Consider the following 41,605-nt stretch of genomic DNA (forward strand, 5'->3'; position numbering starts at 1 on the left):
CGACAACAACCGTGCGGAACGCGCCATCAAATCGTTGGTCATTGGCAGAAAAAACTGGCTTTTTGCTAATAATGCACATGGTGCCGATGCCAGTGCGCTGCTGTACAGCATCATCGAGACAGCAAAAGCTAACGGGCTAATCCTCTACGATTACCTGGTGAGATGTATGAAAGAGCTGGCAAAGTCAGAGCCAGATATCAACTCACTTCTTCCCTGGAACTTCTTACATTAAAACTAAAGCGCTCCGTGGGATCATGGGGCGCTTACTTTCCACTAACTGGAGGAATACAGATAGACGGTCTAAATGAGTCGCTTACGCTTATCTACAAAAATTAAGAAGACATATTGCCTTCTTAATTTTTTTGGTTTGGACTAAAATAGAGAGTGTTAGTTTAATGTTACAACTAATGTGGAGCTTCCTGTATAACGATCGGGGGCAATCGTTCCTGCTGCAGATAATGTAGAAATAACATCAATATAAGTTAATATATTTTTATCTATTTTTTGACTATTATTACTTCCTGGTGAATCACTGATAGGTATATCCATACCATTTCGTTTTAACGAAAGGGTTGATGATAAGTTTGTCCCCAATTGTAATGTTGTCTCAGTAAAACTGAATGAGACAGATGCATTTTCGGTACATTTAACACCTATCTTCGCTGAGGCTTGATTACCATTCAATCGACCAGTACTGACTATTCCATGGTCAAGATTTACTGTATCACCACCTGTTGGGCCAGTGATCTGACATGACATAGGTATGGGGTCAATTGGAGTGTCTAAACATTCCAGGTTATTAGGCGGGTCGAATAGAGTATTATCTCGCGAATTTAAAAGAGCAAAACAGCCAGCATAACGATAATTATCACCGAGTCTGTTATTATGATTCCTTATCATTGCAGCTGTACCACTCGCACCAAATTTCGCGATAAAAGCCTTATATGCATCTCCCATTGTTTGCCCATCTTTAATATTTATTGTATAGAGTGAATTAATCCCCAATCCATTATACCCGCCTCTAAATCCCCATGTAGCAGTTACTCCTGTTGTGATATTAGTTTGCCTATAAACAAATCCCCATCCGCAAAGAGAACCAATAACTGCTGGACAATAAATTACACGATTCGCATCTTCATCAGAAACACTAAATGAAGACCAAGAAATTGTGTGGATTACCTGATCAGGAGAATGTGGAGCTACTCTTAACACTGAACTTGTCACTACTGGTTTTAAATTTTCAGAGTTTGCATTTGATACAAAAAAAATTAAGCCCACAAAAATCAAAAAATATTTGGCATAGTTAAACATAATAATAACATTCCTTACTTTCACCTGATTTTTCAATAAAATCAGCATATAAATATATCCAAGAAGGATTATGACTGCCTACTGGTGTCCAATATTTTACTATTTTAATTTTATTGAGTTTTTTCACCATATCGTCTTTCCATAAGCAGCTAAATTACTGCGCTGTCATTTATTCATCAATACTAAATCCGCTTCAAACCACTATATAACATATAATGGTAAAACGATATTAATCTCTCCAATCATGAGTAGAATGAAAGGATACGTTACTATATGTCTGAATCCTCCAAAATGAACCAGTTTTGTTGTTATACTTATTAATCATAATTTTTAATATTTGGTATTTATCTGTAACTTAACATAATAGTAAATAAAACATAAAAATTAACATTATAGAAAAGATAATCTCTTTAGTTATTTTTATAAAAAAATACTTTATTCATAATTTAATATCAAGCTAGCAGAAGTACTAGTAAATTCTCCACCATTTAAGTTTGTAGCGTACTCACTTAGCTTAGGTTTAACCGTTATCACTGGGATCGAAGTTAGTGTAAAATTTGGAGATGTACTATTCAATGCCCATTTTTGGTCATTGATATAAAACTCAAAACCTAACGCTGAAATTTCATTAGCTTTTAATAATGTTTTATTAAAATTCGCTGGTGTGCCTGTTAATTGCAAACTTAACGATGGTGTATTATTACTACACGTAATTTTTATTGGAACAGACAATTCATAATCGCCATTATCAATTCCTTTCTTTGTTATAGTTTTAAAGTCAACAGTTATATCATCCTTATTATCTGAACCACTAATATCACAAGTAACGGCTTGCACAGTGACACTAACAGTAAGAGGCAAAGTCCCCCTGCTACCAGGTGAAATCTCTACAGCCTGAGTTGGAGAAACCAAAAAAAATATGCAAATTCCACCGATGAATTGCTTTAATGCTCTCTCCATTTTTACGATACCTTCATATTTATTCATTTATCTACCTATTGTGAATCATATCGCTGGGAATATTTATCTAACACTATATGATTTATTCAAAATTGATAGTGTAAAATAATGTCGCAGTAAATTGACCAAGTGTAATAGAATTATTTTGTATAGCTTCAGGAGTTCCTTGAACGAAAGCATATAAAGGAACACTCATTGTTCCTGATTCTGTTAGTCTAGGTGACAATTCCTTACCAATCTGAACACGAGATAATTTATCATCCGCAATTCCTATCACAGCACCTTTTGCTTCACTACCTGTATCAAATTTTAGGTATCCATCAGGCGTAACATTTCCTGAACTACCATTAAGTGTTATTACTATAGAATTAGCTAACATAGGATCACAATCTTTTAAGATTAAATTAAATTTTTTATTAACTGAGTGACCATGTAAATAGATTTGTTTATCGATTATGGAGCCCATATTAACTTCAATAGGAGTCTCATCATCAATAACGCAAGCCAGATTAACTAGAGTACCATCATAATTAACTGAAGTTGTATTATTACCCCAAGTTAAACTACTCGCTAAAAAACAACAAGCCGCTATTGTAACTAGATTTATTTTTATCATATGCCACCTTACGGGTAATTTAGTTCTAATGTCGCAGATGCTGTAAATTGACCAGCAGATAATACAGATTTACCACCTTTAACAGGAACAGAGTATAAGGGGATATCTAGTTTTCCACCTTTAGACATGACTAAAGTATATGGCTTATTTAACTCAACAACACTACCATTATCAGAACGATATAGCCGTATACCTAATCCAGGTTTATCAGTTACTAGAGCTTGGGTATCAAACCCACTATCTTCTCCATTATATTTCAATTCAATAGGAACATTTGCTCCTAGGGTACCATCACATGATACTTTTAATATCCAGTTTTGTTTAAATCGATTCCCATCAATTCGTTGTATACCTATTTCATTAAAATGAATATGGATTGGCGAGCCAACACCATCACTGCTATATACATCGCATGGTGGAAAATCTAATAAATTACCTGTCATATTAATTTTAACATCATTACTCGCTATTGACGTTCCAACATTAATAAAAAATGCCATTACACTAATTATCACTGCACTAATGAAGGGCATATATTGTTTTTTTATGCATTTTTTCATCCTAGCCACCTCATTTTCAGGCTTTTGATAAAATAACCTTAATCATATAACACTATGAAATAATGATAAAACTTGATTTTTATCATTAATAAGATAACAAGCTGTCATCCTATTTGAATTTTATTTATGTTCACTAGCTATTAACTTCAATTTGTAACTACGATTAGTTACTCATACTCAGCAATTAACGTTGCTGTGGCATTAAATGGTCCCGTTTTTATTACCGAAGCACCCGCATTACGGATCGGTACAACATAAAAAGAAATAGTATCGCCGACTAAAATACGAGCTCGTCGGTTAGTACTATTATTGGGAATAAACGTTCCTCGCCCTAAATTAATAAACTGGATCCCAACATCGTCATTATCGGTGCCTAAAAACTCCGTATTAAAAACTGAAGTGGTGCCCTGTATTCTTACTCTCAGTGCTGTACCATTTGCGGTATCGCCACAGTCTAATTTTAATGGTAAGCGAGTTTGATACATTGCTGTAGTTGCATTTACATTAGCAGCTTTAGTTTCCATTTTGCGAATTAGAATATCTTTAAAGTCAACATTAATAGTGTCAGCTCCTGTTGTAGAGGTAAAATCACAAGGAGGATTAAGAATCAAATTTCCTTTAAAATTAACATTTGCGCCATTATTTGCCATAACTGAAAATGCGATACTAAAGAGAATTCCTCCACAAATACCCTTTTTTTTAAATTTAATGGTTCTCATCATTAACTCACTATTTGGTTAAAATTAGCCAAAGCAGCATAAAGCTTATGGATAACTAGCTTCCAATGTAACAGTGCTTGTAAATCCACCTCCTGCGATACTATTAACCGCAACGCCAGGATTTAATAATGGATAAGCTCTTATCGTTGGACGCTGGCTATTTGTAAATCGAATATCTGTATTCAACGCAAAGAAGGTCGGGCTACTACCTGATACAGTAGCAAATCGTATACCTAAATTATCATTACTTGTCTTAAGCACGTTAGAGTTGAATTTAGCACCGTCCCCCTTAAATCTAAGAGCAACGTTTGTAGCGCCATCAGCATCACACTTTAGCGTATATGGCACAGGCTGTGGAAAATTAGTACCTGTAATCGTTCTAATTACCATATCTTTAAAATCCACCTCAATTGGGCCATTACCGACACCTGAAATCTCACATGGTGGATTTAAAATTAAATTACCTTTAATATTAACTGTAACTGAATCTGCGGCTAATGTAGATGATGTAAATAGGCAACTAACGACAGTAAAAGCAATTTTAAGTAGTCCTCTATGCATCGTATATCCCTTAAGTTGATTCATTCTTTTGGTAAAATAATTAGTCATAACTCAATTGAAACCCCATAACACCATAGAACTCGCCGGGTGAAACCATGTGTTGTAAACGGATCGGAGCAACAGTATAAATCAACTCAGTCTGGCCTACTGGTAATAACTGAGGTGATGTAAAACTACCTAATTTTAATGGGTTACCGTGAATATCTTTTATCACCACACCTAATCCTGTGCCTCCACGTAATTGAAGATATCGGCCACTAGAATCTGTATCCGCTCCTGTAAATCGAATATTAACTCCTGGCTGATTAACACTCCAAGGCAACAATCCTATTTGGCGATCCCATTGGGCATTTTGTACAGCCAAACAATCCGTTAAACCAATACGTAAAGTTGCACCTCGTCCTACTGCCCCAATATTAGGCAAATCACCAAGACCAACAATTCCTAAATTAATCGTCTGATCAGTACTCTCCATCTGTAATCGACAGGGACTATCTGTTAACGCACCTTTCACACGCAAAATTCCGTGTTGCCCATCCACATTATTGTAATCTATAGCTTTAGCCTCAGATCCCAGTAACTTTTGAGCAGCAGTTGCAGGTACACTTAGGCCTATAGTCATACAACTTCCCAGTAGCCATATACATAACATGGTCGTATTCATTGATTTTCCGTTAACCACCGCGTACTCTCCTGTCATCCTACAATTAAGGTTTTGTTTTAGTCACATTACAAACATTAGCCTGACAGTTAAATTCCAATTCAGGGCGGCCACCATAATCATTGATATAAATCAGAGAAGGCTTATCACCTAATTTTGCGCTAGTAATGCCTAAACTAGCTTGCCCAAATGGAGATACCATGACTGGTGAAAAATCATTATTCTTTGTTTGATATGTCACCGAATGAGCATTAATAATTGTCACATAAAATGGTGTAGGATTTTTCACCATAGCCATTTGAGCACTTTTATCAATTGTTATTTTCTCTTGCCATGGAGAACTTTGTTCTTCAGGAATTATCGCTTTAGGGCGATAAAATAGTTTTACTCGTGTTTGTAAAGCCACTTGTAATACATTTGATTTTTCGCTTTTAGGCGGAATTTCTCGTAAATTAAAATAAAATAGAGTTTCCCTATCTTGAGGCAATGTATTAACCGCTGGTAATGCCTCTATTTTTATTTGGCTAGATTTTCCAGCTTCTATACGTTGTACTGGAGGAAGAACAACTAATGGGCTACTAACCTTTTGTCCTTTATCGTTTTCAATCCACCCTTGAGCTAAGTAAGGTAATTCTTTATTATTATTCCCAATATTTAGCGTAATAGATTTTTTATCTCCTTCAAAAATAACTCGGGTACGATCCATCGTGATACCAGCAATAGCCAGATGAGTTATAAAAACGCCAGATATAACTAGTCCTGTCCGCTGTATTGTTGTCAATTTCATCTCAAGTACCTTTTTATTTTCTAATCAGTTAATTATTCAACTCTAAAATATACTATATACCGTGTTGCTACATTTTTTTAGTTGTCTCTGAGGGAATATTTTCACATGGTAATAGTATTGATTGCTCTAAGCTTGGTAATTTCTGAGGGAAAGAAATACTACAAGCTCCTTCCACACCCCACGATACCGTCATTTTGCCCATAGGGACAATACCACTTAAATAGGTATTTCCACTATCAGCAACAATACCGGTGTTCTTACCTTCAGAATTTTTCACCTGTGCACCAAAAGGAGGAAAACTACCATTTTGTAAACGAATCACAACCATAGCTTTCGCACCAGACAATACATTGAATTTACGGTATCCAACTGCCCCTTCAGTTAAAGTTGCTTGAACTACCGACTGCTCCGCATCAACGTTATCTGGTAGATTATTTAAATCTACTTGGGCAATATTACGATAGTAACTGTTCACATTGGTTATTACTGCTTTACCAAAATGGTTTGACTTAACAGGAGCCCCAACACCTAGAATTGGCACATTAGCCGCACCATCAGTATCAACAAGTAATCTCGTACCACCTAATTCTCCCCCACGATGTAAAGCGCCGCCATCAGGAGTTAATGTTACTCCACCATTAGCAGAAAAACCTACAGCTTGATAATCACTAGTTATATAGCTAGCATTACCAGAGAGGAATACATCATCTCCTTGATAAGAAACGAATCCACTGGTTGATGTTCCTCTTCTATTCTCCCCTGCGCTTATTTGGTAGGAAAATCTATCTGTAGGGCTATTATAATAAGACGCCCTATTATTTATACCGCCTTTACGCTTATCTCTGACATCCATGGTGTAACTTATACTACTACGACTACCCCAAGGAATAGATAAAGAAAGATAAGCACTATCATCATTAACTCCCTGATTAACTTGGCGGTTTAAAGATAAAGAAGCGCTTATATTCTTAAAATCACCCAAATCAAAATATTTTGATAACATTAAATTATAATAGTTATTTTCAGGTCTATCCCAATATGTTTGGTGGTTATAACTTAAATATAGAGATAAACCAGCATCTACGAAATTTTTATTAAATGACAGAGTATACAGCTCTTTGCTACCACCAAAATGAATTCCAGATTTTTTAGACTCTAAAAAATCATTCATACTCATGAAATCTTTCTCAGAGAAGCGATATCCTGCAAACGTTACCTGACTGTTATATTCTTCAAAATTTTTCGAATAACTTAATCGATATGAACCACCATTTAAGGTTGGCTGGTCTGGTAGTTTAGATCGAGATTGAGTTATATCAAAAGACAACGCACCTAATGCTAGCAAATCTCTACCTAAGCCAACTGATAAAGCTTGATAACGCTGACTACCTAAAAAACCACCAAATAATGACCATCCATTTGCTACCCCCCATGAAAATTCACCTGAAGCAAAATTTTCACCCTGACTATGGCGTTCATAATCAGTTGGTTGTCCTACCGCAAGTTTATATTGAACTTGCCCTGGGCGAGTTAAGAATGGTAAGTTAGCAGTATCAACATTAAATTCTTGAGTTGTTCCATCTTGCTCTGCGACAGTTACATTTAGAGTCCCACTAAGAGCATCCGAAAGATCTTGAATGCGGAAAGGACCTTGCGGTACTTGTGCTTCATAAATAACACGACCTTGCTGACGAACTGTCACGGTGGCATTTGTTCTTGCCGTACCTGTAATTTCTGGAGCATACCCTCTTAGATTTGGAGGAACCATATTTAAATCAGTACGAATTGCAGCCCCAATAAATCGAAATGAATCAAAAACTCCTGAATCAAAATAATCTTCACCTAACGTTAATTTAGCTTTTAAAGCGGTTAAAGCACGATAGGCATAGAAACGATTCCATGTCATATCGGTATTTGATTGACTATTTTTTCCCGTAATATGGCTAGATTCAGCTTGCCAATCACCACGAAAACGCCAAGCCCCTAAATTAATGCCAGCAACCCCATTTCCGGATAATATATAGGTTTTTTGGTTGACTTTTTTCGTGTCCATTATACTACCATTTAAGTTATAATCGAACAGGAATGCATTAACTCCATTATCCCACCGAGAAGGAGGATCCCAATCTGGAGAACTATATTCTAAATAAGCTTGTGGTATATTAATCAATAAAGATGATGTAGCTAAATCACCAGTAAGTGTAACTCCAGGTAAATTTGAAGGATCCCAACATTTATCTTTATTTTCTAAATTTGACCATTTTAAATCTTTAACAGATGAAGAATTAAAGCCGATTAAATCTACTATATCTGGAGATATACATACACGACTTCCGGTTTCACTTTCTTTATCTTCAATAAATGGAACAGAATATTCACCGATGCTATATTGATTGACTTTAACTTCTAAAGTATAAGTCCCGGGCATAATATGTCCGGCTCGAGAAAATTGTTCTAAATTAATATTTTCTTTGTCTTCAATATCTAATACATCCATATTAAATATAATATCTTTTGCAAATACATGAGGAGTAACACTGCTATAAAATGCAGCAGCTATTAGTATATGCAAAGAACAATAACGCCAACGCGTAATAGAATTAAAAGACATAAAAAATCCTTGTTCAAAACAACTTGCTAAATAGCAATGGTTTTATTTTTATTATCAGTAGTAATCCAATTTAAAGCTGAGAATACTTTGAAAGTTCCCAGGAATAAATGTTGAATGATCACTTATCATACGTAACCCATAATTAAGTAACCTATCTCCTTGAGATATACCTCCAAGGGATATAGGTTGATTGGGTATTACCCATTGCCCTTTTTCATCTTCTAATCTGAGCGCTATACCAGATACATCACCAAAAACTAAGAAATTATTATTTTCTGAAGGACCAGAGAAGGTTATTGAAAATGTATTCCATGGTTCACCTGATAGTGATGATATTCTACAATCTATAACCTTTATGCTAAAAGGATGGCGCGTTCCCTGCCCAAATTGTTTCAAAACACTTATTGGCTCCACGCCTAAATCAATACTTTGATCGATTGATTCCATCGCAATGGCGCAAGGGGTTTCTAAGATACTACCATTCATGGTAAGGATCCCTTTAAGTTCAGCACTTACCGCTGATATTGATATACTTAAATATAACCCCAATATTTGAAACACAAGCTTCATGCCATATTCCTTATACATAACAGGTGGGAGAGAGCTATCTTTCCCCACCTCACAAATAACTTATTAGTTGTATGTTAAAACAAAGTTAGTTGCTGCAGTAAATACGCCTGGAGTTACAGCTGTACCTTTAACACCTTGTAGGCCTGCTTGGAAACTCAATGTATTATTACCAGTAACAAAGTTTTGAGTTGTAGAACTATTAATTTTGATAGTGTCACCTGAATCATTCATCAATTTAACACCCGCGCCAGCGCCGGTACCTGTAATTGAGATTAAACCAGTGTCATTCCACTCAGTTCCATAAAAACTTACATTAACAGTATTGTTATAAGTTTTCTCTATATCATTACCTTGAGCATCTTTTTCTGTATATGTCGCATTTAGGTTACAACCTTCTAATCTAATATTGAAAGGTTGAGCTGAAGACATACCGCCATTTTCAAGAGTTACATTAGATATTTGACCTAATGGTACTTCTTGGCTTTCATCACCAGGTGCAATTGAACATGGAGCTGTTATAATTGAGCCAGTAAATGTAACTTTTCCTTTACCAGCATCTGCAGCAAATACGGATGAACTCATCGCTGCACCACAAATCAGAGTTGCAAGAATTACTTTTTTCATATTATAAACCTTTATATATTTATATAATAATACTCTCGCTCTATAGAGCTGAGATAATTTAAATAAAATAGAGAAGAATTATATATTTTCACCCTAATTTATTTTCCAATTACAGCCAACTACCCTAAAATTAGGATTTCAGTAGTAATTGGAAAAAAAATAAGTTAACAACAAAAAAAATACCACTAATAATTTAAGTAAATGTACTTAAAGTAGAATAAGGTGTTCACCAATTGAATCCTCATTTTTAATAACATCCCATAAAAATTCATCCCAAGTTTTATCTAATATTTTTAAGATCAGGTTTAATCGATTAACATCAATGGATGTAATTCCATTCTCGTACCGAGAAACTTGCTGCTGACTAACATTTAATAACTTACCTAATTGATATCCTGTTAATGATTTATTTACCCTTGCTTTTTTTATAAAAAAGCCAATTTTTTTCTGTATTGAAATCTCATTAATATCACTCATAATAACTCCTAACTTTTACTAGCTCTTGGCTTGAGACTTAAAATAAAACAACTAAATGAAGTGAGAAACTCGTAGAATAAGTAAAAAACACCAATAAAGAGTTAATAATCCGCTTTATGAATAATACATCCTTTTAATGCATACTTTTCTATATTTAAAATTTCATTGCAACGCTGGACAAGAGTAATAATAGATTTAATCACTAATAGTGTAAAATCAAAATGACCTATCGATAGACGAAAAACAATAGATAAAACAAATTAAAAATCAAGAACATTCACTTGTTTATTTTTATTTTCTTTATTTTTCATACATATAACTTTGATTTAAATATTAATATATTTTATGCACTCACAAAACAAGTAGGATTTTAAATATAATTACCCAGTATTTATTTTCATTTCGTTACAAATAATATTATTAGCGAAACAATTAACATGTATTAGCATGGCAATTAGTACTAATAATATTAGTTTATTTCATAAGGAATTAACTTTATAACTGTACTTTCAATATTACCTCTTTCATAATTAATTATTACACACTTTTACTAATTTAATTGAATATTACAAAATATTACTATTTTAACCATATCCCACATATTTTTAACATTATAGTAATAAGCTATTTTTCACCGTAATCATTATGTATGAATATAAATACGCCTTTGGCGTGAGCGTCGCGGCAGAGCCACTCTATTTCTAGGCAGCTCCTTTCTCCTCTTTTATACTTTGCGTTATGTATATTCCCAGACCTGCAAAACTATTATTTAAATATGACGATACATGGAACCGCTTTATCGATAATAACCAACTCTTTCGCAGTACAACACGAGCTATGCTAAAACACGCTCGATGCCTTGGACTCAAGGCCGGTATCTTTTGCGCCCTCCACACCTACGGCCGCCAACTCAATCAACACCCGCACATTCATTTATCAGTCACCCGAAACGATCTCACCAAGTACAGCATTTGGAAGCCGATTTTCTTTAAAAAGAAAGATATCGAAAAGGTCTGGCATAGTGTCGTCATTCGGCTCCTTCGAGACAGCTATTTTCAGTTACAACTCAATAAATTGCCTAGTTTCGGCCATATTCGAAATTACCCAACATGGGAGCGTTACCTTAAACGTCCCCTTATTTCGGCTTCTCAGTTGAAACACTACAGCGGGGGTGCCGTAGTTCATCATTATTACGATCACCACAGCCAACAATACCGACGACAGACTTTAACCCAAGAAGATATGATACGACGTTATGTCAGTCATATCCCAGCGCGACATTTTAAGATGATCCGTTATTACGGTTTTTTAGCTAATTGCAAACGCGGGAGTTTATTACCGAAGGTGTATGATGCATTAGACATGATACATCCTAATGTTCCTGAAAAACCGGGCTTTGCGGCACTGATGAAAGGATTTTTAAACACGGAGCCGTACCAATGTATTTTATGTGGAAACCGACTGCGATTTATGAGTGCAGAAAAAGGCATACACGCGGCCACTTTGCTGTCAGAAAGGCGGGATAAAATGGCTAGAAAACGATGGTTACAAACGGCAGCCTAGGATCAGTGTGCCTAAAATTTCAGTTTTTGGCTAAAAATAGCGCAATTACACATTATCATGGTTAAGTTTAAATACGATATAGAGACCATTTAATAGACTTTGCTACCAAACATAGCCTTATAGGCTCGTTAAATCGCTCATCCAGTTTCCTAACCATGAACTTAATTGGAAATTATGAATTTTATCGAAAGGATAAAATTATTAATATTCATAAAGTTATAGATAAACTTATTGCTAGTTTTGAAATTGATTTTTTGAGTGAATGCCTTGAGTGACAAGGGATTGCAGAGAGGTGTCGGACAAACCGTTCTTTAAGTCAAAAGACCCCGTTATGAAAAATCGCAAAGCATCGCTAAACTCATTGAGTTAGCGACGTTTGCGTTAAGCACAAAAATGACAAAGGAATAGGGTGATACTACTGAAGGGAAATGAGCTCTTCGCGGCTTAAACCGGTACTTTCAATGATAAGATCAAGGCTAACACCGTTCTTGAGCAAGCTACGAGCCATTGTAATTTTAGCCTCTCGCATGCCTTTCTCAATACCTTGCTCAATGCCTTTCTCTAGGCCTTTTTCCCAGCCGATTTTCTCGCCTTTATCTTGTAAGCGTTGTGCAATATTCATAATTGCCTCCTTGTGCCTTTCTGCCTGTTCACTCAATTGCTCGACAATATGTTCAAAGTTGGGTGAGTCCAGTGCAATGAACAGATAATTGAGGATAGTGACGATGTCGTTATCACTATTATAGTGTTGATTGATGGCTTGTGCCAATAGCGGGATAACACGGTCAAATTCATCCCGCAAATATTTGTGCTTCATCGCCAGCTCCATCACGGCCACTTTGCGATGATTGACCAACTCATCATCATCAATCACCGTCACATCAACCAACGGGAACGGCTGGGTATATAACTCATTGGCCATATCCGGTAACGGAAAGCAATCGGTCCACAATTGAGAATAGGGGTAGGGTGAACGACCACCATGATAAAACAGCACCGGCACCACTAACGGTAACGTTTTATGCCCTTGCTGAAGATGTTGGTTCATGGCTAAGAAAGCATAGTGCATGAGTCTCCAGGCCATGAGTTTATCGGGCGTCGACTGGTGCTCGACGAGAAGGTAAATATACCCTTCACCTTCGGTGGTTTGCACCGAATAGAGCACATCGGATAATCGAGATCGCAACTGTTTGTCGATAAACGAGGAATTTGTGAGTGCCAACGTACTGAAATCACACAACGCTTTAATATGCTCAGGTAGATGAATGTCAAAAAAATCTTTTGCGCTGTCAACCTGCGTCATAAACCCTTTAAAAGCCGCATCATGTGCCGTCGGCGTGTGCTTAGGTTTCATTATTCGGTCACTCACTCTTCACTAAAGACTGTGCATCATAACGCAGAATCGATTTTCTGTCCGTTTTTCAAATGTTTTTTATCTTTTCGGGGTTCCACGCCGGAACCGCCGAAATTTACGAAATGCTTAATTTTGGCGGTTAGAGAGTTTTGTACGTAAGACCGAGGTTAACCGGACAGTAAAAAAGTAGCTGTTTCTTGCAAAAAAAATCTGATTACTACGTTTCATATGCTTGGTACGTATTAATTCTCATTGATGGGACCTTAATCGTACATCCTAATAATGATAAATATGTATAAAAAAAATCAAATAAATGGTATCGGAATTTCCGGCGGTTCCGGTGCAGAACCCCAAATAAAACTTTTCAGCTCAACGTAAACGCCCCATGATCCCACAGGGCGTTTTAGGTTCATGGTTAGGAATTTCAAGCGCAATAGCACTTTCAGAAAACCGGTCAACTGAGAGGTTTCTCACCGTCTTGGCAAACAATCAATAACGACCACTAGGGGTGTCATAATCATAGTCGCGGGGTTCATCTTCAAGTCGTTGTCTCTCGGTTATTATGTCATCGACAGCTTTGCTACCCCCTTCTGCAAATGAAAGGGAATCGCTTTCATCGCATTTATCTTTATCTTCTATGTTATTGTCTACTGCATATTCGTAACCAGCAATATGTCCAGAGCAGTCAGAACTACAGCGCATTCCTTTGTAAAACAAGGCACCAGTTTGTGATTTTACTGGGTAATCTTTTAGGACTGAACTCCATTCTGCTTGGGTATCCATCCCCGCTTAGCTTTGTTTCCACAGTTCAGAGCGTACTCTCTGTGTTTTGTACAATAAATTAGGACACTTTTCTGAAGGAGTTTTCGTACTCCACAGGCGATAAATAATTATTTGCCGTGTGTAATCACGTTAAATTGGGGTTCTACGCCGGAACCCCAAAATGATAAACACAATTAACTCCTCTGGCTGATGTATATTATCAGATGATAACATTTGTATCCTACCGTGATTGCAACAACGTATAGTGTGGCAAATTGCCATCGAACTGACCGCAAAGATGGTGTTTGCATGATGACGTCGTTAAATTGTCTTTTATCACCCAACACCCAAAAATCCACCGAGTTAATCTGCTTACCCTCATCACTGAAACCAGTGGTTAAAGCAGAAGCAGTAACATAGAAGGTGGGAATAGTAGTTGGTATTGTTTTTTTCATTATCAATTTTTACCAATGATCTTCACTGAGTACCACACTGTCCCAGCCCAAATCTTTAAGCAGCTCGGTCGCGTAGGTTAAGCGAAACAAATCACTTTGGCTGGCAATATCACAACAACACGAACGCCATAAATACTCCAAGCGGAATTTCAGTTTTGAGGTCATTAGCCGTTGTAGGCCAAGGTGAATGAGCCATTCAAAATCATGAACGACACAGCGGTGAAACCGTTTTTGTTTCAGGGCCGTTTGTAGCCAGCGAAGCAGAAAAAAATTTTCGGACTGGGCGTTTTGGGCGGCTTTTCCATCCTACTGCGCCAGTTTGAGCGCGACTCGCGACTAAAGCGGCAAAGGCTAATTTACCTAACCAATGATTTTTTTCTTCAACTGTAACAGGGGAAGTGATTTTTTTGTCATGCGGGTCGTGATTGTTGTTTAACCAGTTTTTGAATGCGTTTTAACGTATCGGCCACATCCGATTCCGTGACAGCCCCGTTAGGCTGACCATCATTATCATAGCGTACTGCACCAGGCATAATCGTGGTGCGGTATTTGACACTGTGACTAATGGCCGCCAGGCTGCGTTTCAATTTTTTATATGAAATAGGCAGTTCACGGACTTTTTTGTCCGCAAATAAGGCCTCTCGTGTCCCCACTGCCATGGGTCGAAGTTGTCCATCGGGAAAAAGGTGTGGCCAATAGGCTGAAATATTGGCAATCGCCTCCTCTAACGGCAGATGTTGTTTTGGTGGCGTTGGCGGAATGACTTTTTTTTCTAACGGAACGACTACCACTTTCTGTTTTTGCGCAGGCGGAGAGGTCACTTTTTTAAGGGGTTGAGTTGGTGTTGTTTTGACGGTTTTTTTGGCTTTACGCTGTGTATTAACCACCATTTTTTTACGACGAGGCGAAATAACAGGCGTTGTACTTTCTTCAACGTTTTCTGTTGTCGCCCGCTTTAAGGTTAATTTTTTGCGTTCCATACATCCTCACACCGAAATCACGTTTAGCGTCAATACATTAGTGGCAGATTATCACGAAATTTAACCGAAATCACTCGCCCAAAGGGCGGTAGACGGCAAATAAGGGTGACAGAGGGACAATAAAGGTTAGGGCCGTCGAGACCCGCGTGAGCGGTTACGTGCTGTTTAATACCCCAATCTCCCCCCTGCCCTGATTGAGCCGACTGATATTAACACCGTTATTTTGCTTGTTTGACCCTTTGAAAAACGCAGTGAGACGGGCGAGAGGCGACGCCTCGATGAACGGCTGTAGCTGCGCGTTAAGGTGGCCATCGGCCAGCTTTACGGGGGCAATGGCACAATGTTGACACCCTATTCTGAGCGACAGCCATTTATGGCTTGTAAGCGAAGGCTTTATTGGGTCTATCTCTTTAGAGTGTGCGGCTTGAAAAAGCAGAGCCGCAACTCCTTTTATTTAAAAGGACGTTTAGTTCAGAACCTAAAAACGAATTTAACCATAAAATATCAATACTATTCGAAGTTAATTGCAGAGAACAAACGCATTCGAAGTTAGTTGGTTAAATAAAGAGCGAAATTTTTCGCTCTGCCATCATAGATATGAATGGGGAGATTGAGATAACGATTTTTATGTTTAAAAACAGGCTGCCCAGATTTAAAACGAACGAAACCACCGCCAGTCAAGGCGGTAAATTTAACAGGCAAAATTAAGAGTCGGGCAAGTGTGCCAAGTAATGCAGATAGAGCGCTTGTCCTTGAAGGCTCGGGTACAAGGCTTTCATTCTGCGCTCAAAGGCGATGACCTCAGCGATAGGCTGCGTTACCTTCCAGGCTTCAAAACGACGCCATGCGGCATGCTCTGGACTTTCAGGCGCACGCGTACTTTGCGCTAAGGCTTTCTTTTCCTTCAGCGCTTTAGCTAAATGTTTCTTCTCTTGTTTCAGGGCTTCATCTTCCCCAATCACCAACGTTTTAAGTTTATTGAGCAAGTTGCGAAGTTTGTGTTTGTTATCGAGGGAGGCGACATTGGCACGCGCGAGGCGCAATACATGCTGTGCGTACCGCTTTTGATAGCTCTCCTTTAATCCTTGTTTTTCCATCCAACGGCTAAAACGATTTACAATCTCTCTCAGTTCCAGTTTGGAAAAACCTAAACCGTGGAAAAACTCCGGACGTATCCAAATCCGCATCGCTTTGTATTGTTTGGCCTCGATATCAAAATCGCGATCAATGATAATCAGGTTAGCTTGTTCCCAATCGCGCAAAGCATGGAGGATGGGGTCATAACTTTTACGACCACTGTCATAACGGTACAACTGACCACACAGCTCCGCCAATTTTTCCACTGAACACATCACTTCAAAGAGCGCATCACTTTCAGGGTTGTAATCCGCATAGGCAATCATGGCCATTGCTAACGCATCAAAGGTTTCGCGACGCTCTGAACGCACGGATATCCGTTGCTTTCGGCTGTAGCGCAGTTGGTAAATATGGGGGTTTCGGTTCCAATCATGCCGTTTTAACGCGGCCGCAAAACGACACACAGGCACTAATTTAGGTAATTGTCCTAAAAATTTTGGCTCGTAATGTCGATGAATTTTACCGACGGAACAAGGAATTGCAGGATTTGATATAGCATTATTCATGCTTCTCCGCACTTATGTTGTACGGAAGGAGTTGTATTTTTTTGCGCATAATTCTATACTCCCCGCTAGGAGTTCAACATTGCCCCTAGCGGAATTGCTCTGATGACCCCTGATAATCTTTTCGCTCCGCCAAGAATGAAGAAGATTACAGGGGTTTTCTATTTGGGTTCACAGCACATTTCGTGTGTTACATCCCATCATTTGCCACCTTTCGGCGTGGCAGCCACAAAATTCACATCAATTGTCGGCTAATTTAGCACTCTATGCGCATTCAAGCAACGTCTTCACGATAAAGACGCGATTTATTCACAAAATTTGTGATAAAACTTGAGGTTCGACGCAGGAGAAAACTAAATTGAATTGGCGGAAATCGCCGACAATGCGGGTTAAAACAGAAATAACAGGGTGTTAATCACCAAATTCACGGTCTCGGGATTTTTCCATCACCATTTCACGCTCTTGTTGGCGCAAGACGTCCCGTTGTTGTTGCTGATGTTCACGTTCAAGCTGAACGGCCTTTTCAATGACTCGCTCTTTCGCCTCCATTAAGTCATGTTCCCCTTTCAGCAAACTGTCACGCTCTTGGGCCATCACCTGCCGCAGTTCGTCCTCGTTCAGTTCTGGCACTTTAGACTCGCTGTTCGTTTGCTGACGTAGGGCTGCTTCAGCCTCTTTTAAGGCTTTATCAATCGCCTGCTCTTCTGGCGTTTGCAGGGTTTTCGGGTCACTGTCTGCTTTATTGGTTTGCGCAGTATTTGGGTTTGCATAGGTGCTATCCACTTCCCCTTGCGTGATTTTCTCAATCATGGCCGTGTGTAAACGTTCATCGGGATTGAGTTGCACGACCACACCTTGTTCAGGTTGCTGTGCCATCGTATCGAAAGCCGATTCTAAACTGTTCACAATCACGGTGTGCCCGTTTTGACTGGGTTTCACAACAATAAATTGCGCCTGTTCACTCCCCAGTAAACGCCCTTCAGCGCGAAGCCCCTGCAATTTATCCCCATCGAGTTCAATCGCTTGTAGCATCGTGCCTTGGGACTTGCCGTGTTCATCAAAAGCGGGCCACGCCACATGCGGTTCGGGATGCTTGGTGGACGGGTAAACAAACTTTCCTTCGTGTGACTCACCCAATCCCATTTGGCGGCTTAATGCGCGACCAATCGCCGTGTCATTAAGAGGTTTCGCATGGTCAAACAGTTGATTACCCACTTTGGCGGCATAGTCTTGTTCAGCCAACAACACATCATGAGCCGTCTTTCGGTTGCCCGGGTTTGTAATTTTACTTGTCCATTTATCCAAATCATCACTGTAGGTTTGGACATGGACTTTAGTACGGGACAAAGCGACATACGCATCACGCAAAGTGGCGAGCATACGTCGTCCTAATTGGACGCCCCCTAAGACAATCACATACGGACTACTTGCCCCTTGCGCTTTATGTGCGGTGCCGGCATAACCGTAATCCAAATGTTGGTCAGTCAATGCCCCATTCGGGTCAAGCACGCGTGACTCCTCACCATTCGTCAGGGTGATTTGCCCGTGTTCATTGACTTCGCTGACTGTCCAGTCACTGTTCGTCACGCGTCCACGCTCTTTGTCTGTACGAGTAAAGGTGATTTTTTCGCCGACGGCAATGTGACGCCCTTCTTGGTGGTAAATACCAATATCTCGTAAGCTACTTTCAAAGGCCGAGAGTAAATGCCCTTTCCCTTCTTCATCAACCAGGGTTACAACCCCATCACTTATCCCATCCTCTGTCACCGCAATCCGATAGTACTGCTCTTGAATGAGTGCAATTTTACCCGCATGCTCAGCCATCCCCGCCGTTGATAACAAGGCTTCGGTACGGGTATTTTCGCGCACTAATATCGGTACGGCTTTTCCATCTTGCAATTGCCCTTGCTCGATCAAAATGTCATGGATACCGCGGTTAATGACATCTTTATCGACGTTAGTTTGAACCACAATCAGCGTCTCTTTTTGGGCTTCAGGCGTTCGACTGCGATAATCATCGAGAATATGTGTGATAACCTTATTGCCTGAGTCTACCACCGACTGTTCGGGCAATTTTGCACCTGCTCGACGAGGAACCACATCCGGTGTCACGCTATTCATGGTGTCAATGGCCGTTTGAACCTGACCCGCGATGATGGCTTCAATAGCAGGGCGAAGCTCGGGATTTTGTCGCACAATTTCTTGCATGATGGCGGTATCGAGTGCAGAACGGTCTTGTGCAAGTGCAAAGGGAGTCCCACTGTCCACTGACAATAACTGAGCCGTATCCCCACTGAGCACGCCTCGCCCCCCACCCTGAGCAATGATTTGCAAGACTTCACTTAAATTTCGGTTGCCTATCATGGAGCTTTCATCGACTAAAAACAGGGTATTTTTAAAATCGAGCGTTTCACCTTGTTGTTGACGTTGATTGGCATCCATCAAAAAGGCATGCAAAGTTTGCGCTTTCACACCGACTGCAGCCATTTCCCCGACAGCACGATGCGTGGGCGCAAGACCGATGATTTCTGGCCGCTGCGCCGCAGGGAGTGTTTCCAGTGCCTTGAGAACGGCTGTAAATTGCGTGGTTTTCCCCACCCCAGCATAACCTTGGATACCAACAAATTGGTCACGACTGCCTAAAATCAGCTCAGTCGCCGCTTTTTGCCCTGAGGTTAATCCGTTCAGTTGCGCCTCGGGCACAGACGCCATCAGCGGTATTTGTGTTCCTTTGCCCGCTAAAATGGTGGTCAGGATTTGTTTTTCCATCTCCCACGTACTGGCCGTCACGTAATGTTGTTGGGCCGCCCCTTTACCTCTGGTCACGGGGATGATGGTTTTTTGGGCGACTAAACGGTCAAAGGCTTTCCCCAGCGATTGACTGTCGAGCGAGTTGTGTAATGGTAACGCTTTGGCAATCGCATCGATGCGCGAGAAAAAAACCTGACTCCCTTGCGCTAACGCCATGCCTTGTTGCAGGGCTTTTTCGGGCTTAGACAATAACGCTTCCGTGGCTTTATCGGCCGCTTGCTCAATCGCTTTCGCATCCGTCCCCTCAACCCCCGCTAACTGTCGCGCTTGCTGATAGACAGGCGAACGCGATAAACGACGCTCTGTTTCCATCTTATCCAGTGGCGTATACACGGTAATATGTTCACCACTGCGTGCAGCGGTATTCAGTAAGGTCGGCTGCGTATCCCGCGCAGACGCGGCCAATAACACTGTGCCCGTATCGTTAGCCTGTTGCCCTGGCGCGGTAACATAACCATAATCGGCTTTGACACCGTCCCGCACATCAATACGGTGCGTTTTGCCGTTAAAATTGACCATAATCGCGTTTGGCATAAAACCCGACACCGTGACCCTGTCACGTGCAGAGAACTTATTTTGCTTCGCCAGTATGGTTAACTGCTCTCCTTGAGCAATGTCCATCGTTTGACGCTGATAGGCACTCCATTGACCATCGAATTGTTGGGGTTTCATCAACTGTTTTTGCCCCTGACTGTCAAGTAAGGTAACAGAGCGGGTTTCAGGTGTGACACGGTCAATGGTAAAGCGCTCAACCTCTTTTCTATCGGCGTTCCAACGCTCCATCACCATGCCTTCACGGTAACTGTCGATTTGCTTGCGAGAATGGCTGTCGAGCCACACGGGTTTGAGCTGGGTTACTGTCACCGTTTTTTCACTGAGCATCCCGCGCTCGGTGAGTGTTTGGCGGATGGTGTCGGTCACGATTTTTTGCTCCCGAACGCCACTGACCTGTGCAACCACGGGTTTCATGTCGCTGTGCAACTGCGCATAATCCGCAGCCAGTGCCGCATAACGATGATTTTTATCGGGAATATGCGCGGTTTTCACCGTCAAGACAGATGAGGACTCGCCCTGAAAACGCGGAATCCCCGCATCTTGTAAGGTGGCCAACACGTTTCCCGTGCCTTTACGTCCACCACTGTCCATCATGAGCACTTGCACATTGGCGGATTGGGCGCTTTCCAGTAGGGATAAGGCCGATTTCAATGACAGTTTTTCCGCATTAGCCACCACTAAGGTACTGTTGGGTTTAAGGGGTTGACCATCACCTAGGGTCATTTTCGGCACATAAGCAAAACGCTTATCATTGGCAAAGGCTTTAGCACTGGTCGCATCGAGGGTCATCACCGCCACTTTTCGTCCTTGTGATTGGGCCATTGTAACACCGTCTAATACCCCGTCTCGTTGTGCTTTACCCAGTCCCTGACTGGCCACAATGGCAATGCTGGGTAAGGTATCCGCTATTTTCTCCATGACCGGACTGAGAATTTCTGTCCGTGCTTGAAAACTGACCGTGCGGTTATGTTGCTTCATGTCAGTGGCAATTTGTTGCAGCTTCAGCTCGTCCATCAAATGAATGGAGGAGGTAAACAACCCTTTTTTCTCATCCAGTGGGATAAGTTGACGCTGTTCAATCGCGGCATCAATCGCTTCACGCACCTGTGCTATCATGCCCGCACGAGCTTCCAATCCCCCAAGCGTTTTAGCCAATACTTGGCTGTAAGTCATACTGAGCTGCTTATCACTGAGTAACGCTATCGCATCGGTGACAGCGCGGGTGATATCGGGCTGTATCTCCCGAGAGGTATCCCCCATCTCGCCTTTGGCAAGGCGTTGCTCGGCTTCGGCATAAAATGCTTTACGTTCTTCAGAGCCAAAACCATTTTTCTCCAAATGGTCAAACCAGTCGGTTAATAACTCACTTTTTTCAGGGGTTGTTTTGGCCTGACGGGTATCAAGCGCTGCCACATCACGGGATTTGAGTGATGCTTCATGTCCGACCGCATCAAGGATTTGCTGACGACGTTGAGAAAAGGGTATCACAGGAACACTATCAATTTCCCACAAGCTATTACGTCCTGCGTTGTGAGTTTTAAATCCCATCCCTTCTATTTCTTTACGCAGCGTATTTTGATAGATCTCCCCTAATGCGATCCGTAAATCATACAATGCTTCACTGAACCCCATTTTACTTCGTGTATCGCTGGATAACGTGCGCCACTCACCATTATGCTCTGTCATATTCATGACAAGCGTATGTGTGTGCAGTTGAGGGTCATGCTCACGAGACGTATCATGGTTAAATGCTGCGACGACAAGGTTATTTGTCATTTCCAACGAGGTTTTGCCATCAATCATTACCCGCGTTGAGGTAAGTCCTTCCACTTCATGGAGGGCAACCTCAACAGCACGATTGTGAGCCTCTATCATCCGTTTATCACCCAGTACAATACCGAGTACCGACACGCTCTTAGGGGCAGAAAACGTTAAATCATGTCCTTCACGGTGGACATTTTTACCGTTTTCCATGCGCTCTAGACTTTGGCCATTGGGTAAGCGCCCTTCCAGGATTTCACCTAATTGGTCTTTAGTGACATCCCCCTCTAATCCCAATGATTTAGCGCCTTCGCCCATCCAGCGGGCTTCAAGGTTGCCGAGGAAATAATAATTGTCTTCATGGGTATAATAATTTGCCGCATTATTGGCAATCGGTGCAACAGTCAGCATTACCATTTCTCCCAATTAGGATCATCATGTTCAAACTCTTGTGAAGAATTCGAATGATTTGCATGAGGATCACCCAAAATTTCCTTTTCTTCTTGCCGCATGCGTGTATAGCTGTCATACAGGTCTTGTGGGTTTTCTTCGTGCTCTGAGGTCGCCCCCAACACTTCCCCCGTATCGGTGTTGACGCGCAAATTATCAACAGCCACTTCTCGCCCCCCTTGGCTTTCCGTTCGGTTTTCGGATGATGCGGTTCCCGTTGCTATCTGACTGTTTTTGGGCGTCGTTGAATTCGGTGTTGGTTGAACGATAGGTTGAGGTTGAGCAACGTCTGTAACGGTATTATTAGGTGTGGTCTCAACAGGCAATTCAATCGGCTGACCGCTTATCAAGCTATCAATGACCTGGTTGACACCGTCAGGGATAGCGCCCATTTTTAATCGCTCGTTAATTTCAGCTTCAATCTCTTGATCTAAGCTGTCATTAATCGCACGAGCCGTGAATTCGGCCGCAACAGGTTTGATTTTTTCGTAGCGCATTGCATGTTTAACAACAGGATATTGGCCTGGTAATGTGATATAACACGTCAAATCCGGTAGCGATTGCACATCGGAGTAGTTAACTAAATCGCTGTCTTCTTGCTGTTTATTAAACGAAACCCCATCACGTACCGTCTCTTTACCGTAACTGTATTGCTCACTGAACCGTTTGATCCGTTCTTGCCCGAGCTGGTCACGTACCCACTTCGCCACATTTTCATCCGGTGAACGAAAGAAAAAACGGGTATTGAGTAAATCCATCATCGCATCGGCATAGTCTCGGCCGTAGGTATAGTCCAGCTGCGGTTTATTCTGAAAGCCAAGCGTGAAACATCCCCCAAACTTACGGGCTTCAGACAATACTTGCGGTAATTCAGGGAGTTTATGCAGTGAGGCTAATTCATCGTAGATAAACCAAACACGACGCTCAGGATTTTCCCCCATTTCCAGTAAACAGTTGGCTGCTTGTGCTAACCACATGGAAATTAACGGTTTTAAGGATTCATGTTGACGGGCATTACTGGTGATCCACAACCAGCCGTGACGCACCTTTTTCTCATTGACGGTTTTCATCCATTCACGGATCGCAAATGGCGCTTTACCGTTGCGCTCAATCCCTTGCAGGTAGCGTAATGCTTTGACGTAGTTAGTCAGAACACCACGGATTGAAATCGCGGTTTTTTCAACTTTCTCTTCCATCAAGTTGCTAGCTTCCGTCCCCGCCACATACGCGCGTAACGTTTTGAGGTCAATGGCCAATAAAGTCCGCAATAACTTGTTATAACTGCGTTTATCATCAGAGCCGAGTTTAGCCGACACGGCGGTAAAGATAGTGCGCGCCGAGCCTGTCCAAAACGGGTCTTCTGACGTACTTTGGGGAATAAGCGTATTCGCCATGCTGTCAAAATCGGGTGTTGTGAGACACTCTCGCCACAAATCCCAATTTTCACAACGTTCATCTAATGGATTGAGTAATTTATCGATGTTTTCGTTATAGTGCTTTTTGACCAAAGAACAGCCCTTATCGAACACAATCACCATATCGCCCCGCTGCCGTAATTGAATAAGCAGCTTATTCATCGCATTGGATTTTCCTGACCCTGGTGTACCGTGCATCAACATGTTTTGCACTTCACTGTTGAGTTTTAACGGGAGCCCATCAAAGGTAATCGGGGAGGCTTCCCGGCGAGCATGAAGCATATTACGGACAAGCTTAATATCTTCAGTTAATGTCCGTCCTCCAATCACATCGTCTTTGGCTTGACGCTGACCTAAACGGTGCAAAAAACGGTAAATAACAAAGGCGAGAATGCCGACAAACACGGAGGCCCACACAAAAGAGAGCCAGAGTTCTTGCAGAAAGATATCGCCTGCATACATCATGTAGGGATCTTTTAAAATATTGGCCGACGTAAATCGAAAGAGTTGGCCATCAAAATGCACATCATAAAGTGGCGGAACTCGATATAAGGCTTTCTCGCCCGCCGACGTGAAATAAAGCCACCAATACAGACCGCCATTTTTAATTTCTTGTAGAGGGACTTTTAAATAAAAAATTAAGGGTAATAGAATTAAATAAAAATTAACGAGCCAAAACGAAATCCGCTTATTTACCTGCATGAACATGCCGAGCATATAGCTAAAGACTTGTCCACCCTGCGTAATATGCTTGGTTGAACTCATGATAAGATCACTCCTTCGAAATAACGAATAGCGAATAAATTAGAAGAGATAAATAATTCGATTTTATTGCATTAATATATCATTGACTGACTGTTTAGATTTAAGCGCACAAAATGTGATACCTTGCTCTCGACTCAAATTGTTCGTTTTAATATATACAGGAATGTCAGCTATTATCTTTTTTGAACTCATCTTCTCGATTTCATTAAGAATGAACTCTAAATCAGGTGAGAGCACATGAAGGTAATTCAAATATTGATTCACATTTTCTTGATTTGATTGATTAGGATACTGATAGCCAACAACGTATTGGCTGCAACTGATAATGACATCCCGTTGCGTATGATAATTTAGCATCTCTTTATTGAGTTTATTTATTTCATGAGAATAGGAAAATTGACTCAAGAATAATAAAGACAAGGTAATACCCACTTTATTCAGTGTTGATTTATTCATAATAACCTCAATTTAATAGTCGATATAAAAGTAGGAAGGGATAATTTAAAAACGTGATTATCTTAGGCGAGAACACTCTTGGTGCTTGATACAATTAACACAATGCTGCACACCAGGTAATGCAAGTCGGCGTGCCAGCGGAATACTCTCACCGCACTCGATACAAACTTTTGCACTTTGACCTTGATATTTAGCACGTTGACTCAACCTTAAAGACAGCAAAAACTCGCTCTCAGCTTGAGAGACATCAATTTCATCCGCCATTAGAAACCTCTAGAAACGAGAGGGTCTATTCCCCTGAAAAATTTATTATTTAGGGGAATAGACCGTTAACAAACGAAGTGCGTTAGGGTTTAATTAGATTTTTGATTACTAAAGATTTCACTCAAAAGTTCTTTTACTTTTGGAGTATCTAACCTTTTCTTTGAGTAGAGCAATATAGAAAAAACGAAATAAAACCCTTGTGATATAGCTAACACTAATAAGATTACACTTCCTATATTAAACACACGATCAAAAATCAAGTCTAAAATAGGAGCCACAAAGATCAAAAATGATAATATAAATCTTGCATATATTTTCATTGAAAACTCTGAAATTGGAACAATTTTGAATGAAAAAAACATCCAAAAAAACACCACTCCAAATAGGAACATATTTAACAAATAAGCTTCTTTATATAAACTAAACATTTTTGATTCTGTAGTTATACAAAGATACAAACTAAGAATCATTAGAGATAAATTTATATATACTATCGTTTTTTTATATTGTTCCATTTACATTCTCTTTTAATCACTATTCTTTTTATAATAATCATCTTGACTCATAAAACCATTAGAGTCAGGTGTTTTTTCCACACGTCGAGTATCGGTAATTAGTCCTGCATCCATGTGTTTTTCTTTTTCTTTCTCCATTTTAACTTCATGCTCTTGTATTTTTTCTTGGTGGTTTAATTTGAGTTCATCGTGACGTTGTTGAATTCCCACCGAACCTTGGTTTATTTTTCCTTTTACTGTACCAATTTTATCTTGATATTCCTTTTCTTTTTCGGTGACTTTATGAGCAGTGTCATGTTTTATTCCAGCATTCTGACTGAGCGTATTAACATCCTGTACATGACCATCATATTCAGCCATTAAACTCCCACCTGAAGGAATATTTCCAGCTGTTGCCGTTTTATCCATCGCAACGATACTCGCCCGATTTTGAGCATAATCATTTTTAACATTTGGAAGCAATCTGTCATTAATAAAATCTTTTGCTAATGCTTCACGTTCTCGTGCAATCGACAAATCACTCGTATTACTTAATATCGCATCGGCGCGGCTTGGTGCGGCTTGTCGTACATAATTAGCAAACTCTTGGTCTAAGTTACTGTCAATCTGCGCACTGTTATTCGTCACATAGCTGGCCATATCACTGTACTCTTGGCTCTCGGTCGTACTACGAGAATACTGCTCATATTGGTTTTTGGCTGTATTGAGTGTAGCACTGAGCTGACTGATTTCCGAGCTGGCTTCATTATCATGACGATTTGTACCGTCTGATATTTTACTGCTATTGAGTAACTCAAGCCCTTCATTAAATTCCCGTGTCCGTTGAGCGCTCTCCTCACTGCCTGCATCTTGGTTCCGCGCCCCTCGTTCTTGGCTACTATCTTGCCGTCCTTCTGTATTTCTAGTGTTTTTATCAGCGTAGCCTCCGCCACCAAAACCACCAACTGAAAGCCCTGCTTTTCCTTCAACTCCTAGTGTTGTTGTTTGATCAATACTATTATTAAATAGTTTTGTCAGTGCCTCTTCCGTTGTACTGTTATCCGCTTTTCGTTGTGAGTCCACTGCATTCTTGATTTTTCTGTAACCTTCACTCTGATTGCTACTTATCCCAGAATCTGTCATAGCGGATACAGTTGCACTGTTACCAAAGTTTTTACTAAATTGAGCTAATTGATTGGTTGCCACATTGACCGAACTTTGGAAAGCACTCATGGCTTGCGCAGCCGTTGCCTGTGCATGTTTAGCACTTTGCTGCAACGAACTCACCATCGCCTCACTGCCTTTAATGGATATTGGTAAGCGTGACATGGCACCACTGGTATCCATAATTTCTTGACCGCCACTGGTCACCGTATTCATGGCACCGCTGGCGAGTTGTCGTGTCATTTGACCATCACGGAAACTCGAGTTGGTATCCCACTTATTGCCCGCCACATTATCCGTTTGCATATTATTAAACGCCCACGTTCCATCTGCGGCTTGCGATGAACTTGCTGATGCCGAACTGTTAATGGCCGTACCGAGATAATTTCCAGCCTGTGCGACGGCAGGACCTAACCCTTTCACAATCGCCATGGCAATAAACGGAATAGACAACGTTAACCAACCCGCAATTAATCCGATATCACTGTGGATTTGCTGAATATGCGCCTGATTCGCTAGGTTAAAGTCCAATCCATTGGTTTGCCCGCGCAAATAAAAGCTCGTTGCATGATTGAGTATGGCGAACATCGGTGCCCAGGATTGCAGATAAATAATTGACATGATGTAGTTAAATAACATGCGTGTCGTCAGCGCATGAACGGTCATCAGCAGTATAAAAATGGGGAACAATGCCACAATTAATGAAAACAAAATTGTATACAACAATGGGGTAAATGAGGTTCCTACCGTTGTTGATGTGGCCCATGAGAGCCGCATTTTGTTATACGATGATGTGGACGCTAAGTTGACTAAACTGGCCGTATCACCACTTTGCGCACTGTACCCGCCTATGCCTTGTTTAAGCGCATTCATCACGACGGAGTTTCGCATTAACTGACTGGCAGTTTCACTGCCTGAGTAGTAGTAATTGTAACTGTCCCCAAGCATGCCACTAAATAATACGTTTGCATCAGGGCGCCCACCAAAGATACGCCTGACCGTATAAGCCCACGTTTCGCCCCCCGTTTGAGTATCAGCCCCAATCGCGGGCATTAATACGCGTTTAGCCAAGTCTTCACATGTCCAAAATCCGGCGGGTTGTGCTTTTTTATTCCCCTCGGGAACCATGACGCCTCGTAAAGGGCTCGGCTTCTGAAAAATAAGAAGATACGGGTCTCGGGTATTCATCAGCTCTTGAAAGGAATATTTGTGATTAATTAAGATGTCACCAATGACACAGTTTTTGGTGTACAAACTCATTAATTCAGCAATATCCCCATCTGTCGACATAACATCACTGACATTTCCGACCAAATTTGCCCCAAATAACATGCCCGTTTTACTGTAACTTAAAGAGTCTGGCATATGGAAAATGGACTCATACAGCTCCGTTAAACTCGTACCAATCGAGCTAATCATATGCGCAGGTGCAGCTAACCCGAGCGGGACATTATCGACAAGATAAACCCCCGTGGGGTCGGTTCGGTCTATTATCTGAACAGAACGCTTAGGCCCAAGGAGGACACTGGAAACCAAAATAATATAAGCGGCAAATTTGATAACCTCCTTAGGGTCATGCCCTCGCAGGTACACCACAAAGAAGGAGGCAGCAGAAATTAGCAACGCAATGCGGAACATGGATTCCCACGATGAAGAGCCCACAATCGCCGCGACGCCATTGAAGACCTGCATCATGTATTCACCACCGCCTAAAACATACACCGTATCGATAGACGCCATCTTCATCACCCTCCCTGATTTGATTTTTGTTCTGGAGTAAACATATTGAAATGATAATTACGCTGGTAACGCTCTTGGAGTTGACTGGACGTCTGCTGACGCAAGTAACTCATCTGCCGTTCCATTTCCATCAACACATTGGCTTTCACTTCAACCTGACGTTGTAAGTCTTCCAATTGACGGCTGGCCTCGGCGACATTTTTACGCAAAACATCCAACGGCTGTTCGGGAAAGTTACGGTTTCCCAAAGCAATTTTGGCTTGGTCAATCAGCTCAAGCAGGTACTGAAGTAAAATGTCATACGCAATGTAATCGGACAGCGCGGGCAAGATGGACACATTAATATTAAGCTGCATCGGGTCAACCAAATATTTCAAAATGGGCACCGACGTACTTTGGATAAACCCTTTCTCCCCCAGGGTTAACGCAATATCCTCTTTCAAGTTACCTTGAATTTGCTGAATGATTTTTTTAACCAAAGAATTCAAGCCATTGTCTTTACTGATGGTGATGGTTTTCTTCTTCAGCTGGAGACAGCCATTAACGGAGACGCACCCTTCGATACTGATAGTGCCGCCGTACATTAATGCTTTAATTAATTCTTGCCGGTTTACTTTAGGAACGGTCGTGGTCACATCGCCATTGTCTTTGCCAAAAATCAATGTGCCCGTGAGGTTCATAATCAGCTCTTTGAGCTCGTTATCACCATCCAACATTTTGTTGCTGTTAAGTACTTCCCACATGAGATTTTTATTTTGGATGATTTGGTCTTTCATGTTTTCAGGGGCACGGTTAAACGCATCATTCATTTTCCCCCCGACAGTACACCCCTGGCGTGATGCCGCCCAGTCTGCAAACATATTGGTTTGCCCTGCAATGTCTTGGCAGATTTTTTGCGACTGTACGGTGTTGGTTGGCCATAAGCCGCCCACAATACCTTGCGCAGCTTGGCAGGAAGAGATATTCATACTGTTAATACCAGAAATCATGTCTTGTAAGAAATCTTTGGCAGATTTCAGTTCGGGCACCGTGGTTTGTAACGCCAAGTCAAAGAAATAACCGGTGGAGTTTTGCATTAATTGCTTCACAAACTGCTGAAGCTGCTCACCGTTGATATAAGAGAATGACCCCAAATACGCATCAATCCCCCCACACCCTGCATTGATATTGGGCGGGGTAAATGAAGCGATTTGCAGTTGTTTGACTTGATTACGAATAAACAAGTTGCCGCCCGTGGCATAGCCTGCGGCTTGCCCTTCCCATGCGCGGGCTTCAGTCGCATTCCCTTCAAAACCCAATTTATTGAAGAAGTTATTCATGTCGCCATTCACATTGGCAACCGCCACAGTGTGACTAAATAACGCCGAGCACATCACGGCGATGAGTCCTTTACGCATTGGAGCCTCCGCATTGAAGATGAACATACCGACACATCACACAGGCAGGGTTTATCGCCTTATTCCAATATAGAATAGGGGTAATTAAATCATTCATTGTGGGTAAACCTTATTGAGTGCCATTCCCCGCAACGTTGCTGCGTGTCGGCATTGAATTTTAAAGTGGGATAAAACGGGGTAGAACAGAATAAAAAAGGATTATTGCGTCGCTAACATTAAGTTACTGTTAACCCGATTCATCACATCTTGCATATCGGTTAGCCCTTGCAAAAGGGGGTAGGTTCTTAATGTATTCACGTCCACCAAAAAAACTGAGGGCGTGATAACTTGTAACCCTGCCCCAAAAAAAGACTGCACGACTTCAGGCGGCGCAGGAATGGCATTCGGAAAAGCCATATCCCCTTTCCCATCGAGTGTATACGGGAATACACTTAATCCCGTTTGCGCAGATAACAACGCAAGTTGTGGGTCAAATTGATGACAATACGGGCAACTCGACTGCATAAAGAGGACTAACGTATAATCATTCAAATTCACCACTTTACCATTGGGTAACGAATACGGTTTCACTGGCGGTTTTGCAGGAACAATCGTTTCAGGCTTGAAAGTTTCAGTGCTCATGTTGGTCTGGGCGTTCACTGCCGTTTTGTGGGACTCTAATTCGGCGATTTCATCCATCACACTTGCCTGAGCGACACTAAAACCGAGCAGCAAAAAGGAAAAGAACAATACTCTCATGGGTGTTTCTCCTTATTTCCTCCGCCCTGAAAGGCTTGCCAGGCACGAACAGCCGTATACAAAAATCCGGCCACACCCACTGCGACACCGACGGCAAAGATAAAGACCGTACCCATATCTTGTACCCATTGAAGGGTTAACAGTAAATCGTCAGTGATACTGGCTTTACGCACTTTCAGTAACATTTCAATCAAGCACCAAAACACCACGGCCGCTATCATGAGCGCAATCCCAACATACAATAACGCATTCTCAATTAATCGAGCTTTTAAGGTTCTTTCCATCATTTTATTCTCAATAGTTCGGGGTAAAATCGGTCGCAATATCTAAAAAGCGACGTTCTAGCGCATCTTGGGTCATAAACCCGTAGGCCAACGGCTGGTAAGATTCGTTTTTTGGGTCAACCAAGAACAGGGCAGGAAAATGGGTGATTTGCATTTTCGCCACTTGCCCATTATCTGGCTTGGTGTTTGGTAATTGCTGACTGCGCTGACCATCCACTGATATCGGAATCAGCACCACTCCATGTTGTTCTGCAAACTGTGCCACCACACTGGCTAACTGGTTATCCAACGGCTCACCGCCCCGATAAAAGAAAAACAATCCGTACTGTGACGCTAACTGCGAGATGGCCTGTTTTTCTTTATTGCGTAATGTCGAAAGCTGCTGAGGCACCGTGCTGTTATAAAAAGAGTGCTCCAAGTTGTAATCGAGTGCGGGTTGTAGCAAAAGGGCTTTTTGGACAGAGCGTTCAAACTTTCCAGATTGATTAAGCCAATACCGCTGGAGTGCCATAAATTTAGCGGCATTCTCAGGGGTTGGTTGCATAATCGCCGTGTCTAACGCTTCTGCGGTTAGCTTTTGCATGACCTTTTTTTGTAAAGTCGGTGATAATGTCGAAAGCGGGATTTGCTCTGGCTCTGGCGGCTCTTCCTCGTCTTCCGGTTGCGGTTCGTTATACCAGTGCCAACCGACGATGGGTTCATCCACATACGTTCGTGTTTCAACCCTTTCCTCATCGTTGGCCAATCCCGCTCCGGGTATCACCAGACTGATGAGTAATATCAAAATCCGTCTTGTCATCCTTGTCCCCCTTGCCCTTGCAGGCCATTGGCGATTTGATTTTTCACACGGTCAATCAGCTCTTGGTCAGCGGGAATATCGGTGCCTGACTCCAAATCGGCATAGAAATCCGCAAAGTTCAGTCGGTCAAAGTTGATGGCCTGCAATTCATCGACGGTGATACCGCGACAGTCACTGTTTTTGGCGCTACCAAAACCAATGCGTAACTGCCCGCCACGTCCTTGCTCTTGCACGATTTTGGCGAGCTTACTGTCAAACACGCAGTAGGCTTCTTTCTTCTGAAGACACACCCCAAGGACTTTATTCGAGCAATAGGAACCGACATAAATAGTCAGATTGCGACTTTTGGCTTTACCGAGAGCTTTTTCTTCACTGTCACAGTGCGCGAGCCCCACATCACTTCCCCAACCGCCACTTTTGCAGCAGTTATTAAACCCTGCTGCGGCTTTACGGCAGGTGTAACGCTGTCCCGTAAAGGCCCTTACATTCACGTCATTGAGCTCTGCCACATCTTCCCCTGCGGCGGCCACGGCCGCTAACGCGGATACCGCTTTTTGGAAACTGTTCGCCTTGTCATTCTTGATTTGGTCACACTCACCGCTGGCACAAATCAGCTCAACACCGCACATTTTCCCGCCTCCGGTCAGCCCTTTTTCACAAGAAAACACCGCTTGCTCACGCAAACACGTACTGCCAACGGATTCAATGCAAGTGGTTTTGACAATGGTGCACGCGGGATTTTTCATGTAGTCACCGCAGCTGCCATTGTCTGCTGATTGCTTGGCGTAATAATCGGTGTACTGCCAACATTCACTGTAAACATCGTATTTTTTACCGCCTACCGTGACGGCTTTCGTGCCCCCTTTTTCCGTACATTGGGTTTCTACTTTCACTTCTTCGGATTTATCAAACGGACAATGTTCAACCCATTCAATTTTGGGTGATGGGGTTTTAACGTTGACCGTCACCATCATATTTAAGGTTAAGGTCGCCGTTTTTGTCGACGCAAAGGCTTGATAAACCAATTCTTGAATACCCACTCGACACAATTCGCCATTGTTACCGACACAAATCCGATTGGAGGCGATAATTTCCCCCTCTTTCAACGCCATGTTTCGTGCATTTAATGTGTAACGACTTGCATTTAACATTTGAAATGTCGTATTCATAAAAATGACATGCTGATTAAATAAAAACCCCGAGTTCAGTGTTAAGGTTGCACTTTGAATGGTGCCTGTGACGGGAGATTTGAACGAAAACGACCATCGGTCACCATGCCAGTGGTAAGCAAAATCAGAGGGCGGCACAACAATTGTTTGATTTTCCCACCCATCAACCTCCTTCCACGTAATTTTGGCTGTGCGAGTACAGGCTAAACTGGCTGCGGGCGTTCGCTCACATTGATGTGACGTGATTTCAGTTTTATCCAGTGTCACATCCTGACACGGCACCGTAATTTGCCCGCTTTCTGACTCCGCTTTTTCCCGCATATCGATGCCGGCTTTTAAGAACGGGGCGTCCAAATCTAACTTATCCGGTGGTCGGTTTTTCATGACCTCCATCGTGGTTTGTCCCGCATCGGTGTCATTCATCGCTTTGACACCTGCATTTTCCAGCCCCGAAGCTGCGCCTGACGTCACCCCACCGTAATAGCCACTTTCTGACGGATTGGCGGTATAGTTCGGAATAATGTCGGCGGGATTGGTGTTTTTTATCGTGTCTGTCCCTTTATTTTTCAGGCTATTCGCAAATTCTGAGCCTGCTTTATACTCATTGGCCGCAAAACCCAGTGACAGAGCCCCCACCCCCCATAATGCAATCAATAACCGTTTCATTGCCGCGCCCTCGATACCAACCAATCTTGAGCAACCTGATGGCAATCGCCACTGCTGGCAATCCGTTCAATGGCGGATATCAAACGAATATTGCCGTACATCACATCAAAACCGTGCTCACAGCGCACGACCAGTGCGGGTACTTGCGTAATGCCGTATTGTGCAAAGGTTTTCGGGTCGATTTGTACGCCCCCTTCACCACTGTCTTTCGTCAGTTCAAACACGGCACTGGCCGTTTTACGAAAGTCATTGTCAATCAGCCCATTAATCAACGTGGGGATACCAAGCTGTGTGGCCTCTGGCACCATCTGTTTGAGTCCCGCTTCGGGGATCGAAAACGACACAAAATAGATAAACGGAGTTTCCCGAGCCGTTTGTGCTTTAGTCGCATCGGCGGCTTGTTGTTGCGCTTGCTGCTGTTTGGCTAATAAGCTATCAATCCAGGCTTTATCCTTGGCCGAGATTTCAGGCGGTTTAAAGCCATCCGGCGGCAAGGACTGTTCGAGCAAGGCCGTGCTTTGGTCGCGCAGCTGTTCTAAAAACTGTTGGTCATCCGTTAAGGCATGACTCGTCGACGCAAGCAGCACGCTTGCGAATAAAAAGAAAACGGATTTCATGAAAAGGACCTCGTATTAGAGGAAAACGCAGTTACGTTTACGCCAGATGAGATAACCGAAGTTTTTACGACTGTTGGGTGAAGCATGCCCTGTTTGCCAGCGCATCACGGAACGACCAAAAGGATGACATTGCGCAGTATCCGGGTACATATTCACCATTTGATAGCGATAACGGTCTTTCGGGATAATCGGGGATGGGTAGGTGTAGCACACCTCTTGATTTTTCCCGACGCTGTTCATCACTAATCCTTGCCGATGCAACTTAAACGCCATGCGCTCAGACAGCAGAACCGAGGAAGCCTGTGGACTAAATTCATTCCCCGTATACCCCGTAAACGGATACATACTGCCTTGTGAACCCGCACACCAAAAGAGCGCATTTAAAGGCTTACTGCCAATACTGGCAATCGCATCGGCAGCGCATGCTCCTTGCGCGATAGGATTGGCAAACACAAAGGCTTCAGGGGCAATAATCGACGACAACGAACTGTCATTCCACAGTGGGTCTAACTCGGACAAATAGGCGATATCCATATCCCCGCGCTCTAAACAGCCTGCCGAGGTAATGATATTGAGCCAATAAGTCAGTGGGTATTTGTACCAATGCACATGGTAAAACGCCCCTTGGGTTGCAGGATCATTTTGTGTGCCTTTGCCCCCGCCCATCTTACCGACATTGATGTTAAAGCCGCCTAAATTCACCATGCAATACGGTGAACGGGTCACATCGGTCAAAGCAAAGGGCTCCCAATAGCCAATCGCTAAACCAATGCGGTATAAAATCCCCATCGGGCAAATTTGTATCGGCATCGAGGGGTTTTCTGTATCCGGTGCCACACCAGGGAAAACAGGCACATTACCAATGGTCATGGGAAACAGACAATCCCAACAAATATCGGTGATCGGATTAACAAAATTTCCCTCACATAACGCATCGGCTTTCGTGGGGGCTGACAGAAAAACACTGCCGAGTAAACACGCACTGACAAGCCATTTTTTCATTAGCGCCCCTCCTGCATTGCCGCCGACACGATTTTGAGTTTGTCGCCCTCTTGTGTGACCACCGCCGGAATGTACTGAAGCCCGAGTTGGCGACTTAAACTGCCCCCTTGGTCAAAGAACACGCGCGTATTCAGTGCCTGCGTCGCCTCTTTGATATTGCCGTTGGTTAAAATAACTTTATAACGCAAGGTCGCAGGCTGCTGTGCGTTCATCCACGCGATTTGGCGCTGATCATCTGCATCCAGAAAGTACAGGGTTTGCCCCAGTGCCACATGACTCAGCGGGTTTATTTTGTCGCCTTGACGGGCAAACATCACACCATTGTGGTCAGCATAATCCCCTTGAACCGTAAACGTCGGGTCGTACCACACCGTATATGCTTCGGTATCGGTACTGAGCCAATCCACAGGCGGTGGACGCAGGGTATTTTTAATCACACGATCTTTAAAATCTTGCTGCATCTGCGCAATTTCCCCTGTACCCTCCATTTGTTTTAACCGCCCCTGGATAAAGTCCAACATGCTTTGCTCTTGAACGGGGTAGACATCGCCCCATACACCGAGATCTTTGGCAGTAACAAGGCAGGGTAAACAGAACAATACCGCTAACGTAGACTGTCGAATTCGCTTCATCTACCCTCCTTTATTGCGCCATTTTGTCGGCGATCGCAGCTTGAATATCGACCGTGATATCTTCTGCGCCCATCACCACCGCAGGTGTGACTAAAATCAGGGCCTGATGTTCATGTTGGTACTCAGATAAACTGTCACTGAGCGCCATTTGAAAACGGTGAGTGGCATCGGCAATTTGTTGCTCACTCAGCGGATTTTCGGCGTTAAACTGCATGGCCATTTGTTGCTGATATTGGTTAACCGTGCCCGCCATGTCGAAAGTGACAGTAACGGGAGCAAGCCAACGCACCACGAACACCGAAATACTGAAACTCAGGACCACGGCAATCACCATAAAAAAACTCATGGCCTTCAAGCAGGCTTTGCGCCGACGGCTCACGCCCCGTGCAGGCGTTTTTTCTGCTTTTTCGACTAATGTCGTGTTTGGGTCTGCCATTGGGATAAGGCCTCCATTTCTCTTGGGAATTTTTGTTGGGCTAACGCCAATAACGTGGCTTGCTGGGAAAGTCCCTGTGCCGCGGCATTTTCACGGAACTGGTAGTCTTTCCCATCGGTGGAAAACAAGGTGCGACTGATGGGATCAATCAACAATCGGTGATAAGACACTTGTCCTGCCACCCGTAACATAAAGGCACTAAAGTGCGCCTCTTTTGCCGAGGGGAAGCCTTCCACAACGGTACGTTCAAGCACGTTGAACTGATCGGGATTTTTCTGGTTATATTTACGGAACGACTCCAAGTTTTGACGCAAGATAATTTTGTACGACGAGTTACTCCATGCGGCTTTCGCGGCCACACTTGCATCCTCACCATCGAAATCCTCAATCCCTTGAGAAATGGTAATGTAGGCACCACGATGTTTACGGGCGGTACGATAGCCTCCTTCAATAAAGTTACCGACAAAGCTATTTTCACTGTCGAGTAGTTTCCAACCTTCATCGATGATGGCGGCTTTTTTAATGTCCCGTGGAGATAAGTACATGCGCTGTTCAATAAAGATCATCATGGAAAACATGACGGCGGCTAACAAGTCAGGTTTATTTTGCAGACCGCCCATTTCCAGTACGGTAAACCGCACATTGTCATTAAGGGCAGGATTAGGGCTATTGAAATACTCCCCGTACAGCCCCTTAGTCGTGTATTTTTGTAATGAAACAACAATCTCGTGCATCTTATTACGCACAGAGTCAGCGTCTTCAAAAACACCGTGCTCTAATTGCCACGTTAAGTACTCTGAAATATCATCGATAAGCACCGCATTACCCTGACGTTTACTCGGTGCCGCCCCCTCCCAAACATCTTGAACCGCGTTCAACAAGATAGATTTAGAGGTGTCATCCATGTCCCCTGACGGATTGGCCAGCACCAATAGCAAGTCGCGAATGCTCTCCGCCGCCTCTTTAATATTGACGACCCCCGCAAACGGGTTGAATTTAAGGTCACGAGCATCCACGTAAACGCCCCCAACACTTTCACACAATCCTTTGTAGGATGCGCCCATATCCAACACATAGGCCCAACCGCCACTGTCGAGAATTTGGCGAATAATGGCTTGCACTAAGAAGGACTTACCGCCCCCCGAGGTGCCACAAACCCCCATGTTGTAGTTATCGTTCCCCAGCCCCGAATCATCGTCAAAGATATCGAGATAAGACAACTGGTTACGATACGAGGGGATAGGTAACCCACTGCGACAAATGCGGTTATCAGCAACCACGGGTAACAAGTTGGCCACGTTAAAAGCATTAGCCCGCAGTGTGCCATTCGAGCGTTTCATATCGCCCCACAAGCCCTCTTGCATAACAAACGGAAACAACGCCATGTAATTACGCAATTGCATAAAACTCGGGGGTGATAGGGTTAACCCATTGCTATTAAAGGTATTCATTAGGGCCATTTCAGCATTCAGGGCTTTATCGTCATCATCTTCACAAAATAACGTAATACCATAACTGTATCGTGCGAGCGCCGATTGCCCTTTACTCAGCTGTTCTCGGATCTCAGTCCACTCTTTCGCCTGTTGTTTCACACCTGGCACCCAACTGGAGAACTTGGATTCTGCACGTTTGTTAAAGGTGGCTGATTTGGTCATCGATTCGTTTTGGGTTCGGACTAAATCTTCGACTTCCAACGTCAACGTAATGGCAAACGGGCATGACACGGAAGCCGCAGGGTCAAGTAAATTGCTGAGATTATCGCCCCCTTGCCAGAGTGCAAACCGCTGCGGATTTTTGGCTAGACTGTAGTTAAGTATCCGCGTATGTGATTTTTTCCCCTTTTCATCCATTAAGCTCTGATGCATGGCTTCGGGTTTCAGCTCCATCACGAACGAACGGTCAACACACTGCGCATTGAGTTCTTCATACGGTTCGATTTCATCGGAGGGCTAGGCAATATTGTGATGGCGAAAATTCACCATTTCCCGCACCAACTTGATTAAGCCTTTATCATCCAGTCGCTCCGAGCCGATACTGGCGCCGAGGAGGGATTGCTGCACCACACTCAAGGTTTGATTCAAATTTTGCAGCGTCCACGCATCCGCCCGTTTAACGGGTTCGGCATAGATGACAAACAGGCGATAGTTCCGCAGTGTTAATGGCAAGCCTTGTTTATTGGCTAAGCCATTCATCGCTCCATTTTCATAGTAAGCACGGGTAATGGCATTGAATTTTGATGCCAACTCCCCATCCCAGCTAAAGTCCTTGAGGCCGTAATCCAACATGCCGCTGATGCATTTACTGCCGAGCAACAAAAAGGTGAGTGGGGTTTTGCGCGGCAATTTGTTGCGCAGGAAATAATCCAGTGCATCGACAATTTTATCATTCGCACCAATCAAGGGAGCACATTCCAACACAAACCCAGCCGTCTCCTTGTTAATAAAAAGTCCCGAGTCAGCGTCATAATAGCGGTAGGGTAAGACACTGCTAAAAGACGGATAATCCATCTCCTCCAGTGCTTCATGGGCTTTGCGTGCCCCGTCAGGTTGTTTCCAGTTAGAGAGGAGTCCTTTGAATAAACTCTCCATAAACGGGGATTCACCCGCATCTTTTGCATGGGGATTGCCAAGTTGCTTCAATTTTTGCAAGAAGCCACGTTTTTGGGTCATTGTAACTGCTCCTTCCACTGGCCCTCTTTCACGACAAAGGAAACGACGGCCGGTTGATAAAAGTTTTGCTCTTCATCAATCCACGGAGCTATCCATAATCGCGCGGTACTCGCGGGAAGTCGAACTGGGGGCGCCATACCAATATCGGCCCAACCCGACCACGTTTGGGTTGACTGTGAAATGGGAGGTAATGAATTAGCTGGAACCGATTTTTTTATGGGCGCGGATGTTGTTTCAAATGCCCCCAACGCGTTCACTGTCTGTGAGGAAGCGCGATTATCCTGCACCACAGTCCGAACTGTTTGAGCCGGAGACGCAGTTGTTACAACAGGTATGGTAGGTGTTGCCAACGGCGCTAACCGCGGCAGCTCTGCTCGCTTTTGGGATGTGCCCTCACCATTAGCAGGATGGTTCCAAGACACATTTTGCTGTGCCGCTTTTTGGTTGGCTTCTTCCATCGTCATACAGCTGTCTTGCGCCGTGGCATTGCAATCAAAGGAATCTTTCATGCCCGCAGTACAACCAGCGAGCAGGGTTAATACGCCTAGAATGAGGAGCTTTTTCATAATTAAACCTTTTTGAATACGAAGTGGGTAAAAAGAAGAGAACAACAAGAAATATCGAATAAAAAACGTGAGTTAACTGAATTTAATGGCGAATCCTACGGAAAAGAAAAACACATAAACACTAAGACATTTGATGATAAATAGGACCATTTTCTTGCGTGAAGGAAATCCGACTTTCCCTGAAATAAAGCTGGCTTTTCTATCGTCACCAATCATCAATACGACGATAATTGCACTGACGGAAACCAATATAGAAATATAGGGAATATCCCTGAATGACAAAGTAAAATAATCAACTAGGCATCCCACGAGGTTAATGACTACGATGCACAAATTAACTATCACAAAACAACGCATCACTTTAAATTGAAACAGTCGTTCTTCAGGACTGGTCATGATCCCCTCCATTTAAATCAGGTTATTAACCCGATACCAGACTCGAACCCCAAAGAATGGGTTATTGTTATTCGCCAACAACCATTCTGGTGCCGTATTATCGACTGACTCAATATTGATGATGTGAATATCGACATCACTATTTTGATAGAGCCACCAATTTACCGTTTCAGACATCAATTGGGCTTTTTGTTCATCGGGCAATGTGGCTATTGTATTTTCAAGGGTGAACCTTTTCGTTCTCACCGCATCGTAAAACCGTTTGTTTAAAAAAGTTTTTGCATGCTCAACTTTATCGTAAGAAAGCTGCCGCTTTATTGCGCCACTGTTTTGGATATCAAATCCACACGCCCTAAAAAAGCTCACACTCACGTTGTCAGTCGCACGCCCTGCAATGGCAGTGGTGAACGCACCCGAAAACTCATTAACGATACGTTCTATCATTTTTCGTCCAATTCCTGCTTGCCGAAAAAAAGGATGTATCGAAATACTGTGAATATGTGCGATATCCGTGTGGCTGGTAACCTTTGCAACACCAAGAACGGAATTTTTATATAATGCCTGACAAACACATTCACCGAGTTCGTTTGAGAATGAAATATGATAGTTATTGAGGATATGCTGTCTTTTCATCATCAACGCAATATCGGTCATTCTATTTTTAGTTGAAAAATGCGGTTGAGTAATTTGAGTTAACAGTGTCATTAGGAGATTACTCCATTCGCTTAATTATCTAATGTTGGAATTTTTTCCAAGTGAGACTGAATTTGGTCAAATAATTCCTCTACCGATAGGTTTAATTCAATAAAACCACCGGTTATAAAGTCCACAAACGCACCACCATTAAACGTTGAAATCTTATGGATACGTTCAGTTTGGAGCACAATGACCTTGCCGCTTCTATCGGTAACTTTCACCAAATGCCTAGGGTTATGTGCTGAATGATTGATGACTGATTGGTTTGTTTCGTGTTTATCAAACATTAAATATCTCCGTAATCTCACTGATTAAAGTCATCAAATTGAGCAAAGTGACAGGTACATAATTAAATGGATGGGATAGAATGACTGAATACGAACCCGAAGGCTGAAATGAATTTAATCCTTCTCTTCGCATTGTTCGGGTATTTCCCTGATTTCAGGGGTATT

Annotated in this window: 39 protein-coding genes and 1 pseudogene; 2 read left to right on the forward strand and 38 right to left on the reverse strand. The window is 42.6% G+C overall.

The annotated features are described in order from the left end of the window. Positions 1 to 232, forward strand: a 232-nt coding sequence (locus ACPEH5_RS21705; protein WP_423727173.1) for a transposase domain-containing protein, incomplete at its 5' end; no start/stop codon positions are given. Positions 233 to 387: 155 nt separating this feature from the next. On the opposite strand, the gene ACPEH5_RS21710 is transcribed toward ACPEH5_RS21705, so the two are convergent. The 12 genes from ACPEH5_RS21710 to ACPEH5_RS21765 form a co-directional block, all read right to left on the reverse strand. Continuing rightward, positions 388 to 1,359: a hypothetical protein gene (locus ACPEH5_RS21710; RefSeq protein WP_281111446.1), complete on the reverse strand. Its 972-nt coding sequence runs from the start codon at positions 1,357 to 1,359 to the stop codon at positions 388 to 390. 387 nt (positions 1,360 to 1,746) lie between these two features. After that, positions 1,747 to 2,298 (reverse strand): fimbrial protein, encoded by a 552-nt coding sequence (locus ACPEH5_RS21715; protein WP_249890946.1) that lies wholly within the window; start codon positions 2,296 to 2,298, stop codon positions 1,747 to 1,749. Between the two features lie 55 nt (positions 2,299 to 2,353). Next, on the reverse strand, positions 2,354 to 2,887 hold the full coding sequence (locus tag ACPEH5_RS21720; protein WP_249890945.1) for a fimbrial protein: 534 nt from the start codon (positions 2,885 to 2,887) through the stop codon (positions 2,354 to 2,356). Between the two features lie 8 nt (positions 2,888 to 2,895). Beyond that, the gene (locus tag ACPEH5_RS21725) at positions 2,896 to 3,447 is read right to left on the reverse strand and encodes a fimbrial protein (RefSeq protein ID WP_249890944.1); all 552 of its coding nucleotides are present in this window, start codon (positions 3,445 to 3,447) and stop codon (positions 2,896 to 2,898) included. Between the two features lie 167 nt (positions 3,448 to 3,614). Next, the gene (locus tag ACPEH5_RS21730) at positions 3,615 to 4,169 is read right to left on the reverse strand and encodes a fimbrial protein (protein WP_071548902.1); all 555 of its coding nucleotides are present in this window, start codon (positions 4,167 to 4,169) and stop codon (positions 3,615 to 3,617) included. 42 nt (positions 4,170 to 4,211) lie between these two features. Next, entirely contained in the window at positions 4,212 to 4,727 is a 516-nt protein-coding gene (locus tag ACPEH5_RS21735) for a fimbrial protein (protein ID WP_158516038.1), read from the reverse strand. A gap of 40 nt (positions 4,728 to 4,767) precedes the next feature. Continuing rightward, positions 4,768 to 5,349 carry a fimbrial protein gene (locus ACPEH5_RS21740; RefSeq protein ID WP_423727174.1) on the reverse strand — a complete coding sequence of 194 codons (582 nt, stop codon included), beginning with the start codon at positions 5,347 to 5,349 and terminating at the stop codon, positions 4,768 to 4,770. Positions 5,350 to 5,434: 85 nt separating this feature from the next. Further along, complete coding sequence (locus tag ACPEH5_RS21745; protein ID WP_071548899.1) at positions 5,435 to 6,175, reverse strand: fimbria/pilus periplasmic chaperone; 741 nt, start codon at positions 6,173 to 6,175, stop codon at positions 5,435 to 5,437. Positions 6,176 to 6,242: 67 nt separating this feature from the next. Beyond that, positions 6,243 to 8,786, reverse strand: a complete 2,544-nt coding sequence (locus ACPEH5_RS21750) for an outer membrane usher protein (protein ID WP_094962536.1) — start codon at positions 8,784 to 8,786, stop codon at positions 6,243 to 6,245. A 54-nt stretch (positions 8,787 to 8,840) separates the two neighbouring features. Next, positions 8,841 to 9,356, reverse strand: a complete 516-nt coding sequence (locus ACPEH5_RS21755) for a fimbrial protein (protein WP_071548897.1) — start codon at positions 9,354 to 9,356, stop codon at positions 8,841 to 8,843. A 63-nt stretch (positions 9,357 to 9,419) separates the two neighbouring features. Beyond that, positions 9,420 to 9,980: a fimbrial protein gene (locus ACPEH5_RS21760; protein ID WP_071548896.1), complete on the reverse strand. Its 561-nt coding sequence runs from the start codon at positions 9,978 to 9,980 to the stop codon at positions 9,420 to 9,422. Positions 9,981 to 10,187: 207 nt separating this feature from the next. After that, positions 10,188 to 10,457, reverse strand: a complete 270-nt coding sequence (locus ACPEH5_RS21765; RefSeq protein WP_249890939.1) for a helix-turn-helix domain-containing protein — start codon at positions 10,455 to 10,457, stop codon at positions 10,188 to 10,190. Positions 10,458 to 11,243: 786 nt separating this feature from the next. On the opposite strand from ACPEH5_RS21765, the pseudogene ACPEH5_RS21770 reads away from it, so the two are divergent. After that, positions 11,244 to 12,020: pseudogene (locus tag ACPEH5_RS21770) on the forward strand (transposase); the annotation flags it as partial. Between the two features lie 415 nt (positions 12,021 to 12,435). Here ACPEH5_RS21770 and ACPEH5_RS21775 read toward each other — a convergent pair. The 26 genes from ACPEH5_RS21775 to ACPEH5_RS21900 form a co-directional block, all read right to left on the reverse strand. After that, positions 12,436 to 13,374, reverse strand: a complete 939-nt coding sequence (locus tag ACPEH5_RS21775) for an Rpn family recombination-promoting nuclease/putative transposase (protein WP_281111451.1) — start codon at positions 13,372 to 13,374, stop codon at positions 12,436 to 12,438. 489 nt (positions 13,375 to 13,863) lie between these two features. Beyond that, positions 13,864 to 14,157 (reverse strand): hypothetical protein, encoded by a 294-nt coding sequence (locus tag ACPEH5_RS21780; RefSeq protein WP_281111452.1) that lies wholly within the window; start codon positions 14,155 to 14,157, stop codon positions 13,864 to 13,866. A 443-nt stretch (positions 14,158 to 14,600) separates the two neighbouring features. Further along, a complete protein-coding gene (locus tag ACPEH5_RS21785) occupies positions 14,601 to 14,855 on the reverse strand; it encodes a DUF2913 family protein (RefSeq protein WP_281111454.1) in 255 nt (84 codons plus the stop codon). A gap of 146 nt (positions 14,856 to 15,001) precedes the next feature. After that, positions 15,002 to 15,571 carry a ProQ/FINO family protein gene (locus tag ACPEH5_RS21790; RefSeq protein WP_423727175.1) on the reverse strand — a complete coding sequence of 190 codons (570 nt, stop codon included), beginning with the start codon at positions 15,569 to 15,571 and terminating at the stop codon, positions 15,002 to 15,004. Positions 15,572 to 16,275: 704 nt separating this feature from the next. After that, positions 16,276 to 17,214, reverse strand: a complete 939-nt coding sequence (locus tag ACPEH5_RS21795) for a RepA family replication protein (RefSeq protein ID WP_423727176.1) — start codon at positions 17,212 to 17,214, stop codon at positions 16,276 to 16,278. Between the two features lie 408 nt (positions 17,215 to 17,622). Beyond that, positions 17,623 to 22,749 (reverse strand): conjugative transfer relaxase/helicase TraI, encoded by a 5,127-nt coding sequence (traI, locus tag ACPEH5_RS21800; protein WP_423727177.1) that lies wholly within the window; start codon positions 22,747 to 22,749, stop codon positions 17,623 to 17,625. Next, positions 22,749 to 24,968 carry a type IV conjugative transfer system coupling protein TraD gene (gene traD / locus ACPEH5_RS21805; protein WP_423727178.1) on the reverse strand — a complete coding sequence of 740 codons (2,220 nt, stop codon included), beginning with the start codon at positions 24,966 to 24,968 and terminating at the stop codon, positions 22,749 to 22,751. The genes traI and traD overlap by 1 nt, the downstream gene beginning before the upstream one ends. Positions 24,969 to 25,031: 63 nt before the next feature. Further along, the gene (locus tag ACPEH5_RS21810) at positions 25,032 to 25,424 is read right to left on the reverse strand and encodes a hypothetical protein (protein WP_423727179.1); all 393 of its coding nucleotides are present in this window, start codon (positions 25,422 to 25,424) and stop codon (positions 25,032 to 25,034) included. Between the two features lie 57 nt (positions 25,425 to 25,481). Next, entirely contained in the window at positions 25,482 to 25,688 is a 207-nt protein-coding gene (locus ACPEH5_RS21815; protein ID WP_094962757.1) for a TraR/DksA C4-type zinc finger protein, read from the reverse strand. 89 nt (positions 25,689 to 25,777) lie between these two features. Then, positions 25,778 to 26,203: a hypothetical protein gene (locus ACPEH5_RS21820; protein ID WP_423727180.1), complete on the reverse strand. Its 426-nt coding sequence runs from the start codon at positions 26,201 to 26,203 to the stop codon at positions 25,778 to 25,780. Between the two features lie 12 nt (positions 26,204 to 26,215). Next, positions 26,216 to 29,092 carry a conjugal transfer mating-pair stabilization protein TraG gene (traG, locus tag ACPEH5_RS21825; RefSeq protein ID WP_423727181.1) on the reverse strand — a complete coding sequence of 959 codons (2,877 nt, stop codon included), beginning with the start codon at positions 29,090 to 29,092 and terminating at the stop codon, positions 26,216 to 26,218. Next, positions 29,092 to 30,483 carry a conjugal transfer pilus assembly protein TraH gene (gene traH / locus ACPEH5_RS21830; RefSeq protein WP_423727182.1) on the reverse strand — a complete coding sequence of 464 codons (1,392 nt, stop codon included), beginning with the start codon at positions 30,481 to 30,483 and terminating at the stop codon, positions 29,092 to 29,094. The genes traG and traH overlap by 1 nt, the downstream gene beginning before the upstream one ends. Positions 30,484 to 30,681: 198 nt before the next feature. After that, positions 30,682 to 31,221 carry a type-F conjugative transfer system pilin assembly thiol-disulfide isomerase TrbB gene (gene trbB / locus ACPEH5_RS21835; RefSeq protein ID WP_423727183.1) on the reverse strand — a complete coding sequence of 180 codons (540 nt, stop codon included), beginning with the start codon at positions 31,219 to 31,221 and terminating at the stop codon, positions 30,682 to 30,684. Next, positions 31,218 to 31,508, reverse strand: a complete 291-nt coding sequence (locus tag ACPEH5_RS21840; RefSeq protein ID WP_423727184.1) for a hypothetical protein — start codon at positions 31,506 to 31,508, stop codon at positions 31,218 to 31,220. The genes trbB and ACPEH5_RS21840 overlap by 4 nt, the downstream gene beginning before the upstream one ends. Positions 31,509 to 31,515: 7 nt before the next feature. Next, positions 31,516 to 32,304 carry a type-F conjugative transfer system pilin assembly protein TraF gene (traF, locus tag ACPEH5_RS21845; protein ID WP_423727185.1) on the reverse strand — a complete coding sequence of 263 codons (789 nt, stop codon included), beginning with the start codon at positions 32,302 to 32,304 and terminating at the stop codon, positions 31,516 to 31,518. After that, positions 32,301 to 34,139, reverse strand: a complete 1,839-nt coding sequence (locus ACPEH5_RS21850; protein ID WP_423727186.1) for a conjugal transfer protein TraN — start codon at positions 34,137 to 34,139, stop codon at positions 32,301 to 32,303. The genes traF and ACPEH5_RS21850 overlap by 4 nt, the downstream gene beginning before the upstream one ends. Continuing rightward, positions 34,136 to 34,756: a type-F conjugative transfer system pilin assembly protein TrbC gene (gene trbC, locus ACPEH5_RS21855; RefSeq protein ID WP_423727187.1), complete on the reverse strand. Its 621-nt coding sequence runs from the start codon at positions 34,754 to 34,756 to the stop codon at positions 34,136 to 34,138. The genes ACPEH5_RS21850 and trbC overlap by 4 nt, the downstream gene beginning before the upstream one ends. A gap of 15 nt (positions 34,757 to 34,771) precedes the next feature. Beyond that, positions 34,772 to 35,758 carry a conjugal transfer pilus assembly protein TraU gene (traU, locus tag ACPEH5_RS21860; RefSeq protein WP_423727188.1) on the reverse strand — a complete coding sequence of 329 codons (987 nt, stop codon included), beginning with the start codon at positions 35,756 to 35,758 and terminating at the stop codon, positions 34,772 to 34,774. Continuing rightward, positions 35,758 to 36,390 carry a type-F conjugative transfer system protein TraW gene (gene traW, locus ACPEH5_RS21865; protein ID WP_423727189.1) on the reverse strand — a complete coding sequence of 211 codons (633 nt, stop codon included), beginning with the start codon at positions 36,388 to 36,390 and terminating at the stop codon, positions 35,758 to 35,760. Before traW ends, traU begins: the two co-directional genes overlap by 1 nt. A gap of 10 nt (positions 36,391 to 36,400) precedes the next feature. Next, positions 36,401 to 36,826 carry a type-F conjugative transfer system protein TrbI gene (gene trbI / locus ACPEH5_RS21870; RefSeq protein WP_110592868.1) on the reverse strand — a complete coding sequence of 142 codons (426 nt, stop codon included), beginning with the start codon at positions 36,824 to 36,826 and terminating at the stop codon, positions 36,401 to 36,403. Next, positions 36,802 to 38,763, reverse strand: a complete 1,962-nt coding sequence (gene traC / locus ACPEH5_RS21875) for a type IV secretion system protein TraC (RefSeq protein ID WP_423727195.1) — start codon at positions 38,761 to 38,763, stop codon at positions 36,802 to 36,804. The genes trbI and traC overlap by 25 nt, the downstream gene beginning before the upstream one ends. 12 nt (positions 38,764 to 38,775) lie before the next feature. Next, a complete protein-coding gene (locus ACPEH5_RS21880; protein ID WP_423727190.1) occupies positions 38,776 to 39,495 on the reverse strand; it encodes a TraC family protein in 720 nt (239 codons plus the stop codon). Further along, a complete protein-coding gene (gene traV, locus ACPEH5_RS21885; protein ID WP_423727191.1) occupies positions 39,492 to 40,109 on the reverse strand; it encodes a type IV conjugative transfer system lipoprotein TraV in 618 nt (205 codons plus the stop codon). Before traV ends, ACPEH5_RS21880 begins: the two co-directional genes overlap by 4 nt. 24 nt (positions 40,110 to 40,133) lie before the next feature. Then, on the reverse strand, positions 40,134 to 40,457 hold the full coding sequence (locus ACPEH5_RS21890; RefSeq protein ID WP_423727192.1) for a hypothetical protein: 324 nt from the start codon (positions 40,455 to 40,457) through the stop codon (positions 40,134 to 40,136). A gap of 12 nt (positions 40,458 to 40,469) precedes the next feature. Next, positions 40,470 to 41,162 (reverse strand): GNAT family N-acetyltransferase, encoded by a 693-nt coding sequence (locus ACPEH5_RS21895; protein WP_423727193.1) that lies wholly within the window; start codon positions 41,160 to 41,162, stop codon positions 40,470 to 40,472. A 20-nt stretch (positions 41,163 to 41,182) separates the two neighbouring features. Continuing rightward, positions 41,183 to 41,440: a hypothetical protein gene (locus ACPEH5_RS21900; protein WP_423727194.1), complete on the reverse strand. Its 258-nt coding sequence runs from the start codon at positions 41,438 to 41,440 to the stop codon at positions 41,183 to 41,185. Positions 41,441 to 41,605: the final 165 nt, after the last annotated feature.

Source organism: Providencia sp. NPDC089933, assembly GCF_049545585.1.
In the GTDB taxonomy this organism is placed as follows: Bacteria; Pseudomonadota; Gammaproteobacteria; order Enterobacterales; family Enterobacteriaceae; genus Providencia; species Providencia huashanensis.

What these genes read in the sequence shown, in the direction of transcription:
- ACPEH5_RS21710 (WP_281111446.1), bottom strand. Translation starts at nt 1,359, where the DNA reads ATGCTGATTTTATTGAAAAATCAGGTGAAAGTAAGGAATGTTATTATT.
- ACPEH5_RS21715 (WP_249890946.1), bottom strand. Translation starts at nt 2,298, where the DNA reads ATGAATAAATATGAAGGTATCGTAAAAATGGAGAGAGCATTAAAGCAA.
- ACPEH5_RS21720 (WP_249890945.1), bottom strand. Translation starts at nt 2,887, where the DNA reads ATGATAAAAATAAATCTAGTTACAATAGCGGCTTGTTGTTTTTTAGCG.
- ACPEH5_RS21725 (WP_249890944.1), bottom strand. Translation starts at nt 3,447, where the DNA reads ATGAAAAAATGCATAAAAAAACAATATATGCCCTTCATTAGTGCAGTG.
- ACPEH5_RS21730 (WP_071548902.1), bottom strand. Translation starts at nt 4,169, where the DNA reads ATGATGAGAACCATTAAATTTAAAAAAAAGGGTATTTGTGGAGGAATT.
- ACPEH5_RS21735 (WP_158516038.1), bottom strand. Translation starts at nt 4,727, where the DNA reads ATGCATAGAGGACTACTTAAAATTGCTTTTACTGTCGTTAGTTGCCTA.
- ACPEH5_RS21740 (WP_423727174.1), bottom strand. Translation starts at nt 5,349, where the DNA reads ATGACTATAGGCCTAAGTGTACCTGCAACTGCTGCTCAAAAGTTACTG.
- ACPEH5_RS21745 (WP_071548899.1), bottom strand. Translation starts at nt 6,175, where the DNA reads ATGAAATTGACAACAATACAGCGGACAGGACTAGTTATATCTGGCGTT.
- ACPEH5_RS21750 (WP_094962536.1), bottom strand. Translation starts at nt 8,786, where the DNA reads ATGTCTTTTAATTCTATTACGCGTTGGCGTTATTGTTCTTTGCATATA.
- ACPEH5_RS21755 (WP_071548897.1), bottom strand. Translation starts at nt 9,356, where the DNA reads ATGAAGCTTGTGTTTCAAATATTGGGGTTATATTTAAGTATATCAATA.
- ACPEH5_RS21760 (WP_071548896.1), bottom strand. Translation starts at nt 9,980, where the DNA reads ATGAAAAAAGTAATTCTTGCAACTCTGATTTGTGGTGCAGCGATGAGT.
- ACPEH5_RS21765 (WP_249890939.1), bottom strand. Translation starts at nt 10,457, where the DNA reads ATGAGTGATATTAATGAGATTTCAATACAGAAAAAAATTGGCTTTTTT.
- ACPEH5_RS21775 (WP_281111451.1), bottom strand. Translation starts at nt 13,374, where the DNA reads ATGAAACCTAAGCACACGCCGACGGCACATGATGCGGCTTTTAAAGGG.
- ACPEH5_RS21780 (WP_281111452.1), bottom strand. Translation starts at nt 14,157, where the DNA reads ATGGATACCCAAGCAGAATGGAGTTCAGTCCTAAAAGATTACCCAGTA.
- ACPEH5_RS21790 (WP_423727175.1), bottom strand. Translation starts at nt 15,571, where the DNA reads ATGGAACGCAAAAAATTAACCTTAAAGCGGGCGACAACAGAAAACGTT.
- ACPEH5_RS21795 (WP_423727176.1), bottom strand. Translation starts at nt 17,214, where the DNA reads ATGAATAATGCTATATCAAATCCTGCAATTCCTTGTTCCGTCGGTAAA.
- traI (WP_423727177.1), bottom strand. Translation starts at nt 22,749, where the DNA reads ATGCTGACTGTTGCACCGATTGCCAATAATGCGGCAAATTATTATACC.
- traD (WP_423727178.1), bottom strand. Translation starts at nt 24,968, where the DNA reads ATGAGTTCAACCAAGCATATTACGCAGGGTGGACAAGTCTTTAGCTAT.
- ACPEH5_RS21810 (WP_423727179.1), bottom strand. Translation starts at nt 25,424, where the DNA reads ATGAATAAATCAACACTGAATAAAGTGGGTATTACCTTGTCTTTATTA.
- ACPEH5_RS21815 (WP_094962757.1), bottom strand. Translation starts at nt 25,688, where the DNA reads ATGGCGGATGAAATTGATGTCTCTCAAGCTGAGAGCGAGTTTTTGCTG.
- ACPEH5_RS21820 (WP_423727180.1), bottom strand. Translation starts at nt 26,203, where the DNA reads ATGGAACAATATAAAAAAACGATAGTATATATAAATTTATCTCTAATG.
- traG (WP_423727181.1), bottom strand. Translation starts at nt 29,092, where the DNA reads ATGAAGATGGCGTCTATCGATACGGTGTATGTTTTAGGCGGTGGTGAA.
- traH (WP_423727182.1), bottom strand. Translation starts at nt 30,483, where the DNA reads ATGCGTAAAGGACTCATCGCCGTGATGTGCTCGGCGTTATTTAGTCAC.
- trbB (WP_423727183.1), bottom strand. Translation starts at nt 31,221, where the DNA reads ATGAGAGTATTGTTCTTTTCCTTTTTGCTGCTCGGTTTTAGTGTCGCT.
- ACPEH5_RS21840 (WP_423727184.1), bottom strand. Translation starts at nt 31,508, where the DNA reads ATGATGGAAAGAACCTTAAAAGCTCGATTAATTGAGAATGCGTTATTG.
- traF (WP_423727185.1), bottom strand. Translation starts at nt 32,304, where the DNA reads ATGACAAGACGGATTTTGATATTACTCATCAGTCTGGTGATACCCGGA.
- ACPEH5_RS21850 (WP_423727186.1), bottom strand. Translation starts at nt 34,139, where the DNA reads ATGAAACGGTTATTGATTGCATTATGGGGGGTGGGGGCTCTGTCACTG.
- trbC (WP_423727187.1), bottom strand. Translation starts at nt 34,756, where the DNA reads ATGAAATCCGTTTTCTTTTTATTCGCAAGCGTGCTGCTTGCGTCGACG.
- traU (WP_423727188.1), bottom strand. Translation starts at nt 35,758, where the DNA reads ATGAAAAAATGGCTTGTCAGTGCGTGTTTACTCGGCAGTGTTTTTCTG.
- traW (WP_423727189.1), bottom strand. Translation starts at nt 36,390, where the DNA reads ATGAAGCGAATTCGACAGTCTACGTTAGCGGTATTGTTCTGTTTACCC.
- trbI (WP_110592868.1), bottom strand. Translation starts at nt 36,826, where the DNA reads ATGGCAGACCCAAACACGACATTAGTCGAAAAAGCAGAAAAAACGCCT.
- ACPEH5_RS21880 (WP_423727190.1), bottom strand. Translation starts at nt 39,495, where the DNA reads ATGACCCAAAAACGTGGCTTCTTGCAAAAATTGAAGCAACTTGGCAAT.
- ACPEH5_RS21890 (WP_423727192.1), bottom strand. Translation starts at nt 40,457, where the DNA reads ATGACCAGTCCTGAAGAACGACTGTTTCAATTTAAAGTGATGCGTTGT.
- ACPEH5_RS21895 (WP_423727193.1), bottom strand. Translation starts at nt 41,162, where the DNA reads ATGACACTGTTAACTCAAATTACTCAACCGCATTTTTCAACTAAAAAT.
- ACPEH5_RS21900 (WP_423727194.1), bottom strand. Translation starts at nt 41,440, where the DNA reads ATGTTTGATAAACACGAAACAAACCAATCAGTCATCAATCATTCAGCA.